General features: G+C 60.1%; 58 protein-coding genes and 2 pseudogenes (1 of these 60 running past the window's edge). 24 read left to right on the top strand and 36 right to left on the bottom strand.

What is annotated here, in order from left to right; genetic code table 11:
- Positions 1-369 carry the beginning of a MurR/RpiR family transcriptional regulator gene (locus tag QRN10_RS15850; protein WP_181080168.1) on the bottom strand. 492 nt of this gene lie to the left of the window's left edge, so only the first 369 of its 861 coding nucleotides appear in the window; its start codon is at positions 367-369; its stop codon lies beyond the left edge, outside the window.
- A gap of 218 nt (positions 370-587) precedes the next feature.
- Between QRN10_RS15850 and zwf the strand changes: the two genes are divergently transcribed.
- Genes zwf through QRN10_RS15835 form a run of 3 tightly spaced genes read left to right on the top strand, consistent with a single transcriptional unit; the run spans position 588 to position 3,437 of the window.
- Positions 588-2,054 (top strand): glucose-6-phosphate dehydrogenase, encoded by a 1,467-nt coding sequence (zwf, locus tag QRN10_RS15845; protein ID WP_181080117.1) that lies wholly within the window; start codon positions 588-590, stop codon positions 2,052-2,054.
- Complete coding sequence (gene pgl / locus QRN10_RS15840) at positions 2,041-2,754, top strand: 6-phosphogluconolactonase (protein WP_253509101.1); 714 nt, start codon at positions 2,041-2,043, stop codon at positions 2,752-2,754. Before zwf ends, pgl begins: the two co-directional genes overlap by 14 nt.
- 17 nt (positions 2,755-2,771) lie before the next feature.
- Positions 2,772-3,437, top strand: a complete 666-nt coding sequence (locus QRN10_RS15835; protein ID WP_285428687.1) for a bifunctional 4-hydroxy-2-oxoglutarate aldolase/2-dehydro-3-deoxy-phosphogluconate aldolase — start codon at positions 2,772-2,774, stop codon at positions 3,435-3,437.
- 101 nt (positions 3,438-3,538) lie between these two features.
- Here the strand turns inward: QRN10_RS15835 and QRN10_RS15830 are convergent, their stop codons facing one another.
- The gene (locus QRN10_RS15830) at positions 3,539-4,720 is read right to left on the bottom strand and encodes an aminotransferase class V-fold PLP-dependent enzyme (protein ID WP_285428686.1); all 1,182 of its coding nucleotides are present in this window, start codon (positions 4,718-4,720) and stop codon (positions 3,539-3,541) included.
- Between the two features lie 12 nt (positions 4,721-4,732).
- On the bottom strand, positions 4,733-4,969 hold the full coding sequence (locus tag QRN10_RS15825; protein ID WP_181080169.1) for a DUF3820 family protein: 237 nt from the start codon (positions 4,967-4,969) through the stop codon (positions 4,733-4,735).
- Positions 4,970-5,176: 207 nt separating this feature from the next.
- Here QRN10_RS15825 and QRN10_RS15820 point away from each other — a divergent pair, with 207 nt between their 5' ends.
- Entirely contained in the window at positions 5,177-5,644 is a 468-nt protein-coding gene (locus tag QRN10_RS15820; protein ID WP_003175720.1) for a ferritin-like domain-containing protein, read from the top strand.
- 112 nt (positions 5,645-5,756) lie between these two features.
- Here QRN10_RS15820 and QRN10_RS15815 read toward each other — a convergent pair whose 3' ends face one another.
- Positions 5,757-6,227 carry a MaoC family dehydratase gene (locus QRN10_RS15815; RefSeq protein ID WP_003175719.1) on the bottom strand — a complete coding sequence of 157 codons (471 nt, stop codon included), beginning with the start codon at positions 6,225-6,227 and terminating at the stop codon, positions 5,757-5,759.
- 52 nt (positions 6,228-6,279) lie between these two features.
- Complete coding sequence (locus QRN10_RS15810; protein ID WP_181080120.1) at positions 6,280-7,224, bottom strand: alpha/beta hydrolase; 945 nt, start codon at positions 7,222-7,224, stop codon at positions 6,280-6,282.
- 203 nt (positions 7,225-7,427) lie between these two features.
- On the opposite strand from QRN10_RS15810, the gene fadD2 reads away from it, so the two are divergent.
- Together fadD2 and fadD1 are read left to right on the top strand one after the other, a co-directional pair.
- A complete protein-coding gene (gene fadD2, locus QRN10_RS15805) occupies positions 7,428-9,116 on the top strand; it encodes a long-chain-fatty-acid--CoA ligase FadD2 (protein WP_181080121.1) in 1,689 nt (562 codons plus the stop codon).
- A 390-nt stretch (positions 9,117-9,506) separates the two neighbouring features.
- The gene (gene fadD1 / locus QRN10_RS15800) at positions 9,507-11,198 is read left to right on the top strand and encodes a long-chain-fatty-acid--CoA ligase FadD1 (protein ID WP_181080122.1); all 1,692 of its coding nucleotides are present in this window, start codon (positions 9,507-9,509) and stop codon (positions 11,196-11,198) included.
- 58 nt (positions 11,199-11,256) lie between these two features.
- Here the strand turns inward: fadD1 and QRN10_RS15795 are convergent, their stop codons facing one another.
- A complete protein-coding gene (locus QRN10_RS15795; RefSeq protein WP_253509094.1) occupies positions 11,257-11,634 on the bottom strand; it encodes a hypothetical protein in 378 nt (125 codons plus the stop codon).
- A gap of 198 nt (positions 11,635-11,832) precedes the next feature.
- Between QRN10_RS15795 and QRN10_RS15790 the strand changes: the two genes are divergently transcribed.
- From QRN10_RS15790 to def, 3 genes are all read left to right on the top strand, one after another.
- Entirely contained in the window at positions 11,833-12,018 is a 186-nt protein-coding gene (locus tag QRN10_RS15790) for a CsbD family protein (protein ID WP_181080124.1), read from the top strand.
- A 182-nt stretch (positions 12,019-12,200) separates the two neighbouring features.
- Positions 12,201-13,151 (top strand): YihY/virulence factor BrkB family protein, encoded by a 951-nt coding sequence (locus tag QRN10_RS15785; protein ID WP_253509092.1) that lies wholly within the window; start codon positions 12,201-12,203, stop codon positions 13,149-13,151.
- Between the two features lie 3 nt (positions 13,152-13,154).
- Positions 13,155-13,694 (top strand): peptide deformylase, encoded by a 540-nt coding sequence (def, locus tag QRN10_RS15780; RefSeq protein WP_181080126.1) that lies wholly within the window; start codon positions 13,155-13,157, stop codon positions 13,692-13,694.
- A gap of 203 nt (positions 13,695-13,897) precedes the next feature.
- On the opposite strand, the gene QRN10_RS15775 is transcribed toward def, so the two are convergent.
- From QRN10_RS15775 to gntR, 6 genes are all read right to left on the bottom strand, one after another.
- Positions 13,898-14,335: a GNAT family N-acetyltransferase gene (locus tag QRN10_RS15775; RefSeq protein ID WP_285428685.1), complete on the bottom strand. Its 438-nt coding sequence runs from the start codon at positions 14,333-14,335 to the stop codon at positions 13,898-13,900.
- Positions 14,336-14,672: 337 nt separating this feature from the next.
- Positions 14,673-15,167: a hypothetical protein gene (locus QRN10_RS15770; protein ID WP_181080127.1), complete on the bottom strand. Its 495-nt coding sequence runs from the start codon at positions 15,165-15,167 to the stop codon at positions 14,673-14,675.
- Positions 15,168-15,298: 131 nt separating this feature from the next.
- Positions 15,299-16,714 carry an MFS transporter gene (locus QRN10_RS15765; protein WP_285428684.1) on the bottom strand — a complete coding sequence of 472 codons (1,416 nt, stop codon included), beginning with the start codon at positions 16,712-16,714 and terminating at the stop codon, positions 15,299-15,301.
- A gap of 140 nt (positions 16,715-16,854) precedes the next feature.
- Positions 16,855-17,487: a glutathione S-transferase family protein gene (locus QRN10_RS15760; protein ID WP_181080129.1), complete on the bottom strand. Its 633-nt coding sequence runs from the start codon at positions 17,485-17,487 to the stop codon at positions 16,855-16,857.
- Between the two features lie 103 nt (positions 17,488-17,590).
- On the bottom strand, positions 17,591-17,824 hold the full coding sequence (locus QRN10_RS15755) for a DUF6124 family protein (RefSeq protein ID WP_181080130.1): 234 nt from the start codon (positions 17,822-17,824) through the stop codon (positions 17,591-17,593).
- 314 nt (positions 17,825-18,138) lie between these two features.
- Positions 18,139-19,170, bottom strand: coding sequence for an HTH-type transcriptional regulator GntR (gntR, locus tag QRN10_RS15750; protein WP_181080171.1), 1,032 nt, complete (start codon positions 19,168-19,170; stop codon positions 18,139-18,141).
- Positions 19,171-19,383: 213 nt separating this feature from the next.
- On the opposite strand from gntR, the gene QRN10_RS15745 reads away from it, so the two are divergent.
- Together QRN10_RS15745 and QRN10_RS15740 are read left to right on the top strand one after the other, a co-directional pair.
- Positions 19,384-19,917 carry a gluconokinase gene (locus QRN10_RS15745; RefSeq protein WP_181080131.1) on the top strand — a complete coding sequence of 178 codons (534 nt, stop codon included), beginning with the start codon at positions 19,384-19,386 and terminating at the stop codon, positions 19,915-19,917.
- An 83-nt stretch (positions 19,918-20,000) separates the two neighbouring features.
- On the top strand, positions 20,001-21,353 hold the full coding sequence (locus tag QRN10_RS15740; RefSeq protein ID WP_181080132.1) for a GntP family permease: 1,353 nt from the start codon (positions 20,001-20,003) through the stop codon (positions 21,351-21,353).
- A 96-nt stretch (positions 21,354-21,449) separates the two neighbouring features.
- Here QRN10_RS15740 and alaC read toward each other — a convergent pair whose 3' ends face one another.
- Positions 21,450-22,661: an alanine transaminase gene (gene alaC, locus QRN10_RS15735; protein ID WP_181080133.1), complete on the bottom strand. Its 1,212-nt coding sequence runs from the start codon at positions 22,659-22,661 to the stop codon at positions 21,450-21,452.
- A 196-nt stretch (positions 22,662-22,857) separates the two neighbouring features.
- Between alaC and QRN10_RS15730 the strand changes: the two genes are divergently transcribed.
- Entirely contained in the window at positions 22,858-23,340 is a 483-nt protein-coding gene (locus QRN10_RS15730; RefSeq protein ID WP_266246497.1) for a GyrI-like domain-containing protein, read from the top strand.
- Between the two features lie 61 nt (positions 23,341-23,401).
- Here the strand turns inward: QRN10_RS15730 and QRN10_RS15725 are convergent, their stop codons facing one another.
- Positions 23,402-23,899: a GNAT family N-acetyltransferase gene (locus tag QRN10_RS15725; RefSeq protein ID WP_266246496.1), complete on the bottom strand. Its 498-nt coding sequence runs from the start codon at positions 23,897-23,899 to the stop codon at positions 23,402-23,404.
- Positions 23,900-23,997: 98 nt separating this feature from the next.
- Positions 23,998-24,852, bottom strand: coding sequence for a LysR family transcriptional regulator (locus QRN10_RS15720; RefSeq protein WP_266246495.1), 855 nt, complete (start codon positions 24,850-24,852; stop codon positions 23,998-24,000).
- An 87-nt stretch (positions 24,853-24,939) separates the two neighbouring features.
- On the opposite strand from QRN10_RS15720, the gene QRN10_RS15715 reads away from it, so the two are divergent.
- The gene (locus tag QRN10_RS15715; RefSeq protein ID WP_253509076.1) at positions 24,940-25,452 is read left to right on the top strand and encodes a multidrug/biocide efflux PACE transporter; all 513 of its coding nucleotides are present in this window, start codon (positions 24,940-24,942) and stop codon (positions 25,450-25,452) included.
- Here the strand turns inward: QRN10_RS15715 and QRN10_RS15710 are convergent.
- Entirely contained in the window at positions 25,351-26,109 is a 759-nt protein-coding gene (locus QRN10_RS15710; RefSeq protein ID WP_253509075.1) for an SDR family NAD(P)-dependent oxidoreductase, read from the bottom strand. The genes QRN10_RS15715 and QRN10_RS15710 overlap by 102 nt on opposite strands.
- Positions 26,110-26,217: 108 nt before the next feature.
- On the opposite strand from QRN10_RS15710, the gene QRN10_RS15705 reads away from it, so the two are divergent.
- Positions 26,218-27,120, top strand: coding sequence for a LysR family transcriptional regulator (locus QRN10_RS15705; protein WP_266246492.1), 903 nt, complete (start codon positions 26,218-26,220; stop codon positions 27,118-27,120).
- Positions 27,121-27,130: 10 nt separating this feature from the next.
- Here QRN10_RS15705 and QRN10_RS15700 read toward each other — a convergent pair whose 3' ends face one another.
- Together QRN10_RS15700 and QRN10_RS15695 are read right to left on the bottom strand one after the other, a co-directional pair.
- On the bottom strand, positions 27,131-28,747 hold the full coding sequence (locus tag QRN10_RS15700; protein ID WP_253509071.1) for an inorganic phosphate transporter: 1,617 nt from the start codon (positions 28,745-28,747) through the stop codon (positions 27,131-27,133).
- Between the two features lie 131 nt (positions 28,748-28,878).
- Positions 28,879-29,901, bottom strand: a pseudogene (locus QRN10_RS15695) (transporter).
- Between the two features lie 258 nt (positions 29,902-30,159).
- Here QRN10_RS15695 and QRN10_RS25345 point away from each other — a divergent pair.
- Positions 30,160-30,855, top strand: a pseudogene (locus QRN10_RS25345) (methyl-accepting chemotaxis protein); the annotation flags it as partial.
- A 165-nt stretch (positions 30,856-31,020) separates the two neighbouring features.
- Complete coding sequence (locus tag QRN10_RS25340; protein ID WP_502941426.1) at positions 31,021-31,788, top strand: methyl-accepting chemotaxis protein; 768 nt, start codon at positions 31,021-31,023, stop codon at positions 31,786-31,788.
- A gap of 45 nt (positions 31,789-31,833) precedes the next feature.
- Here the strand turns inward: QRN10_RS25340 and QRN10_RS15685 are convergent, their stop codons facing one another.
- Positions 31,834-32,139 (bottom strand): PepSY domain-containing protein, encoded by a 306-nt coding sequence (locus tag QRN10_RS15685; protein WP_253509068.1) that lies wholly within the window; start codon positions 32,137-32,139, stop codon positions 31,834-31,836.
- A gap of 79 nt (positions 32,140-32,218) precedes the next feature.
- Positions 32,219-33,346: a glycerophosphodiester phosphodiesterase gene (locus QRN10_RS15680; protein WP_181080144.1), complete on the bottom strand. Its 1,128-nt coding sequence runs from the start codon at positions 33,344-33,346 to the stop codon at positions 32,219-32,221.
- Positions 33,347-33,577: 231 nt separating this feature from the next.
- Between QRN10_RS15680 and QRN10_RS15675 the strand changes: the two genes are divergently transcribed.
- On the top strand, positions 33,578-33,916 hold the full coding sequence (locus QRN10_RS15675) for a DUF2025 family protein (RefSeq protein ID WP_181080145.1): 339 nt from the start codon (positions 33,578-33,580) through the stop codon (positions 33,914-33,916).
- Here the strand turns inward: QRN10_RS15675 and QRN10_RS15670 are convergent.
- Together QRN10_RS15670 and QRN10_RS15665 are read right to left on the bottom strand one after the other, a co-directional pair.
- Entirely contained in the window at positions 33,913-34,227 is a 315-nt protein-coding gene (locus tag QRN10_RS15670; RefSeq protein WP_181080146.1) for an antibiotic biosynthesis monooxygenase family protein, read from the bottom strand. The genes QRN10_RS15675 and QRN10_RS15670 overlap by 4 nt on opposite strands.
- Positions 34,224-34,931: a CTP synthase C-terminal region-related (seleno)protein gene (locus tag QRN10_RS15665; RefSeq protein ID WP_285428681.1), complete on the bottom strand. Its 708-nt coding sequence runs from the start codon at positions 34,929-34,931 to the stop codon at positions 34,224-34,226. Before QRN10_RS15665 ends, QRN10_RS15670 begins: the two co-directional genes overlap by 4 nt.
- Positions 34,932-35,011: 80 nt before the next feature.
- Here QRN10_RS15665 and QRN10_RS15660 point away from each other — a divergent pair, with 80 nt between their 5' ends.
- Positions 35,012-35,896, top strand: a complete 885-nt coding sequence (locus tag QRN10_RS15660; RefSeq protein WP_266246481.1) for a LysR family transcriptional regulator — start codon at positions 35,012-35,014, stop codon at positions 35,894-35,896.
- On the opposite strand, the gene QRN10_RS15655 is transcribed toward QRN10_RS15660, so the two are convergent.
- From QRN10_RS15655 to QRN10_RS15640, 4 genes are all read right to left on the bottom strand, one after another.
- A complete protein-coding gene (locus tag QRN10_RS15655; protein ID WP_181080148.1) occupies positions 35,893-36,411 on the bottom strand; it encodes a DUF1003 domain-containing protein in 519 nt (172 codons plus the stop codon). The genes QRN10_RS15660 and QRN10_RS15655 overlap by 4 nt on opposite strands.
- Positions 36,412-36,496: 85 nt before the next feature.
- Positions 36,497-37,816 (bottom strand): methyl-accepting chemotaxis protein, encoded by a 1,320-nt coding sequence (locus tag QRN10_RS15650; RefSeq protein ID WP_285428680.1) that lies wholly within the window; start codon positions 37,814-37,816, stop codon positions 36,497-36,499.
- Between the two features lie 263 nt (positions 37,817-38,079).
- The gene (locus QRN10_RS15645; protein WP_181080150.1) at positions 38,080-39,138 is read right to left on the bottom strand and encodes a diguanylate cyclase; all 1,059 of its coding nucleotides are present in this window, start codon (positions 39,136-39,138) and stop codon (positions 38,080-38,082) included.
- A 189-nt stretch (positions 39,139-39,327) separates the two neighbouring features.
- Positions 39,328-39,954, bottom strand: coding sequence for a TetR/AcrR family transcriptional regulator (locus QRN10_RS15640; protein ID WP_266246477.1), 627 nt, complete (start codon positions 39,952-39,954; stop codon positions 39,328-39,330).
- A gap of 124 nt (positions 39,955-40,078) precedes the next feature.
- On the opposite strand from QRN10_RS15640, the gene QRN10_RS15635 reads away from it, so the two are divergent.
- The 3 genes from QRN10_RS15635 to QRN10_RS15625 all read left to right on the top strand — a co-directional run bounded on the left by QRN10_RS15635 (position 40,079) and on the right by QRN10_RS15625 (position 43,600).
- Positions 40,079-41,128, top strand: a complete 1,050-nt coding sequence (locus QRN10_RS15635) for an MBL fold metallo-hydrolase (protein WP_285428679.1) — start codon at positions 40,079-40,081, stop codon at positions 41,126-41,128.
- Positions 41,129-41,259: 131 nt separating this feature from the next.
- Positions 41,260-41,976, top strand: coding sequence for an amidase family protein (locus QRN10_RS15630; protein WP_285428678.1), 717 nt, complete (start codon positions 41,260-41,262; stop codon positions 41,974-41,976).
- 118 nt (positions 41,977-42,094) lie between these two features.
- The gene (locus tag QRN10_RS15625; RefSeq protein ID WP_285428677.1) at positions 42,095-43,600 is read left to right on the top strand and encodes an amidase family protein; all 1,506 of its coding nucleotides are present in this window, start codon (positions 42,095-42,097) and stop codon (positions 43,598-43,600) included.
- Between the two features lie 30 nt (positions 43,601-43,630).
- On the opposite strand, the gene QRN10_RS15620 is transcribed toward QRN10_RS15625, so the two are convergent.
- The 7 genes from QRN10_RS15620 to argH form a co-directional block, all read right to left on the bottom strand.
- Positions 43,631-44,011, bottom strand: a complete 381-nt coding sequence (locus QRN10_RS15620; RefSeq protein WP_285428676.1) for a helix-turn-helix domain-containing protein — start codon at positions 44,009-44,011, stop codon at positions 43,631-43,633.
- A gap of 147 nt (positions 44,012-44,158) precedes the next feature.
- Complete coding sequence (locus QRN10_RS15615; RefSeq protein WP_285428675.1) at positions 44,159-45,112, bottom strand: hypothetical protein; 954 nt, start codon at positions 45,110-45,112, stop codon at positions 44,159-44,161.
- Positions 45,113-45,166: 54 nt separating this feature from the next.
- Positions 45,167-46,336 (bottom strand): MFS transporter, encoded by a 1,170-nt coding sequence (locus QRN10_RS15610; RefSeq protein WP_285428674.1) that lies wholly within the window; start codon positions 46,334-46,336, stop codon positions 45,167-45,169.
- 89 nt (positions 46,337-46,425) lie between these two features.
- Entirely contained in the window at positions 46,426-47,247 is an 822-nt protein-coding gene (locus QRN10_RS15605) for an ABC transporter substrate-binding protein (RefSeq protein ID WP_285428673.1), read from the bottom strand.
- 25 nt (positions 47,248-47,272) lie between these two features.
- Positions 47,273-48,037, bottom strand: a complete 765-nt coding sequence (locus QRN10_RS15600; RefSeq protein ID WP_285428672.1) for an amino acid ABC transporter ATP-binding protein — start codon at positions 48,035-48,037, stop codon at positions 47,273-47,275.
- A 24-nt stretch (positions 48,038-48,061) separates the two neighbouring features.
- Positions 48,062-48,940: an amino acid ABC transporter permease gene (locus tag QRN10_RS15595; protein WP_181080160.1), complete on the bottom strand. Its 879-nt coding sequence runs from the start codon at positions 48,938-48,940 to the stop codon at positions 48,062-48,064.
- 138 nt (positions 48,941-49,078) lie between these two features.
- Positions 49,079-50,506, bottom strand: a complete 1,428-nt coding sequence (gene argH / locus QRN10_RS15590; protein WP_253509048.1) for an argininosuccinate lyase — start codon at positions 50,504-50,506, stop codon at positions 49,079-49,081.
- Between the two features lie 193 nt (positions 50,507-50,699).
- On the opposite strand from argH, the gene QRN10_RS15585 reads away from it, so the two are divergent.
- The 3 genes from QRN10_RS15585 to vapC all read left to right on the top strand — a co-directional run bounded on the left by QRN10_RS15585 (position 50,700) and on the right by vapC (position 52,671).
- Positions 50,700-51,659 carry a LysR family transcriptional regulator gene (locus QRN10_RS15585; protein WP_253509046.1) on the top strand — a complete coding sequence of 320 codons (960 nt, stop codon included), beginning with the start codon at positions 50,700-50,702 and terminating at the stop codon, positions 51,657-51,659.
- A gap of 375 nt (positions 51,660-52,034) precedes the next feature.
- Positions 52,035-52,274 (top strand): type II toxin-antitoxin system VapB family antitoxin, encoded by a 240-nt coding sequence (gene vapB / locus QRN10_RS15580; RefSeq protein ID WP_115487096.1) that lies wholly within the window; start codon positions 52,035-52,037, stop codon positions 52,272-52,274.
- Positions 52,267-52,671, top strand: a complete 405-nt coding sequence (gene vapC / locus QRN10_RS15575; protein ID WP_181080163.1) for a type II toxin-antitoxin system tRNA(fMet)-specific endonuclease VapC — start codon at positions 52,267-52,269, stop codon at positions 52,669-52,671. Before vapB ends, vapC begins: the two co-directional genes overlap by 8 nt.
- A 27-nt stretch (positions 52,672-52,698) precedes the next feature.
- Here the strand turns inward: vapC and QRN10_RS15570 are convergent, their stop codons facing one another.
- The 3 genes from QRN10_RS15570 to QRN10_RS15560 all read right to left on the bottom strand — a co-directional run bounded on the left by QRN10_RS15570 (position 52,699) and on the right by QRN10_RS15560 (position 54,813).
- Positions 52,699-53,346, bottom strand: coding sequence for an HAD-IB family hydrolase (locus QRN10_RS15570; protein ID WP_285428670.1), 648 nt, complete (start codon positions 53,344-53,346; stop codon positions 52,699-52,701).
- Between the two features lie 72 nt (positions 53,347-53,418).
- Positions 53,419-54,135: an HNH endonuclease gene (locus QRN10_RS15565; RefSeq protein WP_285428669.1), complete on the bottom strand. Its 717-nt coding sequence runs from the start codon at positions 54,133-54,135 to the stop codon at positions 53,419-53,421.
- A 99-nt stretch (positions 54,136-54,234) separates the two neighbouring features.
- Positions 54,235-54,813, bottom strand: coding sequence for a BRO-N domain-containing protein (locus QRN10_RS15560; RefSeq protein WP_285428668.1), 579 nt, complete (start codon positions 54,811-54,813; stop codon positions 54,235-54,237).
- Between the last annotated feature and the right edge of the window lie 371 nt (positions 54,814-55,184).

Below are 55,184 nucleotides of genomic sequence, written 5' to 3'. Positions count from 1 at the left end.
CACGGCCTTGCTGATCAGGTTAGGGTCCAGGGCCTGGCAGGCGCTGTCCAGGGAGGCGATGGCGCTGCCAAAGATCTTCTGGGTGTAGGCTTCGGGGTTATCATCGGCTTCCACGGCGCGGCTGACGTACGCCGCGCCACTGGCCAGGCTTTGCGCCAGCTGCAATTTGAGTTCAGGGTAACCGCTGACGCCAAATGAGCGGCAGAAACGGTTGACCGTCGGTTCACTGACCGAGGCGGCCTGGGCGAGGGCGGCGATCGAGAAGCGTGTGGCCTGCTGCGGGTTGAGCAGGATGACTTCAGCGACTTTGCGCTCTGCCTTGTTCAAGTCTTCGAGGCGGTTCTGGATCTGCTCCAGAAGATTTCGCACGCGGTCCATTCAGTCTTTCCTTCGGGCGACGATGCAAATTAAGGCGGCAAGCAATCGACGAGCGGCCTGTTGCGGTGGCCTATCCTACTGAGGGTAGCTGAACACCACCACACGCAATGCGTATTTCGGGAAAATGTTGTGGTTATTACTACATTTTTCCTTGAGTGATACCTTGAAAAAAGGTATTTGTAGCTTAACTTGATAAAAGAACAAACATCATGCCTTCGATAACCGTAGAACCCTGCACCTTTGCCCTGTTTGGCGCCTTGGGTGATCTGGCGCTGCGCAAGTTGTTTCCTGCCCTCTATCAGCTTGATGGCGCCGGGCTCCTGCACGATGACACACGCATCCTGGCCCTGGCCCGTGAAGCCGGCTCCGAGCAGCAGCACCTGGCCCATATCGAAAAAGAACTGCGCAAGTACGTCGGCAAGGAACTGGACGAGAGCATCGCCCAGCGCTTTCTGGCGCGCCTGACCTATGTTCACGTCGATTTCTTGAAAGCCGACGACTATGTGGCCCTGGCCGAAAAGGCCGGCACCGAACAACGCTTGATCGCTTACTTCGCCACCCCGGCGGCGGTGTATGGCGCGATCTGCGAGAACCTGTCCAAGGTCGGCCTGGCGGACAACACCCGTGTGGTATTGGAAAAGCCGATCGGTTCGGACCTGGAGTCCTCGCGCAAGGTCAACGACGCCGTGGCGCAGTTTTTCCCGGAAAACCGCACCTATCGCATCGACCATTACCTGGGCAAAGAGACCGTCCAGAACCTGATCGCGCTGCGTTTCGCCAACAGCCTGTTCGAAACCCAGTGGAACCAGCACTACATTTCCCACGTGGAAATCACCGTGGCCGAGCAGGTCGGCATCGAAGGCCGCTGGGGTTACTTCGACAAAGCCGGCCAGCTGCGTGACATGATCCAGAACCACCTGTTGCAGCTGCTTTGCCTGATCGCCATGGACCCACCGGCCGACCTGTCCGCCGACAGTATCCGCGACGAGAAGGTCAAGGTGCTCAAGGCCCTGGCGCCGATCAGCCCGGACGGTCTGACCACCCAAGTGGTGCGTGGCCAATACATCGCCGGCTACAGCGCCGGCAAACCGGTGCCCGGATACCTGGAAGAAGAGAACTCCAACACTCAGAGCGACACCGAAACCTTCGTCGCCCTGCGGGCCGATATCCGTAACTGGCGTTGGGCCGGAGTGCCGTTCTACCTGCGTACCGGCAAGCGCATGCCGCAAAAACTGTCGCAGATCGTTATCCATTTCAAGGAACCGTCCCACTATATCTTCGCTCCCGAGCAGCGCCTGCAGATCAGCAACAAGTTGATCATCCGCCTGCAGCCGGACGAAGGGATTTCCTTGCGTGTAATGACCAAGGAACAGGGGCTGGACAAGGGCATGCAACTGCGCAGCGGCCCGCTGCAACTGAATTTTTCCGATACCTATCGCAGCGCGCGCATCCCCGATGCCTACGAGCGTCTGCTGCTGGAAGTGATGCGCGGCAATCAGAACCTGTTTGTTCGCAAAGATGAAATCGAAGCCGCGTGGAAGTGGTGTGACCAGTTGATCGCCGGGTGGAAGAAATCCGGTGATGCGCCCAAGCCGTATGCAGCGGGCTCCTGGGGGCCGATGAGCTCCATTGCACTGATCACGCGGGATGGGAGGTCGTGGTATGGCGATATCTGAATTGAAACTGCCGCAAGGCGTCAACGCTCATGAGTACCGTACGCCTGCGTTGCTGGCGGACGGCCTGGCCAACGATGTGGCCGAGCAACTGCGCACGGCCATCAGTGCCCGCGGCGTCGCGACCCTGGTCGTATCCGGTGGGCGCAGCCCGGTGGCGTTTTTCCAGAACCTGGCCAAGCAGGGCCTGGACTGGTCGAAGGTCACCATCACGCTGGCCGACGAGCGCTGGGTACCGGTGGAACACGCCGACAGTAACGCCGGCCTGTTGAAGAAGTACCTGTTGCAGGGCCCGGCCGCCAAGGCGCGGTTCCTAAGCCTGTACAGCGCTGCCGCGAACCTTGAAGAAGCTGCCGAGCAGGCCGACCGCCTGCTGGCCGAACTGCCGGCCATCGATGTGCTGGTGTTGGGCATGGGCGATGACGGCCACACCGCCTCGCTGTTTCCCAACAGCCCGAACCTGAACGAAGCCCTGCAGCCCGACGGTACCCGCCGTTGCTGGCCAATGCTGGCGCCGACCGTGCCGCACCAGCGCCTGACCATGAGTCGCGCGTTGCTGGCCACGGCCCACTACACCGTACTGTCGATCTCCGGCAGTTCGAAATTGACCACCTTGAGCGCCGCGCTGGCCGGAGACGATGTCGCCGCCATGCCGATTCGCGCGTTTTTGCAACCTACTTTAGAGATTTACTGGTGCCCATGAGCCAAGGATCAGCCGCTATGAAAAGCCCACAACCGACCGTGTCCATGGCGGATAAAGTTGCCTTGATCGACAGCCTCTGCGCCAAGGCGCGGATCCTGCCGGTGATCACCATCGCCCGCGAACAGGACATTCTGCCGCTGGCCGATGCCCTCGCGGCTGGCGGTTTGACCGCGTTGGAGGTGACCCTGCGTTCGGAGTTCGGCCTCAAGGCCATCCAGGTCCTGCGCGAGCAGCGTCCTGAGCTGTGCACCGGTGCCGGTACTGTGCTTGATCGTCACATGCTGGAGGCGGCGGAAGTGGCCGGCTCGCAGTTCATCGTTACCCCCGGGATCACCCGCGACCTGCTGGAAGCCTCGATACACAGCCCGATCCCGCTGCTGCCGGGCATCAGCAATGCGTCCGGCATCATGGAAGGCTATGGCCTGGGCTACCGTCGTTTCAAGCTGTTCCCCGCTGAAGTCAGCGGTGGCGTAGCGGCGATCAAGGCGTTGGGTGGCCCGTTCGGCGAAGTGAAGTTCTGCCCCACCGGCGGCGTCGGCCCGGCCAATATCAAAAGCTACATGGCGTTGAAAAACGTGATGTGCGTGGGCGGCAGCTGGATGCTTGATCCGGAGTGGGTCAAGAACGGCGACTGGGCACGTATTCAGGAAGTCACCGCTCAGGCGCTGGCGCTGCTGGATTGATCTGATTTACCGAATCGTTGTTGCTGTGCTTAACGGCATTTTTGCGGTGCACTTGGTCGGTGTACCGCTTTTTTTTGCCTGCAATAACGCCAAGCTCGCTTCTAACGAGGGCGGTGGTGCAGTTCGGTGATGGCATGGATCAGATGATGGATGTCGGCCACCGAGGTGACCAACCCCGGTGTGACCCGAATGCACGTCCCGAACGATGCCCCGACGCGCGTCGTGGTGAAGAGGTTGTAGTCCTTGAGCAAACGCTCCGCCATCGCCTGCTGGTCACGACCGCTGAACTTGAAAGCGGTAATCCCGCAATACAACCTTGGATCGTCCGGCGTCAGCACCTCGATCCCCGGCAATGCCCGCACCTGGCTCACCCACACATTGCGCAGGTAATTGACCCGCGCGCCCTTGGCTGCCGCGCCGCCCAGCGCCCGATGCTCGTCCAGTACCCGCGGCAGGGTCATCAGCGCCGGAAAGTTCGGCGTGCTGTAGGAGGTACGCGCGCGTACATCGGTGGTCGGGTAGTGAAATTCGCCCATGTCCGTGTCGATATCGGCCAGGCGCTCGGGCGCGATGTATAAAAAGCCCAGGGTCAACGGCGCGCCGATCCACTTGTGCAGGTTGAACCCGGCGAATTGGATGCCCAGTTCGGCGAGGTTGAAATCGATCTGGCCCAGGGCGTGGGCACCGTCGAGGATCACGTCTACGCCGTGGGCCCGCGCAGCCTGAGCAATGTCGGCTACCGGCATCACCAGCCCGGTGCGATGGGTGACGTGGGTCAGAGCCATCAGTTTGAGGCACGGGTGTTGGGCGAAGGCATCGCGATAGGTCTGTAGCAGGCTGTCGAAACTGGCCGGGTGGGTGTGGGACAGTTCGACAACCTCCACACCGCGATGCGCCGCCAGCCAGCGCATGGCGCCCTTGACCGTGTCGTACTCCAGGTCGCTGATCAGCACCTGGTCGCCCGGCTGCAGGCGATTGTAATTGCGGATCAGCGACTGCAAGGCTTCGGTGGCGTTGCGGGTGAACGCCACCGACTCGGGGTCCACTTCGATCAAGGCGGCGAGCTGGCGCCGGATCTCGACGCTCTCGCCTTGTTCAAAGCGCTGGCGCACATACACCGCATTGCTGCGGTTGATAAACGCTACATGCTCCAGGTATTGCGCCTGGACCGCACGGCTCATGCGACCAAAGTAGCCATTTTCCAGATTGATCGGGCCTGGCTCACAGTCATAGCGCTGGGCGATGGCTTGCCAGTGCGCTTCGTTATCGGCATTGCAGGGCATGGGCGTGGGCTCTTAATGGCGTGGGGCGGGTTTGCCGTGCTTGGCGCGCAGTGGGTCGAGCAGTTCTGACAGGCCGTTGTGGTCGATTTCCTGCATCAGTGCCAGCAGACCGCCCAGTTCGCCGTGGGGGAAACCTTCACGGGCGAACCAATTCAGGTAAGGGCCGGGCAGGTCGGCGATGATCCGGCCCTTGTATTTGCCGAAGGGCATTTCGCGGGTGACCAGCAGTTCCAGCTTTTCCGGGTTCATGGGCGTCAGGCAGTTACGAGGTTGGTCTTGGAAAATACAGGCATTCTGCATGAAGGCCAAATGACAGATCATGCAAATAACGTAGATACAGATGGTTCAATATTTCGTAACTATTTGAATTTAAACAATAAATTTATTTTTCAAAACCTGGCACGAGCGCTGCAATCATTAAGACAACCTTTCTCAACCCACATAAGGAATTGAAAAATGACTGACATCAACAAAGAATCGATCTCTGTACTGAACGACCTGATCGAAACCAGCATCGACGGTCAAAAAGGTTTCAAAGAGTGCGCTGAAGACATCAAGCACCCAGAACTCAAGGCGCTGTTTGCCAAGCGTTCTGCTGATTGCGCCACCGCTGCCGCCGAGCTGAAAACCGCCGTGCGTGCCCTGGGTGGTGATCCGGAAGATTCCGGCAGCGTTGCCGGCGCACTGCACCGTGGTTGGGTCGACGTTAAGTCGATGGTGACCGGTAAAGATGAAGAGGCTGTGCTGAACGAAGCCGAGCGCGGTGAAGACCACGCACTCAAGGCTTACCGTGAAGCGATCGAGAAGATCAACAAGCACAACCTGCTGGGCATTCGTGACCTGGTTGAGCGTCAGTACCATGGCGTACAACGCAATCACGACCAAGTGAAAGCCCTGCGTAACCAGGCTCGCGCTCAGTCGTAAGCTTACCGCGTAGTAAATGGGGGAGGGGGCTTGCTCCCGATAGCAGTGAATCAGTCGATGTTTAATGACTGACTTACCGCAATCGGCTGCAAGCCCCCTCTCACCTTTGTATTCAGCCGATGCTGATCGGCGGCAGTTCGGTCAGGGTCACCACCTGCTGTTTACGCGGTGCGAGGATCTCCGCCTCGCCATCCACCACCAGCTCATCGCGCTGGTTGAACACACGGGTGGCAATGCGCACGCGGAACTTGGGCAGTTTTTCCAGGATTTCCAGGCGCACGGTCAAGGTGTCGCCAATCTTCACCGGCTTCTGGAAGCTCATCTGCTGGCCGATGTAAATGGTACCCGGCCCAGGCAACTCACAGGCGACCGCTGCGCTGATCAGTGCGCCGCTGAACATGCCGTGGGCGATACGCTCCTTGAACATGGTCGCCTTCGCGTATTCCGCATCCAAATGCACCGGGTTGTGGTCACCGGACATGGCGGCGAACAGCTGGATATCGCGCTCTTCAACGGTTTTGCTGTAGCTGGCGGTCTGGCCGACTTCAAGGGCTTCGTACGGGGTATTGGTAACCTGGGTCATCTCAAGGTGCATCCTGTGGATAATCGGTAATTTTTTGATTTCAAAGGAAAAGTTATTCGCAGCGGGGCGGCCGATGCAAGCTCAGGGCGTGGTCCAGCCATGTCAGTACATCCGCCGTGACTTGCGAACGATTGGTTTCGTTGAACACTTCATGACGCGCCTGCGGGTAGATAGTCAGCTGCAGGTGCTGGCAGCCGGCCGCTTGCAGGGCCTGGGCCAGGTGGGTGAGACGCTTGCCCTCACTGACCGGATCACATTCGCCGCCCATTACCAGAATCGGCAGGCCCGGATCGATCTGCCGCAGGTTGGACGCTTTGCTGATCTGCTGCAAGCCGCCGAGCAGGTCCACCCACAATTGGTTGGTGCAGCGAAAGCCACAGAGTGGATCGTTGATGTACTTATCCACCTCGTCCGGGTCGCGGCTGAGCCAGTCGAAAGCTGTGCGATTGGGTTTGAATGCTTTGTTGAATGAGCCGAACGACAGAAAGTCGATCAGCGCGCTGCGACCGCGCACGCCTTGGCGCAGGCGTTCGGCGCGAGCGATCAGGCGCGCGGCGCGGTACAGCGCCACCGGCTGGAAATTCGACCCGCTGAGAATCGCCCCATGCAGGCTGGCGCTGTGGTGCAGCAGGTAAGCCTGGGCGATGTAGCTGCCCATGCTATGCCCCAGCAGCACGATCGGCAGCCCCGGATGCTGTTGGCCGATGTGCTGGTTGAGGCTGGCCAGATCGCCCACCACTTTGCTCCAACCGTCGCGCTCGGCGAACAACCCCAGAGTACCTTCATCGGCGGTCCGGCCATGACCGCGCTGGTCCGGCGCGTACACGCCGTAGCCCGCGTCGCACAGCGCCTGGGCCAGCCGCGCATAGCGCCCGCTGTGCTCAGCCATGCCATGGGACACCATCACCACGGCCTTGATCGGAGCCTGCGGCATCCATTGATTCACGTAGAGACGAGTGTGATCGTTGGCGGTCAGCCAGAAGGTGGACGGGTTCATGGCGATTCCTTTGCTCCGGGTCGTTGCAGTGTATCGCTGATCGGGTGAGGGGCGGGGTATCTGCCTGCGCATCAGCGGCAAGATTCATACAATCAATGACACAGTTCAGTGTATTTGCCTGTTTGGCCATAGCTGCTAACGTCCCCAAAGCTCCGCTTTCTATAAAGGCGGCCGGACACATGCGGGCAAGGGGAATAAGAATAATGCAACCTGATTTCTGGAATGACAAACGTGCGGCGGGCGTTCCCAATGACATCGACCTCACCACCTACAAGTCGGTGATCGAAGTGTTCGAGCGGTCCTGCAAGGCGTTCGCCGACCGTCCGGCATTCAGCAACATGGGCATCACCCTCACGTACGCCGAGCTTGAACGCCAGAGCGCGGCGTTCGCCGGCTACCTGCAGCATCACACCGACCTCAAGCCCGGCGAGCGCATCGCGGTGCAGATGCCCAACGTGCTGCATTACCCGATTGCCGTGTTCGGCGCGCTGCGCGCCGGGCTGATCGTGGTCAACACCAACCCGCTGTACACCCCGCGTGAGATGCGCCACCAGTTCAAGGATGCCGGCGTGCGCGCGCTGGTCTACCTCAACCTGTTCGGTTCACGGGTGCAGGAGGTGTGCGCGGACACCGAGATCGACTACCTGATCGAAGCGAAAATGGGCGACTTCCTGCCCGCGGTCAAAGGCTGGCTGGTCAACACCGTCGTCGACAAGGTCAAGAAGATGGTCCCGGCCTACCACCTGCCGCGCGCCGTGTCGTTCAAGCGCGCGCTGCGCATGGGGGCGGGCCTGGGCGTGACCCGCCACCCGGTGACCCTGGATGACATCGCCGTGTTGCAATACACAGGCGGCACCACCGGCCTGGCCAAGGGCGCGATGCTGACCCACGGCAATCTGGTCGCCAATATGCAGCAGGCGCGGGCGTGCATGTCCCAGGTCAGCGACAACGGTCAGCCGCTGGTGCGCGAAGGGCAGGAGGTGATGATTGCGCCGCTGCCGCTGTACCACATCTATGCCTTCACCGCGAACTGCATGTGCATGATGGTGACCGGCAACCACAACGTGCTGATCACCAACCCGCGCGACATCGGAGGGTTTATCAAGGAGCTGAAAAAATGGCGGTTCTCCTGCCTGCTGGGGTTGAACACCCTGTTTGTGGCGCTGATGGACCACCCGGACTTCAAGACCCTGGATTTCTCCCACCTCAAGATCACCAATTCCGGCGGTACTGCGCTGGTCAAGGCCACCGCCGAGCGCTGGAAGGCCCTGACCGGCTGCACCATCGGCGAAGGCTACGGCCTGACCGAAACCTCGCCGGTGGCCAGCACCAATCCTTACGGCAGCCAGTCGCGGCTGGGCACCGTGGGCATGCCGGTGCCGGGTACGGCGATGAAAGTGATCGATGACGAAGGCCACGAATTGCCCCTGGGGGAGCGCGGCGAATTGTGCATCAAGGGCCCTCAGGTGATGAAAGGCTACTGGCAACAGCCGGCGGCAACCGCCGAAACCCTGGATGCCGAGGGCTGGCTGAAAACCGGGGATATCGCGGTGATCGACAGCGACGGTTTTGTGAGCATCGTCGACCGCAAGAAAGACCTGATCATCGTGTCCGGTTTCAACGTATACCCCAACGAAATCGAAGACGTGGTAATGGCCCACCCGGCGGTGGCCAGTTGTGCGGTGATCGGCGTGCCGGACGAGCGCACCGGGGAAGCGGTAAAACTGTTCGTGGTAGCGCGTTCTCAGGGCGTTAGCCTTGAAGAGCTGAAGGCCTACTGCAAAGCCAACTTCACCGGCTACAAAGTGCCCAAGCACATCGTCTTGCGTGAGTCGTTGCCGATGACGCCGGTGGGCAAGATCCTGCGCAGGGAGCTGCGCGAGATCGCCTGACCCCGAAGTGAAATGCAATCAAAATGTGTAAGGGGGCCTGCCCCCGATGGCGGTGGAACAGTCAGCATTTGTATCGACTGATCCACTGCCATCGGGAGCAGGCCCCCTCTCATATTCGTCTGTGTTTAACCTGTTAAGCCCTGTTCTAGAGCCTTTTCAGGCGGTATAGAATTTTTGCTCTAAAAATGACTATTGGATATTCTTGAGTCATGTTTATGACTGTAGGGGCCTCTTTTGGCTCTAGTCGGCCCTCGGCAAAGCTGCTACTCTCGGCGCGCTTTGTGACCTCTCGGCCTGCTTGAACGCGCCGGACTCACCTAAAAAAACATACACCAATAATAATCGCATCAAATGCGATGATGAATTCGCGTCGCTGAGGAGTGGGCTTCCATGAACGAAGACTTTTGGAAGGATAAGTACCCCGCCGGGATTGCTGCAGACATCAATCCAGACGAGTATCCAAATATTCAGGCGGTACTGAAACAGTCCTGCCAGCGCTTCGCCAACAAACCGGCTTTCAGCAACCTGGGCAAGACAATCACCTACGGTGAATTGTACGAACTGTCCGGCGCCTTTGCCGCTTACCTGCAACAGCATACCGACTTGAAGCCAGGCGATCGAATCGCCGTGCAACTGCCCAACGTCCTGCAATACCCGGTCGCTGTGTTCGGTGCCATCCGCGCCGGCCTGATCGTGGTCAACACCAACCCGCTGTACACCGCGCGGGAAATGGAACACCAGTTCAACGATTCCGGCGCCAAAGCGCTGGTGTGCCTGGCCAACATGGCTCACCTGGCGGAAAAGGTCGTGCCCAAGACCGCCGTCAAGCATGTGATCGTCACCGAAGTCGCCGACCTGCTGCCGCCGCTCAAGCGCCTGCTGATCAACAGCGTCATCAAGTACGTGAAAAAGATGGTCCCGGCGTATCACTTGCCCCAGGCCGTCAAGTTCAACGACGTGCTCGCCAAAGGCCGTGGCCAACCGGTCAGCGACGCCAGTCCGCTCAGCAGCGATGTGGCCGTGCTGCAATACACCGGCGGCACCACCGGCGTGGCCAAGGGCGCGATGCTGACCCACCGCAACCTGGTGGCCAACATGCTGCAGTGCAAGGCGCTGATGGGCTCAAACCTCAATGAGGGTTGCGAGATCCTGATCACGCCGCTGCCGCTGTACCACATCTACGCGTTCACCTTTCACTGCATGGCGATGATGCTGATCGGCAACCACAACATCCTGATCAGCAACCCGCGCGACCTGCCGGCGATGGTCAAGGAACTGTCGAAGTGGAAGTTCAGTGGCTTTGTCGGCCTGAACACGTTGTTCGTGGCGCTGTGCAACAACGAGGCTTTCCGCAAGCTGGACTTCTCCGCACTGAAAGTCACCCTGTCGGGCGGCATGGCCCTGCAATTGGCGGCGGCCGAGCGCTGGAAAGCCGTGACCGGTTGCGGCATCTGCGAAGGTTACGGCATGACCGAGACCAGCCCGGTGGCCACGGTCAACCCGATCCAGCATATCCAGATCGGCACCATCGGCATTCCGGTGCCCTCGACGGTGTGCAAGGTCATTGCCGACGACGGCACCGAGCTGGCGCTGGGCGAAACCGGCGAATTGTGCGTCAAGGGCCCGCAAGTGATGAAGGGCTACTGGCAGCGCCAGGACGCCACCGACGAGATGCTCGACAGCGAAGGCTGGCTCAAGACCGGCGACATCGCGATCATCCAGCCCGATGGCTATATGCGCATTGTCGACCGCAAGAAGGACATGATCCTGGTCTCCGGCTTCAACGTGTACCCCAACGAGCTGGAAGACGTGCTGGCCGGCCTGCCGGGCGTGTTGCAATGCGCGGCCATCGGTGTGCCGGACGAGAAATCCGGTGAGCACATCAAGCTGTTTATCGTGGTCAAGCCGGGCGCGACCCTGACCAAAGAGCAGGTCATGGAGCACATGCGCGCTAACGTTACCGGCTATAAGGTGCCCAAGGCCGTGGAATTTCGCGATGCCTTGCCGACTACCAACGTAGGCAAGATCCTGCGTCGCGAGTTGCGCGACGAAGAGCTGAAGAAGCTCGGGCTTAAAAAGTAATGCAATTCAAATGTGGGAGGGGGCCAAGCCACCTCTCACATTTTTTTGACTGCGGCTCTTACAGAGCGAACTGCGCGAAGCTCACACCTGCACCCGCCGGACGCACGTCCTTCAAGAACGAGTCCTTGTCCGCGCTCAGCTCCAAGGTGATCTCCGGCCTGCGCTTGCCCGCATTACGCACCACCAACCCTTCGAGTTTTTCACGCAGAAACGCCGTCGGCACCTTCAGGTGCAGCAACTGGTCGGATTCGGCGTTATGCATCAACAAGTGAATCCACTCGTACTGACCCACCGCAATCCGCGCCACCGGCAGATCGAACCACCAGATATTGCGTTTACGGTCCAGGTCGGTGAAATGGCAATTGTTGACGCCGAGTACGGCACCGCCCAATTCCTGGTTTCTGCGGGCAATGGCCTGTGCTTTATTGAGTTTCATAACCTTCCTACGGGATCTGTTATTCAGCGTAATAGCCTGAATGTGCCGCGCATTCTCGTGGGTTGGCCGCAAAACATAAAGCCCAACCTGTGCGCGACGATCAAATGCACGTTGAAATAATTGAAACTCTGCCGAACGGCCCCCGGTCAATCTTTAGGTAATGACCAAAAACCCTGATTGTTCTTTCGGAGAAATACCATGGGCAGCACAGCGGATAAGGCAAAAGGTTTGGCCAACGAAGCGGTTGGTAACGTCAAGCAAGGTGTCGGCAAAGCGACCGATAACGACAAACTGCGTGCTGAAGGTGTGGTTCAAGAGAAGAAAGGCGAAGCACAGCAGGCTGTCGGCAAGACCAAGGATGCCGTCAAAAAAGCCACTAAGTAATGCTGGCTAGGGCGGGTGCAAACCCGTCGTCCTGCGGCCATCCACGGATGGCCGTTTTTATGTCCTGCGCTGCAACTAAACTTTGGAAATTGTTTCAAAGTCGCCAGATGGGCTACTTTGAGGTAGAAAACGGCTCTTGAGTCGCCCACGATCTTTTCCTCTTTGCGGCGAAAGGAGACGCTATGATTTTTCCCGTACTTGATGGCCTCAAGCTGCACACCGTGCTGTTTCGCACCATCAAGGAATTCGTCGATGACGAAATGCCCACCTACGCGTCGGCGCTGGCTTACCAGATGCTGTTCTCGCTGTTTCCATTCCTGCTGTTTTTGATCGCCCTGATCGGTTTCCTGCACCTGCCGGACTTCTTCAGCTGGCTGCGCCTGCAATCGGAGCTGGTGCTGCCGCCCCAGGCGCTGGAGCAGGTCAACCCGGTGATCGACCAGCTGCAGCAATCCAAAGGTGGCCTGCTCTCGGTAGGTATCGTGATTGCACTGTGGACGGCCTCGGCCGGTGTTCGCCTGATGATGAGCGCGATGAACGCGGCCTACGACGTGGTCGAAGGTCGGCCGATCTGGAAGCGTTTTCCGCTGTCGATTTTTTATACCATCGGTATCGCCGGCATGCTGCTGGCCGCTGCCGCGCTGATGGTGCTCGGCCCTCAAGTGATGGAGTGGCTGGCGGGGCAGATCGGTATGCAGGAGTTCGTGGTGACCCTGTGGACCATCCTGCGCTGGCCGCTGATCGTGATCCTGCTGATGTTTGCCGTGGCGTTGATGTACTACGTGATGCCCGATGTCGAGCAGAAGTTTCGCTTTATCACGCCGGGCTCGGTGCTGGCGGTGGTGGTGTGGATCGTCGCCTCCCTGGGTTTTGGCTATTACGTCAAGACCTTCGCCGACTACAACGCCATGTATGGCAGCATCGGTGCGATCATTGTGTTGCTGCTGTACTTTTATATTTCCGCCGCGGTGCTGCTGCTGGGCGCGGAGATGAACGCCGTGATCGAACACATGTCAGCCGAAGGCAAGGAACCCGGGGCGAAGGATTTCGACGAGCCGCCGGCCTTGGAAAAACAGCACGTGTCCGGCCTTGGCCGTGACCACTCCATCAAGCCCACTACTGACGAAGTCTGATCGATGATCCGTGAAATCCTGAAAATGGGCGACGAACGCCTGCTGCGCATCGCCCCTCCGGTTCCGCCGGAAATGTTCGACAGCCCCGAGCTGTGGCAATTGATCGATGACATGTTCCAGACCATGGAACATGTAGGAGGTGTGGGCCTGGCCGCCCCGCAGATCGGCGTCGACCTGCAACTGGTGATCTTTGGCTTCGAGAGCAGCGAACGCTACCCGGACGCGCCACCCGTGCCCCAGACCATCCTGATCAACCCGTTGATCACGCCGCTCAGCCCGGTGCTCGAAGAGGGGTTTGAAGGCTGCCTGTCGGTGCCTGGCCTGCGTGGCGCGGTGAACCGCTACCAGCAGATCCGCTATGAAGGTTTCGACCCCAAGGGCGAGCCTATCGTGCGCTTTGCCGATGGTTTCCATGCGCGGGTAGTGCAACACGAATGCGACCATCTGATCGGCCGCTTATACCCGTCGCGCATCACCGATTTCAGCAAGTTCGGTTTCATCGACGTGATGTTCCCGGAGCTGGATCCCACTACGGCCGATTAAACAAAGAAATGCCGATCAGAATGTGGGAAGGAGCTTGCCCAGTAGCCTTAGTTAGCTGCACATAATCCAAGCCTGCTCACCACAGGGGATCGGCGCACAAAGTGGTTGTGGTGAGCGGGCTTGCCCCGCGCCGGGCCGCGAAGCGGCCCTCTCTCCAGACACAGCGGTGTGCCAGACAAAAAACATGGGCCATTCCCTGCCGGTCACCGGCTATCCGAGGGCGACCTCACTCCCGATTCCAAGCCCATCGCGATCATCGGTTTGTTGCGCTTGTAACGCACCAGCCGCTCGCTGAGGGACTGCGGCAATCGCGTGTCCTGTGTAAAGCCCATCCGCTGATACAACCGCTCCAAGTCAGGATGGCACAACAACCATACCGTGCCCTCGGCTGACGCGACTGCCTCACGGATCAACCGCGTCGCCAAACCCTGGCTGCGATAATCCGGCGCCACAAACACGCCCGTCAGCCACTGCCCGCCCACTGCGGGGGTCAGGCACAACCCGGCGACAATGTCGCCATCGCGCGCCACCCATAAACGCCCGCCCTTGAGCGCCTTCATCGATGAGTCGTGGCGGCGGTAAAATTTGTTCAGCAGCGGCCACAGGGGCGCTGGCAGTGGCTCAATGGACAACTCGGGCATGGTATTCAAGCAGGCGTCGTGAGGGGGCCAGGATTATAAGCGCCTTCTGCCGGGCAATAGGTGGTATACCCAATGCTGCATCCCTTCACAGCGGAGTACGCAACATGGCCAAAGGTATGGATTCAAAGAAAGCCGCGAAGAAAAAACCGGCAAAGACCGCCGATGAAAAACGCGCAGACAAGTAAGCCAAGAAATCCGAAACAGGTCTGTTCGGGCACTGATCCGCAAACGCCTGTTCGCTCAAGGGCGAGCAGGCTTGCGAAGTCGTTCGATGGCACGATCATCCGGGAATGGCCGCAGCGTTCGTGAGTGCTTAAAAACCTCGCGGCCAGTGACGTCAGATGGCCGCCAAGGTCTCTTTCAGCGCTTGCGCCTGAGGCGCAGCCGTCTTCGCCGCTACTTGCTGTTCCTGCTGCTGCTTCAAGCGTTCAGCCACCTGCTTGGAAATCGCGTCCTGCTTTTCCTGCGACATGTTCTGCACATCCGCCTCGGTCAGCCCCTGTTCCTTGAGCAATTGCTCACGGATACGTTCGGCCGGAGATTTGCTCATGTATTCAGTGAACTCCGCGCGTGCGCCGGACGTAGCGTTGGTGGCCGGCACATCGCTGGTGGTACTGGTCTGCAATTGCACACGGGTTTTGGCGAAGGCTTCATCGATACGATCGGTGGCCTTGTCCAGTTCCTTTTGCGCGGCCGGTACGGTCACGGCTTGTTGCGCCGCTTGCAAAGCGCCGCTGTACAGTGCGCTGGCGGCGGCGTTGGCGGGGTCCATGTCGGGGCGCTTGATCTGTTGAACGGTCGACACGGCTTGGGTGTTGTTGTTTACCAGCATGATCGTCACCTGTGAAATGTTCGTTGCCACAGCTGGAGCAAATAGCATGCCGAGTGCCGGCCCCCCCGGTTTGTTGGGGGCGGCGCGCCGTCGGCGGCAAAACTTATCCCACCGACGGCCAACCGTTGCCGTCAATGGGCGATATGTTCCAGGGCCAGGTTGCGCGTGCGTGGCCCGAACCAACTGATGGTGATCATCACGATCAACGTGCTGCTGGCGATAAACGCCAGTACACCGGGCGTGCCCAAGTGCTCGAGAATGAACCCGATCAACAGACTGCTGAACACTGTCGACAAGCGGCTGAACGAATAACAGAACCCCACCGCCCGCGCGCGAATATTGGTTGGGAACAGTTCGCTCTGGTACGAGTGATAACTGAAGCTCAGCCAGGCATTGCAGAACGTGATCATCACCCCGCAGAACACCAGCCCCACCGCCGTGGTCTGTAGCGCGAACAGGCTGCCGAAGATTACCGCGCCCATGGCCGAGCCGACGATCTGCCACTTGTTCTCAAAGCGGTTGGCCACCTTCACGAACAGCAACGGCCCCAGCGGATAGGCGAGGGTGATGATAAACGCGTACAGCAAACTGTGGGTCACACTCACGCCCTGGCCCGACAGCAACGCCGGCAACCAATTGCCAAAGCCGAAAAAACCGATGGCCTGGAACACATGGAACACGATCAGCATCAACGCCCGGCGTCGGTACGGCGGCTGCCAGATATCGGCAAAACGCCCGCTGCCCTGCACGCTGACGGCCTCTGGCTCGGGCTCGTCCAGCGGTTTGCCGTGATCCTGGCGGCAGTGCGCCTCCAGGTTGTCCATGATCTGCCCGGCCTCGTCGAAGCGGCCTTGTTGCGCGAGCCAACGCGGTGATTCCGGCAAACGCTTGCGCAGTTGCCAGATAAACAGTGCAAACACCGCACTGGTCAGCACCACCCAACGCCAACCGGCGATCCCGAATGGCGCCTGGGGCACCAGCCACCACGACATCAGCGCCACGGCGGGCACCGACAGAAACTGGATAAAAAACGCGAAGGCAAACGCTGAGCTGCGCATGCGCTTGGGCACCAGTTCCGAGAGGTAGGCGTCGATCGTCACCAGCTCGATGCCCAGGCCGATGCCCACCAGAAAACGCATGCCGATAATGCCCAGGGCGGATGTCTGGATGCCCATCAACACGGTGGCCACCGTGTACCAGATCAGCGCAAAGGTGAAGATCGCCCGGCGCCCGAAGCGATCGGCAATCGGACTGAGCAGGCTGGCGCCGAGGAACAGGCCCAGAAAGGTCGCGGAGGCGAACGCGGCCTGGTCGGAGAAACCGAACACACCCTCGCTGCCGGTGTGGAAAATTCCATCGCTGATCAGGCCTGGGCTGATGTAGGCAGTCTGGAACAGGTCATACAACTCAAAAAAACCACCGATCGACAGCAGCGCCACCAGGCGCCAGACGGTGGCGACGGCGGGCAGGCGGTCGATGCGTGCGCTGATGTGGGCAGCGCGCAACGGGTCGATGCCGTCGGTGGCTGAGGCGGTGAGGGTCGACATGGCTGAGATTCCAGGGGCAGTGACCTGGAATCTTAGCCGGCTAACGGAAACTGCTGCTTGTTAAGTTGCAGGTGGCGCCGAGCACATTTGGCGATTAATTGCGCATAAGGCGCATGGCTTAAGGTTTTATGGCGTGACGATCAATTATGACCATCAAGGGCGAATGCCTTGAAGCCCGCATGCTGGCTGAGCCTGTCGTAATAGGCCGTCACCGCGGGAAAGGGCGGATGCTCCATCGGCGTCATGCGCCAGCGGTGCACCGACAGGCCGATAAGGATGTCGGCCAGGGTAAATTCATCACCGGCGACGTAGGCCTGCGTCTTGGTCAACTGTTGTTCGAGGATGGCCATCTTGTCGTTCCAGCCTTGCACACCGGCCTGGATGCGTTGCGGGTCCTGATAGTCCGGGTTTTTGCGCACCAAGGCATGGAACGCGTAGCCCCAGGACGGGTTCAGCTCGGTAGCCTGCCAATCCATCCACTGCTCCACCCGAGCCCTTGGCGCGGGCTCGGCGGGCAGCAGGTCATGCCGTTGGTATAGGCCGACCAGATAGCGGCAAATGGTATTGGATTCCCACAGCACGCCGTGGTCATCGATCAGCACCGGCACCTGGGCGTTGGGGTTCAGGGCCAGGAACTCGGCGGATTGAGTGGGTGTGTAGCCGATGCCCCAATCTTCACGCACGTAGTCGATGCCCAGTTCCTGGCAGGTCCAGAGCACTTTGCGCACGTTGATGGACGACGCGCGGCCCAAGATTTTCAGTGAATGTCCCATGGTGCTTCCCTGGCGATGGAGAGAGGGGACAATCTAGCAGGGGCGACAAGCGACGGCGATATCTCTAAGTGTGCACGGAAAAAAATGTGCGAAGGGGAGGGGCTCAACAGCGTGGGGCGTGCAGGTCCGCGGCCTTGCCGACCAGCAGTACGCTCAGCTCACTTAATTGATGAATGGCCAAGGCGACATCACGGTGTTTACCGGATAGGTCATTGGACAAATCAAGCAGCAAGGTGCTGACGGAACAGACGGTTTCGTAACTGTTGATCAACAGGCTTTCGATGGAGACATCGGGGATGACGGTGAAAAGCGTATGCGTGGGATGTGGGCTTTGCATGTTTAAGTACCTGATTTGGGCTGATACCTCATCGCTACTAAACGAGGGTGGCAGCTGTACGCAGGTTAGTAGACCGGTATCCCACACAAACCCGGCGCACCCGAAGGCGCCCTGCGCACAGCCACCATCAAGCATCGATAGGCTCATGCATCTTGTGTTGGGAGGCTCGGGCTACTAAACCCGATCACCGAGAATTCAGCGACCGGCAAACCTTAAAGATCGCCTCCCAGGCACACAAGCCGGCGGATTCTGACGTAAGCGTAGGCAAGCGGGCAAGGCGCTTACCGTAATGTCAGCTGCTTCCTACACCTGTCCTACGTGCTCTCCCGCACGCGCAACTCAAACCCCATATCCACCACCGGCTTGGCGATCTTGTTACCCGCCATGATCGTCAACAAATGCTCCGCCGCACGCCGGCCAATCGCTTCGCGCGGAGTGCTGATGCTGCTCAGGCGCGGCACCATGAAGGAGGAGGACGGCAAGTCGTTGAAACCCAGCACCGCCACTTGTTCGGGCACCTTGATGTTATGGCGCAGCGCTTCCAGCAATGCGCCCTGGGCCAAGTCGTCATTGCCGAAGAAAATCGCATCCACATCCGGATGGCTGGCCAGCAACTGCAGAAACAACTCGCCGCCCAGGCCCACGGAAGAGGGGCGCGGCGTCAGCAGTTCCAAGGCGGGGTCGTAGAGGCCGGCCTGTTGCAGCGCGCGGCGAAAGCCTTCGCCGCGCAGCAGGGTGCGTTGGTCCAGTTGCGCGCCGATGTACGCCAGGCGCTTGCGCCCACGGGCGATCAAGTGCGCCGCCGCCGTTTCACCGGCGACCAGTTGCGAGAAACCCACGCAGTTCACGCCGGCGTTGGGGTCCAGGTCCATCATGTAGACGCAGGGTACGTTGCTGGTCTCGACCATCCGTCGGGCGCTTTCGGTGCGGTCGAAGCCGGTCAGCAGCAGGCCTCGCGGCTGGTAGGCCATGTAATTGCGCAGCAGGTTTTCTTCTTCATCGCGCGAGTAGTGGGAGTTGCCGATCAACACTTCGAAGCCCTTGGGCCGCAGTACCTGATGAATGGCTTCGAGGGTTTCGATGAACAGCAGGTTGGACAGCGAAGGCACCAGCACCACCACCGAATGGCTCTGGGCCGAGGCCAATGCGCGGGCGGCAGGGTTGACCACGTAATTGAGTTCGGCGGCGGCGTGCCGGACTTTTTCCGCCAACTCCGTGGCCACGGTGCTGATGCCGCGCAGGGCGCGTGAGGCGGTGATAGGGCTGACGCCGGCCAGGCGGGCGACTTCGTTCAGGGTGGGGCGTCCCGTCGTGCGGGTATTTTTATCGTTCTTGGAGGTCATCAGGCGGCTTGCCAAACAAAAATCGAGGCACTAAGGTAGCGCTGTCTCCAAAAGGCTGCAAATACTTGAACGTTGGGTTGCCTGATCCTGTTCAAACCATTGGAGCGGATGCACGCGTCACTCCATAAAAAAAGACAAGACGGCGCGGGAAAAGCCTGTTTTTGCACTAGCCTTACAGCGTGCAAGGGTAGCGCTATCTGCGTCCTGAGGTGTTTCATGAGTCAACCTGTTACCGCCTTGGTCATCATGGGTGTTGCCGGCTGCGGCAAGACCAGTGTCAGCGAGGCCCTGTGCCGCCTTAACGGCGCCACCGCCATTGAAGGCGACAGCTTTCACCCCGCCGCCAACATCGAAAAGATGAGCGCAGGCCACCCCCTCAACGACGACGACCGCGCCGGCTGGCTCGACATCCTCTGCGATGAGCTGCGCCGCTCGCTCAAGGCCGGCCAACACCCGGTGCTCACCTGCTCGGCCCTCAAGAAAAAATACCGCGACCACCTGCGCGAAGCCGCGCCGGGCCTGGGGTTCGTGTTTCTGGAACTGACCCGTGAAGTGGCCGCCGACCGCGTGTCCCACCGCCCTGGGCACTTTATGCCGGCCAGCCTCATCGACAGCCAGTTCGCCACCCTCGAATCGCCCAAAGGCGAGCCGCTGACCCTGGCCCTCAACGCCAGCCGCGACAACGTCGAGCAACTCGCCGAGCAGACCAACGCCTGGTGGCTGGAACACGGTTTTGAACCATCCAAATAATTGTTTGCCGGACAAGATAGCGCTATCCCCGGCAACTCATTCAATACCCGCTTTAATAACAACAACAAACAGGAGAGACCCCCATGTTTGGCATGTCCCACGAGTCGTATCTGCTGCTTGATGCAGTGGTCACTATTATCGGACTGATCGTCTTGATCACCCGTTTCAAGGTTCACCCGTTTATCGCGTTGATCATTGCGGCAGGCTTTCTCGGCCTGACCTCGGGCATGCCCGTGGACAAGATCATCAAGGCGTTCCAGGACGGTTTCGGCGGCGTGCTCGGCTTTGTCGGCATCATCCTCGCCCTGGGCACGATGCTCGGCAAGATGATGGCCGAATCCGGCGGCGCCGATCAGATCGCCCAGACCCTGATCCGCGCCTTCGGCAAGGAAAAGGTCCAGTGGGCCATGATGTTCGCCGCGTTTCTGGTGGGTATCCCACTGTTCTTCGAAATCGGCTTTGTGCTGCTGATCCCGCTGGTGTTTATCGTCGCGCGCCGCACCGGTGTGTCGCTGATCAAAATCGGCATTCCGTTGCTCGCCGGCCTGTCGGCGGTGCACGGCCTGGTGCCGCCGCACCCGGGCCCGCTGCTGGCCATCGGTGTGTTTGGCGCGGACATCGGCAAGACCATCCTGTACGGCCTGATCGTCGCACTGCCGACCGCCATCATCGCCGGCCCTATCTTCGGTACGTTCATCGCCAAGTACATTCCGGGCAACCCGTCCCAGGAACTGGTGGATCAACTGGCCCGCGAGCCGGAAAGCAAAGACCTGCCGAGCTTCAGCATTACCCTGATCACCGTGCTGTTGCCGGTGTTCCTGATGCTGCTCAAAACCTTCGCTGACATCGGCCTGCCGGACGGCCACATCGTGCGCAACTGGATGGATATGATCGGTCATCCGATCTCCGCCCTGCTGCTGGCGTTGCTGCTGTCGTTGTACACCTTTGGCAGCCGCCAGGGCATTCACTCCAAGCAGATCCTCAAACTGCTCGACGCCAGCCTTGCGCCAACCGCCGCGATCATCCTGATCATCGGTGCCGGTGGTGGCTTCAAGCAGATGCTGGTCACCAGCGGTGTAGGTGACGTGATCGGCCATATGGCCGTGACCGCGCAGATCAACCCGATTCTGCTGGCGTGGCTGGTGGCGGCGGTGATTCGCGTGGCCACCGGTTCGGCCACTGTGGCGACCATTACCGGCGCGGGCATCGTGGTGCCGGTGGTGGGCATGATTCCGGGGGTGAACCGCGAGCTGCTGGTGCTGGCGACGGGGGCGGGGTCGTTGATCCTGTCTCACGTCAACGATGCGGGGTTCTGGCTGGTCAAGCAGTACTTCAACATGACCGTGGCCGAGACCTTCAAGACCTGGACGGCGATGGAAACCATCCTGTCCGTGGTGGCGTTGATCTTCATCATGTTGCTGTCGTTGGTGGTCTAACAGGCACACCACAAGGCAAGGGTGAAAACCCAATCAAATGTGGGAGGGGGCAAGCCCCCTTCCACATTTTTAACTGCATTTTTGCAACACAAATGGCTAGGCTTTCTGGACCAGCCCATCCGCGCGGAACATCCCGCGAATCCCACGCACCGCCTGGCGAATGCGGTCCTGGTTCTCGATCAGCGCAAAGCGCACATGATCATCCCCATACTCGCCAAAGCCGATTCCCGGTGACACGCACACCTTGGCTTCCAGCAGCAGCTTCTTGGCAAACTCCAGCGAACCCATGGCGGCATACGCCTGCGGGATCTTCGCCCAGACGTACATCGACGCCTTCGGATTCTCGACCATCCAACCCAACTCATGCAGGCCCTTGACCAGCACATTGCGGCGTTGGCGGTATTGCTCGGCGATGTCTTTTACGCATTGCTGGTCGCCCTCCAATGCTGCAATCGCCGCCACCTGCAACGGTGTGAACGTGCCGTAGTCGTGGTAGCTCTTGATCCGTGCCAGGGCGTTGACCAGTTCCGGGTTGCCCACCATAAAGCCGATACGCCAGCCGGCCATGTTGTAGCTCTTGGACAGGGTGAAAAATTCCACCGCAATGTCCTTGGCGCCGGGCACCTGCATGATCGACGGGGCTTTCCAGCCGTCGTAGACGATATCGGCATAGGCCAGGTCGTGGATCACCAGCACGTCATATTGCTTGGCCAGCGCAATCACCCGTTCGAAGAAATCCAGCTCCACGCACTGCGCGGTGGGGTTGGACGGGAAACCGAGAATCATCATTTTCGGCTTGGGGATCGAACCGCGGATCGCCCGTTCCAGCTCGGCGAAGAAATCCACGCCAGGCACCAGCGGCACCGAGCGCACCTGGGCGCCGGCAATCACGGCACCGTAGATGTGAATCGGGTAGCTGGGGTTGGGCACCAGCACGGTGTCGCCCTGGTCCAGGGTGGCCAGCATCAAGTGCGCCAGGCCTTCCTTGGAACCGATGGTCACGATGGCTTCGGTCTCGGGGTCGATATCCACTGCATAACGGTCCTTGTACCAGCGCGAGATCGCCCGGCGCAGGCGCGGTATGCCTTTGGAGGTGGAGTAACCGTGGGTGTCTTCACGCTGGGCCACTTGCACAAGTTTTTCAACGATGTGCGGCGGCGTGGCGCCGTCGGGGTTGCCCATGCTCAAGTCGATGATATCTTCGCCGCGCCGACGCGCAGCCATCTTCAGCTCGGCAGTGATATTGAACACGTAAGGGGGGAGTCGATCGATGCGCGCAAAGCGGCGCGGCGAACCTTGTTCGGCCATTGTTGCCTCGAGAGTACGTAAGCGCCCGGAACCGTCCGAGCGACGTCGGCCACTGCGGTGGCCTGCGGGGCAGACAATACGGTCGGTGATGGCCAGCTGTCCATATGCGTGGGAAAATTTTCTGCTTGGAGCAACGCATGGATATGCCCCTATACTCGACGCGGGTTTGTTCCCTCATAAGAAGGAGACTGTTCGTATGGATCAGCACAGAAAACAACCGTTGGCGCCGCGCATGGAAGCAGGCAAGGCCTTGGTGATCGCCGGTGTAAAAGGGCGTTATTCGAAGGCCACCATCGGCGATATCCCGCGGCTGTGGGAGTTGTTCGACAGTTGCATCAAGGACATCAAAAAACGTGTCGGCGGGTTCACCTACGGGGTGTGCCATAACCCCCACGACGGCGAATTCGATTACATGGCCGGCGTGGAAGTCCCGACCAAAAGCGAGGTGCCACGCAACTTTGACGTGATCGAAATTCCACCGCTCAACTATGCCGTGTTCCCGCATCACGGCCCGGTTCAGGCGTTGGAACAGACCTATGAACGCATCATGTTCGAATGGTTGCCGCACTCGGGCTACAAGGTGATGGGGGCGGATTTCGAGCGCTACAGCGCGGATTTTGATGCGCGCAAAGGCACGGGAACGGTGGAAATCTGGTTACCGATCGGAGAGCGGGGCTGAACCGGCAACCAATGTCGCGTAAACATGACATGGACCTCTGAACGTCATGTTTACGTGACTGTTATTGCTTCGGATGAAGTGCCCGGCTCAACCTGCGCTCGTAGCCAACCCGCCCCTTATAGGCCTCGCCGCTGTCCACCCACCCAAGCCCCAGATACAAGCCCATCGCCGCCACATTGTCCGTGTCCACCGACAACTCCAAGCCCTTGATCTGCGGCCATGCCTCCAGCGCCACCGCCGGCAACGCCTGCAGACACGCCTTGCCGAACCCGCGACCCTGTTGCCGGCGATCCACCTGCAAGGCATGCAGCGTAGCGCTGTGTTCATCGGCCCAATGGGGCAGGCACGGTGGGCGTTTGAGCAGGAGGAAGGCGACGGGGAAATCGTCGGCCAGCAGCGCAAAGCCTTTGACGCCGGGGCTGGGTTTAGCCAACAGGCTATTGAGCGCGCAATACATATCGCCGCAAAACGGCAACTGCTCAGGGTGAACTTCGATGGCGCTGACGTGCTGTTGTTGCATGGCAGTCAGCGCCGCGTAGTCGACGAGGCGGGTGTGCATCGAGGGTGTCCGAACGGCTGCAAGTAGGGGCGCAGTCTATCGGGTTTGGTGCAGCGACATTATTTTTCAACCGCGCCGTCCCACTTTAGTCGTCCCGATCATTCCAGCATTTTGCCCAACAACCAGCTCCCCGCCGGCCCCGGTGGATGATGCCGCGACCACAACGCATCCACCGCCACCGAGCGCGGCCAGCCGCGTGCTTTCAGCTCCACCAATTGGCCGCCGCCAAACCGTTCCACCAGCCAGCGCGGAATTGGCGCCCAGCCGAAACCCAATTGGGCCATCTCCAGCAGCATCAGGTAACTGGGGGCCGACCAGACGCGGCCGTTGGCGCGGGTTTCATTCGGGTTGATGATGCTGGCCAGACGCAGTTCGCGATGCTGTTGCAGGGCGTGCGCGGTGAGAGTGCCGAGGCGCGCCAGGGGATGTTTGGGGGACACGAACAGGGCAATTTCCGTGCGTTCTTCCACGGGCGCGCGCGTCAGGTCCGGTGGGTACACGTCCTGCTGTTCAATAAACGCGATCTGCGCGCGACCACTTTGCACCAGCGCGATCAGGTCCTCGCACTCGGCGATCAGGCATTCCAGCTCAAGGTCCGGGTAGCGTTGTTCGAATGCACTGAGGGCGACCTCGAAACGGTCGGACTGGTAGGTGTCCGACATCGCGATGCTCAGCTTAGGCTCCAGCCCCTGGGCCAGCTGGCTCGCCGCCAACTCAAGCCGGCTGCTGGCCTCCAGCACCTGCTCGGCGCGTTGCAGCAGCACATGGCCGGCGGGGGTGAGGGTCGGCTTGCGACTGCTGCGGTCAAACAGCACCACATCCAGGTCGATCTCCAGGCTCGCCACCGCCGCGCTGACGGTGGACTGGCTCTTGCCGAGCTTGCGCGCCGCCGCTGAAAACGAGCCTTGGGTAGCCGCCTGCACAAACGCCTGCAGCACTTCATGTGAGGCCATGACTATCGCCTTGATCGATGGTTATTGGTTATGAAGTATCGATTCAAAGGGTAATGATGGCAACCTTCCTCACTGTGGAGCCGGGTCATGAGCCCTAGCAAATCCCTTACCGAACGCGTGTGCCAGGCCATCGGTTTCGAAGCCCTGGCGTTGTTGATCTGTACGCCGTTGCTGGCCTGGATCATGGACAAGCCCGCCCTGGAAATGGGCATGGTCACCCTGGCGATCAGCGTGATGGCGCTGACATGGAACGTGATCTTCAACGGCCTGTTCGACCGCCTCAAAGTGCGCCTGCAGTTAGCCAACAACCCATGGACCCGCGTGCTCCATGCGTTGCTGTTCGAAGGCGGGCTGATCCTGGTATGCGTGCCGTTGATCGCGGCGTGGCTCAAGATCAGCCTGTTGCAGGCGTTCATCCTCGACATCGGTGTACTGCTGTTTTTTCTGCCGTACACCTACGTGTATCACTGGGGGTATGACGTGCTGCGCGAAAAGCTCCTACAAAAACATCCCGCCCGACGCCTCGATACGCTGCCCGGTGATCCAGTGGCTGCCGTCGGCGAGCAGGCTGGCGATCGCGCCACCGATATCGTCCGGTAAACCGGCGCGGCCCAGGGCGGTATTGCTGGCGACCATCGCGTTGAGGTCGGCGTTGTCGCGCACGGCGCCGCCACCGAAGTCGGTCTCAATAGCACCGGGGGCGAGGATGTTGACGCTGATGCCACGCCCACCCAGTTCCTTGGCCTGGTAACGGGTCAGCACTTCCATCGCGCCTTTCATCGCCGCGTAGGCCGCGTAGCCTGGCAAGCTGAAGCGCGCCAGGCCGCTGGAGACGTTGAGGATGCGACCACCGTCGCGGATCACCGGCAGCAGTTTCTGGGTCAGGAAAAAAGGGCCCTTGAATTGGATCGCCAACAGTTGGTCGAACTGCGCTTCGGTGGTCTCGGCGAAGCTGGCGTGAATGCCGATACCGGCATTGTTGATCAGAAAGTCGAAGCGATCCTGTGCGAAAACATCCTTGAGCACGCCAGCCACATCGCCGACGAAATCACCGAACGTCGCGCTCTGGCTCACATCCAGCTTCAGCATTGCGGCACGGCCGCCCAGTTGTTCGATCTGCGTTATCAGTGCCTGGGCTTCGTCGGCCTTGCTGTGGTAAGTGCCGATGATATCGACGCCCTGTGCGGCAAGGTGCAGCGCGGCGTTCTTGCCCAGGCCACGGCTGGCACCGGTGATAAGTGCGATTTTACGGGTCATGGTGCAGTCCTCTTCGGATGTGAATGTAGGACTGAGTGTATTTGTCCGTCTGTAACGTGATAAACAGAACGAAACCGGAATCACTGGCCGGATAAGGCGAACAATCCCATGAACAAACTTGAGTTGCTGCGCACCTTCGTACGCGTCACCGAGCTGTCGAGTTTTACCCAGGCCGGCGAGAGCCTGGGCCTGCCGCGTTCTACCGTGTCCGAGCATGTGCAGGCGCTGGAGGAACTGCTCGGTGCACGCTTGCTGCAACGCACCACGCGCAAGGTGCAAGCCACCCAGGATGGTCGTGTGTTGTACGAGCGCAGCAAGGATTTGCTGGCCCATATGGAGGAACTCGAGGGGCTGTTTCGCCAGGACGAAGCTCAGTTGGCCGGGCGGATACGCGTGGACATGCCCAACGCCCTGGCGCGGGAGTTGATTCTGCCGCGCCTGCCATCGTTCATGGACGCACACCCGCTGATCGAGCTGGAGATCAGCGCCACCGACCGCCAGGTCGACCTGCTCGCCGAAGGGTTCGACTGCGTGTTGCGCATCGGCGCGCAGCCGGATCAGACGGTGGTAGCCCGCTCGCTGTGCAGCCTGCCGATGATCAATTGTGTCAGCGCCAGCTACCTGCAGCGTTTTGGCGTGCCACACACCTTGGCCGACCTCGCCGACCATCACTTGGTGCATTACGTACGCCCGCTGGGATCACGTTCGGCGGGGTTCGAGTATCTGCAGGGCAATAAGGTGCAACGGCTTCCCATGAAGGGGCGGGTGACGGTCAACAGCACCGATGCGTACAAATCGGCTTGCCTGGGCGGCTTCGGGATTATCCAGGTGCCGACCCTGGGCATGGCCGACGAATTGGCTCGCGGTGAACTGGTGGCGATCCTGCCGGACTATCCGCCACCGCCGTTGGATGTGGCCCTGCTCTACGCCGGGCAACGGCATTTGCCCATGCGGGTGCGGGTGTTCATGGACTGGTTGGCCGCCATGGTGCAACCCCACCCGGATGTTTGATCAAGGTGCGTCAGAACAGGTTGGTGAACAGCCAGTACAGGCTGCCCGACAGAAGAATCGCCGCCGGCAACGTCAGCACCCAGGCCATCAGCAAATTGCGGATGGTCTTCATCTGCAAGCCACCGCCGTTGGCCACCATGGTGCCCGCCACGCCGGATGACAACACATGGGTAGTCGAGACCGGCAACCCATACATATCCGCCGCGCCGATGGTCAGCATCGCCACGGTTTCCGCCGCGGCGCCCTGGGCGTAGGTCATGTGGGTCTTGCCGATTTTCTCGCCTACCGTCACCACAATGCGCTTCCAGCCGACCATGGTGCCGAGGCCCAGGGCAATGGCCACGGCGATTTTCACCCACAGCGGGATAAAGCGCGTGGCATCGTCGATCTGCTGTTTGAACAGTTGCAGTTTGCCTTGGGTGTCAGCGTCGAAGTTGCCGACCTTGCCCTTGTCCATCAGGCGAATGGTTTCGCTGGTCAGGTACATATCATTGCGCACGTTGCCGACCGCTTCGGCGGGAACCCTGGCCAGGGAGCCGTAGCCTTTGACTTCATCGCCAATGTGGCCGGCGAGGGCGGCAAGGGCCGGCACCAGTTCCGGAGTGGCCTCCTTGGTGCGCACATACACCGACAGAATCGCGCGCGGGTCGCCTGGCGCGGCCTGCGGCGCGCTTTTGACCAGCGCGGCCTGGGTCACTTCGGCCACCGCCGCAAATTGCAACGATTGTTCGGCGGGCATGGTGCGGTTCAGGGCATAAGCCATCGGCAGGGTGCCGACCAGAATCAGCATGATCAGGCCCATGCCTTTCTGGCCGTCGTTGGAACCGTGGGCAAACGACACGCCGGTGCAGGTAGCGATCAGCATGCCGCGGATCCACCACGGCGGCGGGGTGTCGCCCTTGGGGGCTTTATACAGCGCGCGGTTTTTCACGAAGGCGCGCAGGGCCAGCAACAGCAAAGCGGCAAACACAAAGCCGATCAGGGGCGACAACAGCAACGCATAACCGATCTTGGTCGCCTGGCTCCAATCCACCCCGCTGGTGCCGTCGCGCCCATGCATCAAGGCGTTCGCCACGCCCACGCCGATAATCGAACCGATCAGGGTGTGGGATGACGACGCAGGCAACCCCAGCCACCAGGTGCCGAGGTTCCACAGAATCGCGGCGATCAGCAGCGCGAAAATCATGGCAAAGCCGGCCTTGGAGCCGACCTGCAGAATCAACTCCACCGGCAACAGGGCGATGATGCCGAACGCCACCGCGCCGCTGGAAAGCAGCACGCCGAGAAAATTGAAAAAGCCCGACCATACCACCGCGAAGTGCGGCGGCAGCGAATTGGTGTAAATCACCGTGGCCACAGCGTTGGCGGTGTCATGGAACCCGTTGACGAACTCGAAGCCCAGGGCGATCAACAGTGCCACGCCCAGCAACAGGAATGGCGTCCAGGTGGTGACCTGTGCGCCCATCTCGTGCATGTCGTGCATCAGGCTGTAGGCGGTGAATAACAGGCCCATGGCAAGCACGGCGAAGAAAATGATCACCGTGACCAGGCCGGGTTTCTTGTCGAGCCGGGGTTTGGGGCCTGCCAGGGGGGCGGACGTGGAAGCAGTCAGGGAAGGGGTGGCCATGCCGGAGCATCCAGAGTGAGGAGGATGTCGCCCATGATCATTGCAGAATGTTACAGAGATGCTGCGGCACGTCAGTGTTTAGGTGATTGAAGGCGCCGTCGGTCTGCTCGTGCAGCCAGGGCAGGGCGCACTCAGTAGTCCTTGCGCTTGCGGAATGCCCAGCGTCCGGCAATCAAGGTAAACGTCGCCACCAGCGCCACCAGAATCCAGAACCCCTCCGGATCCTGGGAAAGCGGCACGCCGCCGACGTTCATGCCGAAGAAACCGGCGATGATGTTGATCGGCAGCGCCAGCACCGTCACTACGGTGAGGGTGAACAACGTGCGGTTGCTCTGCTCGTTGAGGTTGGCGGCGATCTCTTCCTGCAACAGCTTGATGCGTTCGCCCAGGGTCGTCAGGTCGTTGATGATCAGCGCGAATTCCTCGGTGGACTTGCGCAGCTCTTTGACGTCTTCCTTCTGCAACCACTGCGGCGGACGGTTGAGCAGCCGCAGCAGCGAGCCCGGTTCCAGCGCCAGCAAGCGTTACAGGCGCACCAGCACCCGGCGCATGGCGCCCAGTTCGGCGCGGTTGGTGGACACGCGCGAGGAAAGCAACTGGTCTTCGATATGGTCCACGCTGATGCTGGTCTTGCGCACGATCTGCGTCAGCACCTCGCCCTGATCGCGCAGCAAATGCACGAGCAATTCCAGCGGCGAACGAAAGCGCTCACCGCCTTTGACCGACGAACGCAATTTATCCACCGAGTGCAGCGGTTGCAGGCGCGCACTGATCAACAGCCGGCTACGCGCACACACCCACAGCGTGGAAATATCCGAGGAGACCATGCTGCTGAAGTTGAATACCACATCGTTGACCACCGCCAGCAAGGCCGCGTCGACGTGTTCGATGCGCGTGGAGCGCGAGCCTTCATGCAGCGCTTCGAAGAACTCTTCGGGCAGCTGCAGGTGAGCCTTCATCCAACGCTCGCAGGCCGCGTGGGCCAGGTTCAGGTGCAGCCATAGGAATTCTTCCGAGTCGGCCGGTTGCTGCAGTGCTTGCAAGGCCGTGGCTGAGTCGATCTGCTCGCCTTTTTCACCTGGGCGAAAACGAAAACCGTAGAGCAAGCCAAACAGGTCAGAGTCCTGGTGGCTGTGGTCGATGCTGTGGTTCATGGAGGCTCGCAGAGAAAGCGTCTGTAGGACTTTTCACAGGTTCGCGTGGGCGAATCATTGCAGGGAGATTTGACAGTTTTGTGACGGCTCGGAGGGGCTCGATACGGCGTCGACACTTTTTTTACCACCGGTCAGCTACGCTCAAGAAGCGTCTGGAACGGTCGATCCAACGTGTAAGCACCACTGTCGAAAGGGTTGGCGGGATGACAGGGATGTGGCTGTGCGTGCGCCTTTCTTCCTGTATCGAGGCTTTCCCCGATGAACGTTTTACGAGCTTCACTGAGAGCGCAGATTCTGTCGCTGCTCGGCGGTAGTCTGTTGGCGATGCTGTTGATCGCCCTGGCTTGTTTCAACTTCTTGTCCAATGGTGTGCAGAGCTATCGCAGCTTGATTGATGGCCCGTTGCACACCTCCCAATTGATCGATGAAGCCAACCTGCAATTCAAAGTGCAGGTGCAGGAATGGAAAAACGTTCTGCTGCGCGGCAAACAGCCTCAGGACCTGGAAAAATACTGGGGCCAGTTCGAGGCACGACAACACGATGTGCAAGGCATTCTGGCGCGGCTGGTCACCCAGACCGACAGCGATCCGGCGTTGAGCCGACGCATTGAAACCCTGCGCCAGGAACATCAGCAACTCGGCGTGGCCTACCAGAAAGGCCGCGACGCCTACGTGGCTTCCGGTGGCGACCCGGTGGCCGGCGACACGGCTGTCAAAGGCGTGGACCGCGCCGCCAGTGAGCAGATGAGCGCCTTGGTCAACGACCTGCGAGAGCAAGGCAACCAGAAATCCCTGGCCATCAGTGCCTATGCCGAGCGCACCGTAGTGGTGGGCCTGGGCATCATGCTGCTGTCCGGTGTGCTGATCGGTTTGTTCAGTCTGTGGTTGATCAACCGTAACCTGATCCAGCCAATACGTGGCCTGATCGACTACGTGACGCAATTGAGCCGTGGGCGTTTTGCCGAGCGAGTCGCCAGCCGGCGCCAGGATGAACTGGGTCATCTGGCCGCCGCCGCCAATACGTTGCGCGACTTCCTGGCCGAGACGTTCAGCCGCTTGCAACGCAGTGCCACCGACCTGGTCAGTGCCAGTGGCGAGCTGAATTCGATTGCCGGTCAGATGGCCTCGGGCACCCACGATCAATTTACCCGCACCGATCAGGTGGCCACGGCCATGACTGAAATGTCGGCCACCGCCCAGGAAGTTGCACGTCACGCCGCCGACGCATCCCGCGCCGCCGATGAGGCCGACCGCTCGGCGCGTGAAGGCGGCGACGTGATGCAAGTCACCATTGCCACCATCGGCCAGATGCGCACTGAAATCCTCAACACCGGCACCATCATTCGTCGCTTGGAAAACGACAGCGTGCGCATCGGCAAAGTACTGGAAGTGATTCGTGGGATTGCCGAGCAGACCAACCTGCTGGCGCTCAACGCCGCCATCGAGGCGGCACGTGCAGGGGAGGCGGGCCGCGGTTTTGCGGTGGTCGCCGACGAAGTACGCAGCCTGGCGCAACGCACCGCGGCGTCGATCATCGAGATCAACGGGATCATCCAGGCGGTACAAACCGGCGCGGTGGATGCGGCCGAGGCGATTGTGAGCGGGCAGTCATGCAGCGACAACAGTGTGGAAAAAGTCACTCAGGCCGGTGCCATGCTCGCGCACATCACGCGGGCGGTGGAGGCGATTCGTGACATGAACCGTCAGATCGCCACCGCAGCCGAAGAGCAGACCTCGGTGGCCGAGGACATCTCGCGCAATATCACGCAGATCACAACGGTCGCTACCGCCAACCTGGACAACGTGCGACGCACCGAAGCGGCGAGCCAGAACCTGCGAGGGCTATCCGGGGAGCTCAATGAAGTGACGGCGCGACTGGGCGGTTGATCGCGCATAAAAAAGCGCCACCCTCGCGGGTGGCGCAATCGTTGATCAGGAGTCCTGCTTGTCTTCGAGTACGGCGCCGGTCTTGGCGTCGAGGGTCACATCCCACTTTTTGCCGGCGGTGTCGGTCATTTCGACCTCGTAAGCCAGTACGCCGTTTTTGTGGTCCAGCTCGGTGTCGGTGATGCTGGCGCCGGCATGCTTGGCCACGGCGGCGGCGTTGAGTTTTTCGAATGGCATTACCGCGCCGGACTTGAGCAGGCCTTCAATGTGGTCCGGGCGAACATCCGCCTGGGCCAGGCCGGCAGTCAGGGTCAGAGCGGTGGCGGCGAACAGGGCAGTCAAAGTTTTCATGGGGTGTGTCCTTCTCGGTTGAGCTGTTTAAGTGGCGCCAGATTAACCGGCGCAACTTAACTCACCCTTAAAGGCGGGCTCAGAACTTATTGTCCCTGAGCAAGTCCTGCACACTCGACGACGGCCAGCGTTTGTAGAACTTGAGCAGTTCGGCGGCGCGGTTGGTGAAGATGCCGTCGACGCCGGCCTTCATCACTTTCTCGAAGTCCACCGGCTCATCCACGGTGTACACGTGCACCAGCAGGCCTTTGTCGTGGGTCAGCTTGTTCATCTCAGGTTTCACCAGGTCCGAATAGCTCTGGTCGCCGAGGTTGGTCAACTGGGCCGACGGGCCGGTGCCGATGGCGCCAAGGCGCTTGGCCTCGTCCACCCACTTTTCGAATTCGGCGGCGTCCTTGGGTTCTTGCTTGGCGTAGTACGCGGCCTTGGTCGGCTCGCCGGATTCGGCGAAGGTCTGCTTGGATTTAGGCTCGATGCTGCCTTCGCCCACCCACAGCAGCAGAATCTTCGGCGTGTTCGGCATTTCCTTCTGCAGCTCTTTGAGGCTCGCGGTTTCGAAGGTTTGCAGCACCACGCGGCCCTTGCCCTGGCCAACCCCGGTGTTGCTCTTGCCCAGCTTGGAGCCGGCGGAACTCAACCAGCCTTTATCCAGCAGTTTGTTTTTCAGGTCGGCTTCGATGCCGGGGAATTGCTTGGGTTCTTTGGTTTCGATGTACAGGCCGGGTTTGTGCTGCGGGTTGCCTTCGGCAATCTTGATGATGTCGTCCAGGCTGAGGATTTTCAGGCCGACGAAACCGGGGCGCGCGCGGTCCGGGTAGGCGGCGTTGAACCAGCTGCCGGCGTCGAGGGTTTGCAGTTCCTTCCAAGTGAATTCGTTGGCCGGCGCGTCCTTGCGCTCGGGAAACTTGGTGGCCACATCGGTGGTGCGTTGCAGATTGTTGTCGTGCAGGGCGAACAGCACGCCGTCCTTGCTGCGCTGCAGGTCCAGTTCCAAGTAGTCGGCGCCCAGGTCACGCGCAACCTTGTAAGCGGCGGCGGTGGACTCGGGGGCATCGTAGGAGGCGCCACGGTGAGCGATCACAGCGGGGTAGGGAATGCCTTCGTTGGTTGCCAATTCAGCCGGGCTGATCGGTTCGGCGGCCTGTGCATGGCCCAGGCCGAGCATCAGGGCGAGCAGCAAGGCGCTCTTAGTGAACGTGGCAGGCATAGGCGAAGTCCTTTCTTGGAGGTAGCTTTGAGAAGGGCTCCTTTTTAACAATTGATTGCGAAAGGCGCTATCACCAAACCGACATTAACGTGTGCACCCATCGATTTTCTGCCTTTTTCAGCAGGCATTGCAGTACTCTTGCCCGCAGCTGCCCCGTCAGAGGACAGCAATTTCTGCCACGCGTGTAAACCATCTTTCCAGTCCCTGTGGGACTTTTCAGTGAGGTTTAGCATGCGCATCACTTCCGAGCTTATCTGCCAGGCCGCCGACCAACTCAACGGTTTCGTCGGCCTCAACCGCAAGACCGGCCAATACATCGTGCGTTTCAGCGAAGACTCGTTCGGCATGGACGTAGCCGATGACGGCATCATTCCCTGCGCCGAATTTGTCTGGCTGCCGGCCCCGGGGCAAACCATGACCCTGTCCCGCGAGCGCATCCAGTTGCTGCTTGATCAGAATATCGACGATCGCATCCACATCACCGAACCGCTGCGGGTGTACATGCGCCGGGTGGAAATCCCGCAGATCAGTGCCTTGCGCAGTCTGGTGCAGGCACACGCTCGCGCCTAAAAGGCATAGTCGCGCTCCACCTTGCACACTCGTGTGTGAAACGCCGAATACCAGGTGGAGCGCCCTCGCTCACGCACCTCCCGGTGTTCGGCGTGGTGTTTCCAGGCCAGGATCGCCGCTTCGCTGGCCCAATACGATACGGTGATCCCCAGGCCGTGCTCCCGCGCCGACTCTACCCCGAGAAACCCCGGTTGTTCGCGCGCCAGTTCGAGCATGCGCGCGGCGGCCCGGCCGTAGCCTTGATCGTCTGCGGTGCGCAGCGAGGTGAAAATCACCGCGTAGTAAGGCGTCGCCGGGGTGCTGGCGATCATGCCGACACCGCCTGGCAGGCCTTGAGCAGCGCCAGTACCAACGGCGCGGGGGTGCCTTTGAGCGCGGCGCGTTCCGGTTGGAAAAGGGTGGCGACGAAGAACGGGTGGTCGAGCAACTCCACCGCGCGCAGATCCCCGGTCGAATCATGCCCGGAGGCGATCAGTGCCCCTGCGAGCAATGCATCGGCGAAGGTCGGGTTTACCCCGTAGCGGCAGCGATAGCCTTCTTCGATCTGCAACTGGCCGTAGGCTTCGGCGATCCGCGTGTAGGGCGCTAAACCCACGGTATCGGTGGCTTCCACCAGCGAGCACGTTAACGGCGCTATCACTGCGCGGGCGGCATTGGGCGCCAGCTCGCCGTGCTCGGCATCGGCCCAGCCCAGCACGTTGCGGGCATACTCAAGCACCGCATGTTGAAAACCGCCGCAGGTGCCGAGGAAAGGGCGCCGTTGTTCGCGGGCAAACCGAATGGCGCACAACGCGCCTGCGGTGTCGCGGTAGGGGCTGGCGGGCACGCACCAGAAACCATCGAAGCCGTGCAGTTCGGTGGCGGGCGTCACGGTGTCGGTGGCCAGCCATTGCGCGTGAACCTGCACGCCAAGGGTGTCCGCGGCCTGTTGCAACGCGATGGGAATCGCCTGGTGCGCAAGCACATCGGGGTTGTAGTCGCCGATCAGGGCAAGGTGCAGGTGAGGGGGTTTCATTGGGTGCATCCCATGGCTTGTGGTGTCCTGGCGTGCACTATAGATTGGCGCTCACGCAATCAATATTGGCGTTTACGCATATGCTCAATGCAGCCACGCACTATCAGCTCGACTATGCCGACCTCTCTCTGATCCTCGCCTTGGTGCGCGGCGGCACCCTGGCGCGGGCGGCGGCATTGCTGCGGGTGGATGTTTCCACGGTATTTCGCGCGGTGCGTCGGCTGGAGGCGGCATTGGGCCAGACCCTGTTTGAAAAGAGCCGCGCCGGCTACCTGCCCAGCGGCCTGGCCGCTACCCTGGCGCAACAGGCCGAACGCGCGGAGCAGGCGCTGGAAGCGGCGCGGATTGGCGTGGAGCAAGGTGGCGAAGTGATCAGCGGCACGGTGCGCCTGACGTGTACCGACTTGGTATTACAGGGCCTGCTGCTGCCGGCGCTGGCGCAGTTCATGCCGGACTATCCGGCGCTGGCCCTGGAACTGAGCACTTCCAATGACTTCGCCAACCTCAGTCGACGCGATGCCGATGTTGCCCTGCGGTTAACGCGCACGCCGCCGGAGCATCTCGTCGGACGTTGCCTGGGCAGCGTGTCGTATCAAGTCTGCGCCAGTAGCGATTATGCCGCCCGCCACGCAGGCCGAGTGTTGGCGGAACTGGCCTGGATCGCGCCGGATGATTTTCTGCCCGATCACCCCACCGTCGTCTGGCGTCGCGAGCACTTGCCGGGTGTGCGTCCCGGTTATCGCTGCAACAGCATGTTGTCGGTCACCGAACTGGTGCGGGCGGGGCTGGGCGTCGCGGCGCTGCCGAGTTTTCTGCTCGATCACACCCTGCAAGCCCTGGGCCCGCCACTGGCTGCGCATGACACGGCACTATGGTTGCTCACGCGCCCCGATTGCAGGGCCTTGCGCTCGGTGGTGACGCTGTTCGATGAACTGGGTCGACATGTGCGCTTGCCGCAGGGTTAAGTCTTGCGCACAAAGTGTTGATGCATTTCGCACGTCAGGCTGTCGATGTGCTCCGACAGCTGCTTGGTGATTTCCGTCAGCCGGGTGTTCTGTTCCAACAATTCCAGCAACTGCCTGTTGGTCTGCGCGGCTTGGGCCTGGCGCTCGCTGTTGGCGACGGCCAAGGCTTCGCGGTGTTGGGCATCGGCGTCGGACTGCGCTTTGTCGCGCGCAGCCTGACGGGTCTGGGCCAGCAATATCAGTGGAGCGGCATAGGCTGATTGCAGGCTGAAAGCCAGGTTGAGCAGGATGAAAGGGTACACGTCGAAATGCGTGACACCGCTGACGTTGAGCGCCACCCAGAGGATCACGATCAGGGTTTGCGCGCCAAGAAAGGCGGGCGTGCCGAAGAAGCGCGCGAACGCTTCGGCCTTCAGCGCAAACGTGTCGTTACCGAAGGTGGGGGCCAGGTGGGCATGGCGCCGGTGGAAACGCAGGTGGTCGACGGCGGCGGTTTCGGGTTTGTCTGGGGTCATGGCGGGCTCGGGTCATCAACGTTAAGACAGTGACTCACTATAGGCCTGGCCGGCTGTCTGATGCATGAATAACCCGAGCCTGCGCTCAGCGTGCGCCCCGCTCGTTGGCGAACGCGCTCACCGCCTGCACCGCCTCGCCGGTGCCTTCGCGGATCTGCACAATCACCGCGCCGGCGCGGTTGGCCAGTTCCACGCCCAGGGCGGCGCGGTCGCGCGTGCCGTCCATGCTGGTGATGGCCTGGCGGGTTTCGGCCTGGATGAGTGCGATCATGCTGGAAATTTCCGACGTCGAGCCGCTGGTGCGCGCGGCCAATTGCCGAACTTCATCGGCCACCACGGCGAATCCGCGTCCTTGCTCACCGGCGCGCGCGGCCTCGATGGCAGCGTTAAGCGCCAGCAGGTTGGTCTGATCGGCGATCGCGCGGATGGTGTTGACGATGGTGGTGATCTGCTCCGAACGCTCGCCCAGTTTGGCAATCAAGTGCGATGAACTGTCGATGTCGGCGGCAATGTCGCGCATGCCGCTGGCACTTTGCTGAATCACCTCGGCACCTTTCTCGGCGATGTCCCGGGTGGTCATGGAGATGTGATAGGCCTGCGCGGCGCTGGCGGCGTCGGCCGCGTGCTGCTGTACCCTGGCGGTCACGTCGGAGGCGAACTTGACGATTTTGCACAGGCGCCCGCCGGCGTCGTACACCGGGTTGTAGCTGGCTTCCAGCCACACCGGGTTGCCGTGTTTGTCCACCCGTTCAAACTGACCGTTGAACAATTCGCCTTGGTTAAGGCGTTTCCAGAACTCGCTGTAGGCCTGGCTGCCGGCCGTGGCCGGGGTGCAGAACAGGCGGTGATGCTGGCCCTGGACCTGCGCCAGGCTGTAACCCATGCGTTGCAGGAAGTTGGCGTTGGCGGTGATCACGGTGCCGTCCAGGTTGAACTCGATCACCGCCATGGCCCGGCCGATGGCTTCCAGTTTGCCGTGGGTTTCGCTTTCGCTTTGCAGGCGCGCGGTGACATCCATGGCGTACTTCACCACTTTGATTACACGTCCGCTGTCATCGCATACCGGGTTGTAACTGGCTTGCAGCCACACCGAATGGCCGTCGCCGGCCACCCGTTCGAACGTGCCCGACTGGAACCGTCCGCTGCGCAGGTCCGTCCAGAACTGCGCGTAATCGGCGCTGCGCGCGAACGCGGGCGTGCAAAACATCCGGTGGGACTGGCCGATCACTTGGTCGGCGCGGTAGCGCAATGTCTTGAGAAAGTTGTCATTGGCCCGCAGCACCTGACCTTGGGGGTCGAACTCAATCACTGCCATCGAACGCTCGATGGCGTTCAGCAGGTGGGTTTGCTGGGCAAGGGTGTGCTGCAGGGCGTCGATGGTTTTCTTATGGGCGTTGAATAGCATGGTCGTGTGCTCAGGCAAGCAAGCGTCTGGGGGGTTCCATGGATATGCGCCTGCCGCCGTAGGGCCTGTGCCGTACGGTTGACGTGCTCATTGCCAGCCTCCGTGTGCTGGCAGGGTGGGTGTAACAAAGGGTTCAGAGTGATCAGCCTGCCCGGAAGTTCGCCCGTGGGCGGGACCATTTTTGGGTTGACGACCAGTGAAGGCATTATGCTATCGACGGGGCGGTGCACGGAGATTTCAGACGAGATGTCATTGCGCCACTTTCAGGCGGTACACGCGAGCCGGTGGTCACTGACGCCGACCCGGTTGCGCCCGGTGTGTTTGGCGGCGTACAACGCGCGGTCCGCCGCATTCAGCCAGGCAGCCGCATCGGCGAACTCGGGCTGGAAGTCCGCCACGCCGATGCTCAGGCTCACCCGTAGCTCGGGAATATGCGCGTTACGATAATCGCTGAACGTTTCGCGCAAGTGCTCCATCAGGTGCACGGCTTTATTCAGCGACATCTGCGGCAAAATCACACAAAACTCATCGCCGCCGTACCGGCCGGCCAAGTCGTTGTCGCGCAGGTTGCGCCGCAGTTCCAGGCTCAGTTGACGCAGCACAGCGTCGCCCACGATGTGGCCATGGGTGTCATTGATCTGTTTGAAATGATCGATATCGATCAGCGCGATGGTGGCGTGGCTTTGCTGCTGCTGGCATTTATGGAACTTGAGGTTCAGCAGGTCTTTCCACGAACCGTGGTTGAGCAGCCCGGTGAGGCTGTCGATACGGCTCAGCGCACTGAGGGTACGCTTATGTTCCGAGAGTTTGATCGCCAGTTGATAGCAGACCATGCCGATGGCCATGGGGTAGAGCGTCAACATCGGCAGGCTGGCGTAGACCTCCACCAGCCTGACATCGGGGTTAAACCGCAGCCCGAAAATCAATCCGGCCACCCCTGCACCGAGCAGTTGGGCAAGCAACCCGCGCAGCAGCAAGTGCGTGCCACCTGCGGCCACGCTGTTCATGGCGATCATCGATAGCAACGTTACGCTGATCAACGGCGTGAACTGCAGCGTCGTGGCCCAGAACCCGCCCAGCACCGCGTCGTACATCAGGTTGCGTCGTTCGGCGTTGTAGGGGAATTTGGCGCGGGTCGCCAGTTGAAACGCTAGATGTGGCCAGGCAAATCCACTGGCCAGCAATAGCGCCCATACCCATCCGGGCATGCCCAGCGGGTAGAGCGCGGCGGTCACGCTGATGCAGCACATGGCCGCGCCGATGATCCTTGGCTTGTAGAGACGCCTGGCAAATGACAGCCCTTTGCCTTGTCGGTTTTCCATAAATACCTGGGTGAGTTCTTTTTTTGCGGAGGTGACGGCACTTAATCGGGCATGACCGTTGATCGGGGAAACCCTGTGAATATTGTCAGGGATTCCCGTAGGAATAATCAGTGTCCTTCCAGGCCATTTGCGCAAAAAAGACGGCGAATGCGTCAAAAGCGACCAGGAATGTCGCTCCGGCAACAGGCATTACTGCGGGCGGGGCGGGTTGATTTCATAGCCGGCCAGGAACAGGTCAATGGCCGACTCGATAACGCTGGCCTGGGTGGCCGTGTCGAGGGTGGGTTGGCCCAGCGTAATCTGCGGCCAGAACGCAAACGCCTTGAGCAGGCTCTGGATCTGGTGGGCCGCGAAGGCCGGGTCGGTGCAGGACAGACGCCCGTCCTGCTGCGCCGCGCGCACCCATTGCGTGAAGCCTTCTTCGCGTTGGCTCAGGCGCGTGACCATGTCTTGAGCCCGTTCCGGTGAATGAATGGTGGCGGCGATGGCGACGCGGGCCAGGTCGAGGAAGTTGGCGTCCGACATCATCTTCATCTTGGCTTCCAGCAAACCGCGCAGTTGTTCGCGCAGCGGGCGGTCGCTGGCGTAGATCACGTCGAGCTGCGCCACGGTGCTGGCCCAGAGTTGATGGAGTATCTCGGCGAACAACTCTTCCTTGCTGGGAAAGTGGTTGTACACCGTGCGTTTGGACACCCCGGCCGTGGCGGCGATCTTATCCATGCTGGTAACTTCGAAGCCGTTAGCCCGAAATTCGCTGATGGCCGCGCTCACGATGGCTTCGCGTTTGCGGTCGGTAAGGCGTTTAGGGGCAGTCATGGATAACGTTCGGCTCTTCGAGGGGAAATTACACTCGGTAGTTTACTTGCTCTCGCTTTTGTTGCAATCTTGAAACTACACTGTGCAGTGTAATTTATGAGCGGACCGCAGGAGTCACTCTGTCATGCCCACGATTTCATCCCGTGTCGACCCTTCCACCCCGCGCGCCAAGCAGGGCAAACGACATTTCAATAATGAGGCGCCGGTGCAGCACGCCGGGTTTGGCAAAACGTTGCGCATTTTCTGGAACATGCTGTTCAACAAACCCCGCACCACGCGCCCCGTAGGAGCCATTCCGGTCGACCCTTTAACGCGCCAGCAGTTACTGGACGCACCCGACCACAGTGTGTTTCGCCTCGGCCATTCCACCGTCCTGCTCAAGCTGCGTGGCAAGTTCTGGGTGACCGACCCGGTCTTCGCAGAGCGCGCCTCGCCATTCGGTTGGGCCGGCCCCAAGCGTTTCCACCAGCCGCCGATCAGCCTTGAAGACCTGCCCGACCTGGAGGCGGTGATTCTTTCCCACAACCACTACGACCATCTGGACCGCAATGCGGTGGTCCGGTTGGCCGCCAAGACCCGCTGTTTTCTGGCGCCGCTGGGCGTGGGCGACCTGCTGATCAAATGGGGCGTGGATGCCGACAAGGTGCGTCAATTGGAGTGGTGGGAGGGGACCGAGGTGGGCGGCATTCGTTTTGTCGCGACGCCCGCCCAGCATTTTTCCGGGCGAGGCCTGTTCGACGCCAACCAGACGCTGTGGTGTTCCTGGGTGATGATCGACGACGCGCGACGGATTTTTTTCAGCGGCGACACCGGGTACTTCGACGGCTTCAAACGCATTGGCGATCACTACGGTCCGTTTGACCTGACCCTCATGGAAACCGGCGCCTACAACGTTGACTGGCCGCATGTGCACATGCAGCCGGAGCAGACCCTGCAGGCGCATATCGATCTCAAAGGGCGTTGGCTGTTGCCGATCCACAACGGTACTTTCGACCTGGCGTTTCATGCCTGGCACGAACCGTTTGACCGCATCATGGCGCTGGCGTGGGAACGCAACGTGGCGATTACCACGCCGCCAATGGGCCGGGCGTTCAGCTTGAACCAGCCGGAACGCGGGCATGCATGGTGGCTGGACGTGGAGCCCCAGGGCCTTGAGGAGCGGCTGGTGAGCTGATGCGCCAGGTGCCTGGAAAAGGAGTTTTCAAAGTGTTTCACCCCTGCGACACGTAAGCGTGAGAGGTGCGATGATCCCGGCAAATTCACAGTCCGGGGCAGGTTTTGATGGAAGAAGATTGTAGGAAAATTTTGCGACCTTGCGCGCCTGGCGCCCTGGAACCTTACCCGACGGCCTGCCCGGCCAGCCTGTCGTCGGCGCCCGTGGGCAATCGCCCTGAGCAGCAGGCCACTCAAGGCAGCATCGCCTTCGCGACCGCGCCCCAGCCAGGCATTCCTGCCCCCAGGCAAGATGTGCCGGGGCCGATGATGAAGACCGTGCGAGACCCGGCGTTATCGCTTATTGCGTTGAGTGGCATCGAGCCTTCGGGGCCGGTGATGGTGGAAGTACCGCTGGTGCAAAACGACAGTACGTTTGCACCCTGCCAGGCATTGGCGCGCAGGCGTATAGGCGTTGCCGACCGCTATACCCGTGGCGATGCGCACGAACCGATCGAACATCGAGCGACGTTCACCCATGCGCTGGACAGGCTGAGCCGCGCCGGTGCGCAACTTGTGCCTGTGCCTGCCCGGCAGGCCGATGCCAGTCTGCGATTCGATCTGCATACCCACAATGAAATCGATGCGTTGGTGAGTGAATACCGACTCGATGCCCTGGTGTCGGACAGCCGCAGCAGTGCGTTCCATGACGCGTGCTGGGGCGGTTACGCCAGGCTGGGCGAGCCGCTTGAGGACGGCGCGACGCTGTGGTTCTACGTGGCGCGGTGGTCCAGGGATTCGCTGCCCGCGCTGGTACAGGCTTATCGCAGTGCTGGTCAGGGCCAGCCGCACGCCTACTCGCCGCGTTGAACAATCGCACGCAGTGAAGTGCTCGCATCACGCAGCCTGGGAAGAGGGGAGTTTTTAGACTGGCGCACGGATCAACGGTGATCCTTCGTCGTTTCTTACCCTTCCTGGGAGGTGGTTTATGTTTGGCATGGGTTACGGTGTGAGTACGGTGGTTAAGCACGCTGTGCAACTGATGGGATTGAACGCGCCTGCGCCGGTATCAAGGCCTGTTCCGCCGGGAACCGAATACGCGAGTGTTCGTGAACTTGGAGAGCAGATGGCCCGGCCGGGCGGGCTGACGTCGGTCGAGCTGGTCAGTTACCTGCAGCAGCGAATTCGAACACTCGACCCCGCCTTGAGCGCCGTCATCGAACTCAACCCGCAAGCATTGGACATCGCCCGCGAGCTTGATTGCGAGCGCGCCAACGGCAGAGTGCGCGGGCCACTGCATGGCATCCCCGTGTTGCTCAAAGACAACATCGAGACCGCGGACACCCAGCAAACCAGCGCCGGCGCCTTTGCCCTGGTGGGCGCCCCGGCCGCCCAAGATGCATTTATCGTCGAACGCCTGCGCCAGCAGGGCGCGGTGATCCTGGGGAAAACCAACCTGACTGAGCTGGCAGGCTTTCGCGGTGGCCCCGACGGCATGAGCCGCCGGGGCGGCCAAACTCGCAACCCTCACGATGCCGACGCGCCCGTAGGCGGCTCGAGTTCAGGCTCGGCGGTGGCGGTCGCGGCCGGCCTGGCACCATTGGCGGTCGGCACCGAAACCAATGGTTCGATCGTCGTACCGGCCGCGTTCAACGGTGTGGTGGGGCTCAAGCCCAGCGTGGGCGTATTGAGCCGCAGCGGTATCATCCCGGCCAGCCACCGACAGGACACGCCAGGGCCCATGGCCCGCACGGTATTTGACAGCGCACTATTGCTCAACGCCTTGTCGGGCAGTGACCCCCACGACGCAGCGACTACTCAGGCACCCACAGGGATCGACTACACCGCATTGCTCACGCCCGGCGCGTTGCAGGGTAAACGTATCGGGTATCCCGCAACGTTTTCTGCCGACGGCGAAAGCCTGCCGGTGGACAACAGCCCGCAGTTTGCGCAAACGCTTGAAGTGCTCCGCACCCAGGGGGCACAGCTTGTGCCGGTTAACATTCGCCTGGCGGATGCCTCGCGTTATGACGAGTTACTGCTTGCCGATGTAAAGGACGAACTCAATGGCTACCTGGCCAAGCGCGATGGGTTGCCGGTGAAGTCTGTGTCTGAGTTGATCCGTTTCAACGAACAGCGCGACGGCACCGACACGGACCACCAGCCATTACTCAAGGACATCGAAGCCTCCACCCTGAGCGCCGAAGAACGCGCGCCGTTATGGGATGCGCTCATCCAGGCCTTTCGCGATACGGTGGACGAGCTGATCGATCAGCAATCCCTGGACGCCCTGGTCTCGGATTTCGAAACCAACAGTTACTTCGCAGTCGCCGCGTCCGGCTACCCTGGCATCAGCGTACCGTCGGGCAAGGATGCAAATGGTGCACCCACCAGTGCCTACTTCTTCGGTGCACGCTGGTCGGAGCCGACGCTGCTGGCCGTGGCGCATGGGTATGAGCAGGCGGCAAAAGTGCCTGCCAGGCCTGGGTTGTGACTACGCACTGTTCCAGCCCCTGGCCTGCTGTCAGGCCCCATTGGGTTGCGGCGAGGACCCGTCGAGGGCAGCCGTTGTCGAGCCCATCAGGCGCGAAATGACGCTTTGCGCCGCGGGCTCGGTGGGTGAGGTGCCAAACCGGCGCGTACGCATTCCCCACCCCGGCGCAAACCCCGGAAAAAACACCAGCCCTTCAGCCTCCAGCCGAAACGCCAGGGCCAGGCGGGTGTCATCGTCCACCTCTCCCAGGCTTTCGAATTGTTGAAGCGCACTCACCGGCACCCCGGCCTGGCGGGCCAGCTCTTCGCGGCTCCAGCCGAGCATGGCGCGCGCCTGCACGCTGTGTTTGGCGGTGAATTGGTGAAGCACGATCTGCTGGTCTACAGAAGAGCTCATTGCCAGAGAGGACATGGGATTTCTCCAGGGTTCGACGAGTGAGGGGTTACTATACTGTGTTTTTGTACAGTTGTTTTGACCGCTCATCCCCTCGAAGTTTTCCCCGTGCCGCGTCGATGCCGATAACCGGGTGCACGACACAGATCGCTCGCCAGCAGTGGTTTACAGCTCTTCGGCCCCCGGCACCTCGCGAACGATCAAGTGGTCCAGGTTCTCGATATTCGCGCTGAACACCCCGAACGTCTGTTCGGGGTTTTTCTTGCTGGGCACCTGCTTGAGTTCCGGCGTCACTCCATAGAAAAAACAATACAACGCCCGCTCGCTGGCGACCGCCGCCTTGATCTGCTCCAGAAATGCCTTGCGCTTGCGGTAGTTGTCGATGAGCTTTTTGCTCAGGTAGACATTCACCGAATAGGGCTTCTTGTCGAGCCACACCTTCTTTTCGAAATCGATGCGAAAGCTGTTGGTGTAGTCCTTGATCTCTTTGATTTTGCCCCAGTAGATCAGGCCCTTGTTGTCCTGCAGGTATTCGATCTTTTTGAAAAAGGTCCAGTAGGTCGCGGTGTGCTCGCCGATCTTCAACGGCATGCTCTTCAGCTTGTCCTTGTCGTCGATATTCGACACGTAGCACTCCACCGGGTGGGCGAATACGCTGGTTTTATCCGGCGTAGCGTCGCTGCCGCTGACGGACGTACCGATGCGTGTCGGGGGTGTTTTCGTCGGATTTTGTGGGGGCTGTCCCTCAGTATTCACGGTCGAGGCTTTACGCGGGTAAGTGCGCCGCGTCAGTACGAATTCCGATGGGAAATTATCCTCGCGGTCGTCCTCGTTTTCGCCGTCCGTACCTTTGTGCGTACTCGCGTAGCGGCAGCCGTCGATGTGCTGGGTGCCGGTCTTGTTCTTGAAATGCGGCGTGCGCTGGTAGTTGACGTTTTTCGCATTGAACGTGCTCAGTGTGTTGCTCGCCTTGAAGGCGGCACGGCACGCGTCGTTGGGGCAGAGGAAGCTGTCGGTGTCGGAGTCGAAATCGGCGGTTTCGTCGAAATTCAGCTCTCGTACATCATAGATCGACAGCTTCTCGTCGAGACTCAGGCAGTAGGCCGTGTCGAATTTCATGGGGCTCGGGTCCGTGAGAAAGTTCGCTATTAATAGCCGGATCCCGAGTAAATATCAGCAAGAACCTGCAACGCGCCGCCCACTCAGGAAGCACAAGGTACCCCCCAGTGCGGTCAGCGCACCCAGCGCATAGAACATGCTGGTCGGTGCCGCATTGATCAACAGATAGCCACAGATCACCGGGCTCATCGCCCCGCCGAAGGCCGCCAGGTTCTGCGCTCCGTAGTAACTGCCGCGCAAGGCGTCGGGGGCGATGGTGTCGATAAACAGGAACTCGGACGGGTAGATGATCATCTCGCCCAGGGTGAACACGAACATCGCCACGCACCAGCCCAGCAGGCCGTCGGCCAGGCTGAAGCCGATCAGCCCGGCGATGAACAGCGCGGTGCCCAGCATGATCCAGTAACGCAATTGTTCGCGCTTGAGAAAGCGGCCGATCTGGTACTGCATCAGGATTACCGTGATGGCGTTGCACGCCAGCACGGCGGACAGAATCTTCAGCGCCTGCTCGGGCTTGTAGGCCACCAGCAGAAACTGCGACAGATAAAGCGTGTAGCGCCCGTGGACAATGGTGCTCAACAGGCTGCCGCTGGTGAACAGGATCAGCGTGCGGTCATTGCGCAAGGTACGCAGGGTGCTGAAAAAACTCAGCGGCCTGACGCTGTCGTCGTGCTGGGTGGGTGCAATGCCGATCATCAGGAACACACTGCCCAAAGCAATTGCACTGGCAATCAGGAACGGCGCCAGTTGCATATGCCCGGCAATCACCACGCCCACCATCGGGCCGGTGGCGTAGCCGACGTTGGTCAGGGTGTAGCGCAGGGAAAACACCTTGGCGCGCTCGCCCACCGGCAGGTTCTCGCTGATGATCGCCTTGGAACCGATCAAAAACAGCGCCGACGCAGCTTCGGTGATCACCAGGGTCAAGGTGGTGAGGTAGAGGTTGCTGGCAAAGGTCAGCAATAGAAACCCGATGGAGCTGGAGAGCATCGCCAGGATCAACAGCTTGCGCTTTTCCAGACGGTCGATGATGTAGCCGCCGTAGAGGCCCAGCAGGGTGGCGATAAACACCGCAACCCCCATCAGCAGGCCGATGTCCTGCTGATTCAAGCCCAGGCGGGTGCTCAACAGCAGCGCCAGCAACGGGCTGGTCATGGCGCGGCTGACCACAATGGTCACCGAGCAGATCATCAGGCGGCGGATTACCAGGGAGTAGGTGGCCACGGTGGGGGCGAGCGTCCTAGTGAGTACTTGATGACAACACAGGGCAAATGTAGGAGGAGGCAAGCCCCTCCTACATTTTTTAGACCGAGTTATTGGCCGGCATTAATGGTGATCTTCCCGACCGCCCCTTGCTCCAGGTCCCACTTCTTCAGGATCTTGCCGTAGGTGCCATCATCGATCATGCCCTGCAACGTCTCACTGATCGCCGTCACCAGCTCAGTGTTGCTCTTCTCGATGCCCAGCCCGGTGAACTGCTTGGAAATCGCCTGACCCACCGGCTTGTACTTACCCTTGTCCAACGACATCAGATAAGGAAGGGTCTCGCTGCCCTGCATCGCCGCATCCAGGCGGTTCTGCTGCAACTGCGCCCGCGCGTCCGCCGAGCCTTCGGTGCCGATCACCACAATGGCCGGCTTACCCGCCGCTTCGCAGTGTTCCTTGCTCCACGCGGTAATTTCCGACGGCCAGGTGGTACGGCGGCTGGTGCCGACCTTTTTACCGCACAGGTCAGTCAATTCCTTGATCTCTTCACGCTTGGCCAGGGTGTACAGCTGTGGGCCGCTGGTGAAGTAATCGATGAACGTCACCGATTTCTGACGCTCGGCGGTGTCGCTCATACCCGACAGCACGATATCCACGCGTTTGGTGGTCAGGCCGCTGAGCATTTGCTCGAAGCCGGTTTCCTGCCACTTGATCTTCACGCCCAGGCGCTCGGCCAGGGCGTTGCCCAGGTCGAAGTCAAAACCGGTGAGCTGGTTGGTGGCCGGGTCCTTGAAGTCCATCGGCGGGTAGTTCGGCACGATGGCCGCGCTGATTTCGCCTTTATCCTTGATGGCCGCCGGCAACGCCGCTAACACTGCGGAGGAGGCCATCAGGCCGGCGAGCAGGGTGGGGAGGAACATGTTTTTCATGGGGGCGTTCTCGTTAGTTTTTTAGTTAAGTGCGAACGGCAGAAATAAAGCTTTGGGTACGCGGGTTTTGTGGGCTTATTAGAATGTCTTCGGGGCTGCCGGCTTCCACAATCTGGCCGGCGTCCATAAACACCATGCGGTTGGACACTTCACGGGCAAAGCCCAATTCATGGGTGACCACGATCATGGTCATGCCGGTGGTGGCCAAATCGCGCATCACCGACAGCACTTCGCCGACCAGCTCCGGGTCGAGGGCTGACGTAGGTTCGTCAAACAGCATCAGCTTGGGGCGCATTGCCAACGCGCGGGCAATCGCCACACGCTGTTGCTGGCCGCCGGACAATTCCACCGGATAGGCATTGCGCTTGTCCGCCAGGCCGACGCGGGCCAGCAATTCCAAGGCATCCTCGGTGGCTTCCTTGGGCGAGCGCTTGAGCACCTGGCGCGGGCCTTCGATGATGTTCTGCAACACCGTCATGTGCGGGAACAGGTTGAAGCGCTGGAACACCATGCCAGTGGCCAGGCGCTGGCGGGCGATCTGCACTTCGTTCATCTCATGCAGCTTGTTGCCGACGACCCGATAACCCACCAGTTCGCCGTCGACCCACAGGCCGCCCTTGTCGATTTTTTCCAGCTGGTTGACGCAGCGCAGCAGCGTGCTTTTACCCGAGCCGGACGGGCCGATGATGCACATGACTTCGCCTTGCTCGACCTCGATATTGATGTCGCGCAGCGCGTGAAATTGGTCGTAGTACTTGTTCAGGTTGACGGCCTTGACGATGCTTCTCATGGGGCAAATCTCCTCAACCCAGGCTTACGAGCGCTTGCCGGCGCCGCGGGCAAAACGACGCTCCAGGCGGCTTTGGCCAAATGAAAGAACGGTCACCACCGCCAGGTACCAGATACCGGCCACCATCAGCAGCTCCATCACCCGGGCGTTGGCGTAGTAGATGTTCTGCGCGTTGTGCAGCAGCTCCGAGTACTGAATCACGCTGGCCAAGCTGGTCATTTTCACCATGCTGATGAACTCGTTGCCTACTGGCGGAATGATCACGCGCATGGCCTGCGGCAGAATGATCCTACGCAGCGCCTGCAGGCTCGGCATGCCGATGGACTTGGCGGCTTCGTACTGGCCGGTGTCCACCGACAGCAAGCCGGCGCGCACCACCTCGGCGGTGTAGGCGCCCTGGTTGATGCTCAGGCCGAGCAGGGCGGCCACGAAGGGTGTCATCAGGTCGACGGTGTCGATGCTGAACAGGCCGGGAATCGCGATCACCGGGAAGATCAACGCCAGGTTGAACCACAGCAGCAACTGCAGAATCAGCGGCGTGCCGCGAAACAGCCAGGTGTAGGTGATGGCCACGTAACGCAGGATCGGGTTGGCCGACATGCGCATGATCGCCGTGATCACCCCGATCACCACGCCCAGCGCCATCGCCAGGATCGACATGATGATGGTATTGGCCAAGCCCCACAGGATCGCTTCAGACGTCAGAAACTGGCCGATGTAGGACCATTCGATCTGGCCGTTGGCGAACGCGCGCAACAACGCGGCCATTACGATCACGATCAACGTGGCAAAAAACATGCGCCCGTAATAACGCCGCGGCACGTGCTCGTACTGCGTGATATCGAACTGGTTTTCGGACAGCTTGCGCTCTATTTCCAAGCGCTCGGCCGGAGTTTGGTTCATGGTGATTCTCCAAAAAATACGTGTTGCCTGATCGTTCCCACGCTCTGCGTGGGAATGCATCCCGTGACGCTCTGCGTCACTCTTGCGCACGGCTCGGTGGGAGGCGGAGCATGTCCACGCGGAGCGCAGGAACGATCTTCAAATTCTGAAACCGGTATAGGTGTCGGCCCATTGCTGCTGAGCCGCCAGTGCAATCTTCAACCGCCCAATCTGCTCCCTAACCCGCTCCGGCGCCGTCCCACCCCAGCCACTGCGCGCCGCAATCGCCGCTTCCAATGTCAGGCAGTCCCGCACCTCGGGCGTCAACCTTGCATCCACCTCCGCCAACATCGCCGGCGAGGCTTCCCACAACTCGATCTCATGCTTCTCACAGGCCTGCACCAAAGCGCCGGTAATCTCGTGGGCCTCCTTGAACGGCACGCCACGGGTAGCCAGCCAATCCGCCACCTCAGTCGCCAAGGTAAAGCCCATCGGGGCCTGGCGCCGCAACTCCTCCACCTGGACTTTCATGGTCGCGACCATCCCGGCCATGGCCGGCAGCACCAGCAGCAAGGTGTCCACGCTGTCCAATACACTGTGCTTGTCTTCACTCAAATCGCGGTTGTAGGAGAGTGGCAACGACTTGAGCGTGGACATCAACCCGGTCAGGTTGCCGATCAAACGTCCGGCTTTGCCCCGTGCCAATTCGGCAATGTCCGGGTTCTTTTTCTGCGGCATGATCGAGCTGCCGGTGGCGTAGGCATCGTCCAACACGACCCAACGAAACTGGCGCGACGACCACAGGCAAAACTCCTCCGACAGCCGCGAAATATTCACCCCGAGCATGCCTGCCACAAACAGGAACTCCGCCACATGGTCACGGCTGGCGACAGCGTCGATGGAGTTTTCGCACGGCCCGGTGTAGCCCATTTCCTTAGCCGAATGCTCCGGCTGCCGCGCAATCGCCGAGCCCGCCATCGCGGCGGCGCCCAATGGCGACAACGCCGTACGTGCATCCCAATCCACCAGGCGCTGTACATCGCGCAACATCGACTGTGCGTGAGCCAGCAAGTGATGGGCGAACACGATGGGTTGCGCCTGCTGCAAATGGGTAAAACCGGGGCAGATGCTCTCGACATGTTGCTCGGCCTGCGCCACCAACGCCTGCTGCAAACCCAGCACCTCGGTGGTGATGGTGCGCGCATGGTCGCGCAGGAACAGGCGCAAATCGTTGGCGGTTTGATCATTGCGCGAACGCCCGGCGCGCAACTTGCCGCCCAGGGCGCCCAGGCGTTCGGTCAATACGCGTTCGATAAAGGTGTGCACGTCCTCGTCATCCTGGGTCGGATGCAGGCGGCCGGCGGCGAAGTCATCGCCGATACGGTCCAGGGCCTCGAGGGTACGCAAGGTCTCCGACTCGTCCAGTAAACCGGCGCGCTGCAACTCACGGGCATGGGCACGGGAGCCGGCCAGGTCGTAGGGCGTCAGGCGGAAATAGCGCTCAGGGCAGCGCGACAACGCGGCCAACGCAGCAGACGGGCCGGTCTTGAAACGCGCGCCCCAAAGGCGATCGGTGGGCTGAGACATAGATGTTCCTCACGCTTGTTTTTAGAAGAGTCGGAGGCAGTAACAATCAAATTTCAATCGGGTTGAATCGACGTCTGACGCGCCGTATTCAAGGTTGCCAAGGGCGGATGTTTATGTTCATTATCGCCGCCTGGCTATGTTCAAGGATTGGGTTGAAGCCTGTTGAATATGGCACTAGAGGTCAACGCGTATTATGGAAACTCCACTTTCCACTTCTGGAAACCTGCCGCCCAAACCCGGCGCACGACCGCCCCTGCAACTCAGTGGTTTGGACTTCAAACTGCTGCGGGTATTTATGGCCGTGGTCGAGGCCGGCGGCTTCAGTGCTGCGCAAAACGAGCTGAATGTGGGCCTGGCGGCCATCAGCAAACAGATCTCCGATCTGGAAATTCGTATCGGCATGCGCCTGTGTACGCGCGGCCGGGAAGGCTTCGGGCTGACCGAAGAAGGCAAGTTGGTGTATCAAGCGTCCATCGAGTTATTTACCTCGGTGGACAGTTTCAGAGACAAGCTTAGTTCGGCGCAAAATGAACTCATTGGCGACCTTAGTGTGGGCGTTATTGATAACACTGTGTCCGACGTTAATTCCCCGCTGATTACCGCACTGGGCAACTTACATAGCCAATCGCCAAAAGTTAGATTACGCCTGCACGCCTCGCAACTGGATGAAGTTGAACGCGGCGTGGTGGAAGGGCGCTTGATTGTCGGCATCGTCCCCGTCTACCAGCGCCGCGAAGAATTTGACTACTTCCCGCTCTACGAAGAAAAGGCCCACGCCTACTGCGCCGTAGGGCACCCGCTCTTCACCGCGAACGACATAACGCCCGAGGTGCTGCGCCAATACGAAGTGGTCAACCATCGGTATGCGATCCATCGCGACAAGACTAATTTCGTCAACTACGACAGCCAATCCGCCTCAGCCTCCCAGGTTGAAGCGGTCGCCATCCTGGTGCTGACCGGCCGCTTCATCGGTTTCCTGCCCGAACACTACGCCGCACCGCTGGTAAGGGAAGGACGCCTGCGCGCACTGTGCCCGGAGCACGTTCACCTGAGCACCGCCTTCAACCTGATCCTGCGCCACAACGCGCCGAGAAGCCCGCTGGTAAAAGCTTTTGCCACCGCCCTGGGCGTAAACCTCAAAGCCACCACATAAACCACTCGCCGAACACAGATCAACGGGCTGAAAAAGGTTAAATGTGGGAGGTGTCGAGCTTTGGCGAGGCTGCGATGGGATCGATTCGGTTTCCCTGTCAAACTTCTCCACCCGCATCGCCTTTTCCTCCAGGCCGTTATCGTTTTCGACGCGAACAGTGGAGTTGTTATCAAATTCAGGGGGGCGTCAGCGTTTTCATGGCTGCAGTAAGTAGCTGGAGGCTATGAGCAAGAGCGGTTCGAACGTTTGATCCTACCTCCCCATGCCTGTGGGCTAAGGATGGGCGTCCGTCGGATGACTGCTATAGAGCTTTGCAATAGAGCATCCACGAACTATCATTCTTCCCAGTCTTCCCTGCCCAGAGAGGTGTTCTCTATGTCTTCTGGAACGATCTTCACTAACAATCGAACGCAAAATATTCGTATCCCTGCTGACATGCGCTTTCCTGCGGGGGTGAAAACTGTCGAGGTCCGCGCTGTGGGACGCGAGCTGATCATTTCGCCGGTTGAAAACACTTGGGACAGCTTTTTCCTTGCAGGCGAATCGGTATCTGATGATTTTATGGAAGAGCGCGCCGATCAAACCCAGCAAGAGCGAGAGTCTTTTGATGATTAAGTACATGCTTGACACCAACATCGTGATCTACATCATCAAGCGTCGGCCCATCGAAATACTGGAAAAATTCAACGCGAACGTAGGGCGTATGGTGATTTCTTCAATTACCCTCGCAGAGCTGATGCATGGAGCAGAAAAGAGTCAGCTCGTTGAGAAAAATACGCGAGCCGTGGAAGACTTTTCTTCCCGGCTCGACGTCCTTAACTACGATGACAAGGCCGCCTTTCACTACGGCTCGATTCGTTCGGATCTGGAGAAAAAGCGCACGCCTATCGGTGTAAATGATCTCCACATCGCCGGGCACGCTAGAAGCGCAGGCTTGGTATTGGTGACCAACAATGAATGTGAGTTCAAGCGCGTAAATGGCTTGATTGTGGAGAACTGGGTAGCGGCTTAAAGCGATCCCTGAAAACCACCACTCGAATCACCGCTGCAACCGAGCCCGCTTTTTCTTCCTCGCATGAAAATGCCGAAAATGCGCATCCTGTGCCGCCGCCAACAACTCCCGATCCCCACGTGTATCGCCCCAGGCCCGCAGCCGATACTCGCCCAAATCGCCATACACCGCTTCCAGCCGTAGCACCTTATTCTCACACCGGCAGTTATTCCCGGTGAGCTTGCCGGTCAACACCCCGTCGACCACCTCAAGCTCCGTGCCAATCAACTTGATCCCCAGCCGATCGGCAAACGGCTGCAACACCAACGCCGGCGACGCCGAGCACAGCGTCACCACCGCCCCCGAGCCCAATTCCTGCTCCACCGACAAAACCCCCGCCGGGCGCATCAACCGCGCCCAATTGCGCTGGCAATACTCCTCGGCCTTGCGCTGCACCCACGTCTTCTCCACCCCGGTCATAAAGGTGCGGATCAACTGCGCCTTCAACTCATCCCGGCTGATCTGCCGTAGCAAAAAGCGCAGCCCCGGCACCGCCAGCTTGACCATCCGGCCATAAAACTCGCCGGTGCCGAAGGCAAACTTGAGGAAGGGCACGAAACTGTCGTGGTGGGTAAGCGTGCCGTCGAAGTCAAAGACGGAGAGTACTTTGGCGTCAGCGGGGCCGGCTTCGAGCATGTCTGGGTTCACGGGGTGGCCTCGGTCCTATCTAGTATTTTTTAAGCGTGCATCAGGTGTGACAGCAGGAGTCTACTCCCGTGCCAATCTTCCGACCTTGGCGTAAAGCCCTTCGGTGAAAGCCTCTCGATCACTTGACCGGTGACAACGCTGATGGCAATTGGGGCACAAGGCTACAGCATTGGTGATGCGATCCGAACCCTTCTGGGCCAGGTGCTTGACGTGATGTACTTCAAGAAATGGCTGGCCATCATCTAGATTAAACGGCGCAAACATCCCGCAACCCTCGCAAATCCCTGCCGCTTGCTGGCGTACCCAGGCCCGTACCTCCGGGGCGCGTACGTAGGATGTGCTGGTGGTACTGACTTGTTGGGGAGCAGCTATGCCTTCGGGCTTGGTCTTGATAGGTTTGCTTTGAAGCTTTGCTGCACGCCGCTCCAGCAACCCTTCATCAGACGTAGGGGCGTTATCTTGAGATTCAACGATACCCCGCTGCGCAAGTATCCGAATGATACGAGAGACGACTCCCGAGCCGACATTGTTTGCGGCTGTGTAACCAGCAACCGGCTTCTGATTCAGTGTCTCAAACACGGCGGAAATATTGCGCATGCGATAGTCGACTGACGCAGAGGACCTAGCGCTCAGCGCACCGGCGCGTAAAAGCTCGTGCTCGACTGATTTTTTATATGGCTGGCCAGCGTCTTCCAGCTTCAACATCTTAAGATAAGCATCAACGGAAGCTTCAAGCTCCTCATCGCTCCATCCAGTATTATCTTTTTGCGTATCCATAAAGCCGCCGAGGGTAGAAAACCCTCGGACGATACTGAGTAGCCATTATTGCGTCTACGAAATTTCCTACAAGTTGCTGGGATTTGGCGGTCATCTGCATTAGTAGATTCGCGGCTTCATTCGGAAAGTTTGAGCGAACCTACGCCACCACGGAGTCCTTGCTGACTCTTTCCGATAGGTTCGATTGACCAACAGACATGGCATGTCTCGAAGGCGAATCCAGCCTTCATCCTGCCAGTGCAGCAAGTTCAACGACATCTCCGGCCAATCCAACATGCTCAACAGCGGTCGCTCCACCGTCCGGGGCTGGAGCTCGTCGCGCAATGTCGGAACGACTTCATGAGTGAGCCAACGCCTTAACAGCCTGTTCTCTGGGGCGTAGTGATAGACGAGCAGTGCGTATGCACCGGACTCGCTGATCATCAGCAATTCTTCTGGTTGACCGTGGAACAGCAATTTCAGGTATTGCCGTTGATCGGCATCGAGCTTACGAGTCGTTCGTTCATCCAGGCAGTAACCCATCAAGCGCCCGAGGTCGCGCGCGCAGAACCACGGTTGGTTTTCTAAAAGGAGGGCATGTAGGGGAAGATGATGTCTGGTGAACACGACGGCAATAGAAAGCTCAGGTATTACTGCACTCTTGGCCGTCGGTAAGTCGAGCAGATATTGGTTAGGCATTTCCTATGACCTCTACGTGATTTTCAGGAGGGCCAAGGGCCCAACGTAGAGAGCGGATTCAAGAAACTCCAACAGGCATTGCCCTTCATGCAGCATCACGTCCCCATGACTAAAGTTCAGGCGGATTTCTGCTATACGATCAGGGTTAGCATCTACGTTGGGCGTTTCTTAGGCACCGGCGGACGAGGCTATCAGTATCGAAGTTCGCATCAATCGTTTTGTGGATGATCCTTTTGTAAGACAGTTCCTATTCAAATCATGAGCGCATAAAAAAGCCCTGAACAAGTCAGGGCTTTTCAAGGGTGCTTAACTCAGGAATCAATCCCAGCTCAGCGCGCCGCCGGTCTGGTACTCGATCACGCGGGTTTCGA

The organism is Pseudomonas sp. lyk4-R2A-8 (assembly GCF_030209095.1).
Lineage (GTDB): Bacteria > Pseudomonadota > Gammaproteobacteria > Pseudomonadales > Pseudomonadaceae > Aquipseudomonas > Aquipseudomonas quebecensis.
Note: the sequence above shows the minus strand (reverse complement) of the source record. Positions and strands in the feature narration are given on the sequence as shown.

Coding starts and splice junctions, on each gene's coding strand:
- zwf (WP_181080117.1), top strand. CDS start 588: ATGCCTTCGATAACCGTAGAACCCTGCACCTTTGCCCTGTTTGGCGCC.
- pgl (WP_253509101.1), top strand. CDS start 2,041: ATGGCGATATCTGAATTGAAACTGCCGCAAGGCGTCAACGCTCATGAG.
- QRN10_RS15835 (WP_285428687.1), top strand. CDS start 2,772: ATGAAAAGCCCACAACCGACCGTGTCCATGGCGGATAAAGTTGCCTTG.
- QRN10_RS15830 (WP_285428686.1), bottom strand. CDS start 4,720: ATGCCCTGCAATGCCGATAACGAAGCGCACTGGCAAGCCATCGCCCAG.
- QRN10_RS15825 (WP_181080169.1), bottom strand. CDS start 4,969: ATGAACCCGGAAAAGCTGGAACTGCTGGTCACCCGCGAAATGCCCTTC.
- QRN10_RS15820 (WP_003175720.1), top strand. CDS start 5,177: ATGACTGACATCAACAAAGAATCGATCTCTGTACTGAACGACCTGATC.
- QRN10_RS15815 (WP_003175719.1), bottom strand. CDS start 6,227: ATGACCCAGGTTACCAATACCCCGTACGAAGCCCTTGAAGTCGGCCAG.
- QRN10_RS15810 (WP_181080120.1), bottom strand. CDS start 7,224: ATGAACCCGTCCACCTTCTGGCTGACCGCCAACGATCACACTCGTCTC.
- fadD2 (WP_181080121.1), top strand. CDS start 7,428: ATGCAACCTGATTTCTGGAATGACAAACGTGCGGCGGGCGTTCCCAAT.
- fadD1 (WP_181080122.1), top strand. CDS start 9,507: ATGAACGAAGACTTTTGGAAGGATAAGTACCCCGCCGGGATTGCTGCA.
- QRN10_RS15795 (WP_253509094.1), bottom strand. CDS start 11,634: ATGAAACTCAATAAAGCACAGGCCATTGCCCGCAGAAACCAGGAATTG.
- QRN10_RS15790 (WP_181080124.1), top strand. CDS start 11,833: ATGGGCAGCACAGCGGATAAGGCAAAAGGTTTGGCCAACGAAGCGGTT.
- QRN10_RS15785 (WP_253509092.1), top strand. CDS start 12,201: ATGATTTTTCCCGTACTTGATGGCCTCAAGCTGCACACCGTGCTGTTT.
- def (WP_181080126.1), top strand. CDS start 13,155: ATGATCCGTGAAATCCTGAAAATGGGCGACGAACGCCTGCTGCGCATC.
- QRN10_RS15775 (WP_285428685.1), bottom strand. CDS start 14,335: ATGCCCGAGTTGTCCATTGAGCCACTGCCAGCGCCCCTGTGGCCGCTG.
- QRN10_RS15770 (WP_181080127.1), bottom strand. CDS start 15,167: ATGCTGGTAAACAACAACACCCAAGCCGTGTCGACCGTTCAACAGATC.
- QRN10_RS15765 (WP_285428684.1), bottom strand. CDS start 16,714: ATGTCGACCCTCACCGCCTCAGCCACCGACGGCATCGACCCGTTGCGC.
- QRN10_RS15760 (WP_181080129.1), bottom strand. CDS start 17,487: ATGGGACATTCACTGAAAATCTTGGGCCGCGCGTCGTCCATCAACGTG.
- QRN10_RS15755 (WP_181080130.1), bottom strand. CDS start 17,824: ATGCAAAGCCCACATCCCACGCATACGCTTTTCACCGTCATCCCCGAT.
- QRN10_RS15745 (WP_181080131.1), top strand. CDS start 19,384: ATGAGTCAACCTGTTACCGCCTTGGTCATCATGGGTGTTGCCGGCTGC.
- QRN10_RS15740 (WP_181080132.1), top strand. CDS start 20,001: ATGTTTGGCATGTCCCACGAGTCGTATCTGCTGCTTGATGCAGTGGTC.
- alaC (WP_181080133.1), bottom strand. CDS start 22,661: ATGGCCGAACAAGGTTCGCCGCGCCGCTTTGCGCGCATCGATCGACTC.
- QRN10_RS15730 (WP_266246497.1), top strand. CDS start 22,858: ATGGATCAGCACAGAAAACAACCGTTGGCGCCGCGCATGGAAGCAGGC.
- QRN10_RS15725 (WP_266246496.1), bottom strand. CDS start 23,899: ATGCACACCCGCCTCGTCGACTACGCGGCGCTGACTGCCATGCAACAA.
- QRN10_RS15720 (WP_266246495.1), bottom strand. CDS start 24,852: ATGGCCTCACATGAAGTGCTGCAGGCGTTTGTGCAGGCGGCTACCCAA.
- QRN10_RS15715 (WP_253509076.1), top strand. CDS start 24,940: ATGAGCCCTAGCAAATCCCTTACCGAACGCGTGTGCCAGGCCATCGGT.
- QRN10_RS15710 (WP_253509075.1), bottom strand. CDS start 26,109: ATGACCCGTAAAATCGCACTTATCACCGGTGCCAGCCGTGGCCTGGGC.
- QRN10_RS15705 (WP_266246492.1), top strand. CDS start 26,218: ATGAACAAACTTGAGTTGCTGCGCACCTTCGTACGCGTCACCGAGCTG.
- QRN10_RS15700 (WP_253509071.1), bottom strand. CDS start 28,747: ATGGCCACCCCTTCCCTGACTGCTTCCACGTCCGCCCCCCTGGCAGGC.
- QRN10_RS25340 (WP_502941426.1), top strand. CDS start 31,021: ATGGCCTCGGGCACCCACGATCAATTTACCCGCACCGATCAGGTGGCC.
- QRN10_RS15685 (WP_253509068.1), bottom strand. CDS start 32,139: ATGAAAACTTTGACTGCCCTGTTCGCCGCCACCGCTCTGACCCTGACT.
- QRN10_RS15680 (WP_181080144.1), bottom strand. CDS start 33,346: ATGCCTGCCACGTTCACTAAGAGCGCCTTGCTGCTCGCCCTGATGCTC.
- QRN10_RS15675 (WP_181080145.1), top strand. CDS start 33,578: ATGCGCATCACTTCCGAGCTTATCTGCCAGGCCGCCGACCAACTCAAC.
- QRN10_RS15670 (WP_181080146.1), bottom strand. CDS start 34,227: ATGATCGCCAGCACCCCGGCGACGCCTTACTACGCGGTGATTTTCACC.
- QRN10_RS15665 (WP_285428681.1), bottom strand. CDS start 34,931: ATGAAACCCCCTCACCTGCACCTTGCCCTGATCGGCGACTACAACCCC.
- QRN10_RS15660 (WP_266246481.1), top strand. CDS start 35,012: ATGCTCAATGCAGCCACGCACTATCAGCTCGACTATGCCGACCTCTCT.
- QRN10_RS15655 (WP_181080148.1), bottom strand. CDS start 36,411: ATGACCCCAGACAAACCCGAAACCGCCGCCGTCGACCACCTGCGTTTC.
- QRN10_RS15650 (WP_285428680.1), bottom strand. CDS start 37,816: ATGCTATTCAACGCCCATAAGAAAACCATCGACGCCCTGCAGCACACC.
- QRN10_RS15645 (WP_181080150.1), bottom strand. CDS start 39,138: ATGGAAAACCGACAAGGCAAAGGGCTGTCATTTGCCAGGCGTCTCTAC.
- QRN10_RS15640 (WP_266246477.1), bottom strand. CDS start 39,954: ATGACTGCCCCTAAACGCCTTACCGACCGCAAACGCGAAGCCATCGTG.
- QRN10_RS15635 (WP_285428679.1), top strand. CDS start 40,079: ATGCCCACGATTTCATCCCGTGTCGACCCTTCCACCCCGCGCGCCAAG.
- QRN10_RS15625 (WP_285428677.1), top strand. CDS start 42,095: ATGTTTGGCATGGGTTACGGTGTGAGTACGGTGGTTAAGCACGCTGTG.
- QRN10_RS15620 (WP_285428676.1), bottom strand. CDS start 44,011: ATGTCCTCTCTGGCAATGAGCTCTTCTGTAGACCAGCAGATCGTGCTT.
- QRN10_RS15615 (WP_285428675.1), bottom strand. CDS start 45,112: ATGAAATTCGACACGGCCTACTGCCTGAGTCTCGACGAGAAGCTGTCG.
- QRN10_RS15605 (WP_285428673.1), bottom strand. CDS start 47,247: ATGAAAAACATGTTCCTCCCCACCCTGCTCGCCGGCCTGATGGCCTCC.
- QRN10_RS15600 (WP_285428672.1), bottom strand. CDS start 48,037: ATGAGAAGCATCGTCAAGGCCGTCAACCTGAACAAGTACTACGACCAA.
- QRN10_RS15595 (WP_181080160.1), bottom strand. CDS start 48,940: ATGAACCAAACTCCGGCCGAGCGCTTGGAAATAGAGCGCAAGCTGTCC.
- argH (WP_253509048.1), bottom strand. CDS start 50,506: ATGTCTCAGCCCACCGATCGCCTTTGGGGCGCGCGTTTCAAGACCGGC.
- QRN10_RS15585 (WP_253509046.1), top strand. CDS start 50,700: ATGGAAACTCCACTTTCCACTTCTGGAAACCTGCCGCCCAAACCCGGC.
- vapB (WP_115487096.1), top strand. CDS start 52,035: ATGTCTTCTGGAACGATCTTCACTAACAATCGAACGCAAAATATTCGT.
- vapC (WP_181080163.1), top strand. CDS start 52,267: ATGATTAAGTACATGCTTGACACCAACATCGTGATCTACATCATCAAG.
- QRN10_RS15570 (WP_285428670.1), bottom strand. CDS start 53,346: ATGCTCGAAGCCGGCCCCGCTGACGCCAAAGTACTCTCCGTCTTTGAC.
- QRN10_RS15565 (WP_285428669.1), bottom strand. CDS start 54,135: ATGGATACGCAAAAAGATAATACTGGATGGAGCGATGAGGAGCTTGAA.
- QRN10_RS15560 (WP_285428668.1), bottom strand. CDS start 54,813: ATGCCTAACCAATATCTGCTCGACTTACCGACGGCCAAGAGTGCAGTA.